Genomic DNA, 57,671 nt, shown 5'->3' with positions numbered 1-57,671 from the left:
CTTGCTGTAATGTGCTCCCAGTTTTTTCAATTCAGTTTCTAATAAAAACGGAACTACATTTGTGAGGCCGACTGCTTCCTCCTCTGTATCTGAAAAGCCGGTTATCTTTTTACCATCTACAATCAAGTGGCCATTCTGCGCTTTTGCTTTAATTAACGCAGCAGGTGCATGACATACAAAAACAATCGGCTTTTTGGCGTTATAAAAATCTTCAATTAATTGGATAGAACGTTCATCATTCGCTAATCCCATAAAGGACCATGCCCGCCCGGATAAAAAACCGCATCATAATCCGCATGGTTAACAACACTTAGTTTTAACGAATTGGCCACAGCGGTAATTACCTCCACATCTTTACAAAACCTTGCCGTGGCAGGTGTTTGTGCTTCCGGAGTTTCACTCTTGGGATCTACCGGAGGCTGGCCGCCCAAAAGGCGATGCAATGGTTATATTGCACCAGCATCTGCCAGCACATAATAAGGCGCTGCAAATTCTTCTACCCAAAAGCCGGTTTTTTTACCCGTATCTCCCAACGTACTGTGAGAAGTTAATACCATTAATATTTTCATGATTTATTTTGATTGCATTTACCACTATGTATTATTGATGGTCATAGTTTGCATTAACCAACTAGCATGCTGTTCTTTTGGTAACAGAAAAAAAAGTCAATCTAATTTATTAAACTACGTACTTATTTTTTTATTAATTCAATTTCTGCGATGATCTTTACCTCTTCGCCTACCAACACGCCACCTGCTTCCAATGCTGCGTTCCAGCTAAGCCCCCAGTCTTTACGATTTATTTTTCCCTCAATATTGAAGGCAGCTTTAATGTTACCCCAGGGGTCTTTCATAAGGCCCCCAAACTCAACGGCTAATTTTATAGGCTTTGTCACGCCATGCAGTGTTAAATCACCTGTCAGTTCAAAATCGGCTATATCTACTTTTAAAAATGAAGTGGCTACAAAATTGATTTTGGGAAATTGAGCCGCATCAAAAAAGTCAGGGCTTATAAGATGTGCGTCCCTGTCAGCATTACCGGTAGTAACGGAATCTGTATCACCAGTAAAATCAATTACTGCATTGGTAAAATCATCCTCGTCTGTTTCGATGATAGCGCTATACTTTCCAATCTTGCCTGAAACATTGGTAAACATCATGTGTTTAACTTTAAAACCAATTTCTGCGTGAGTGGGATCTATTTCCCATTTTGTTTTTTGTGACATAGTGATTTTTATTTTTTATATGATAAGATGCCGAAGAATTTTGAAGCCGATACAGATTAAAAATATTTTAGTCTGTAAAAAAAACTAACATTTATTTAGTAACCCCTGATAACTTCTCTGAAGTTTTAAATTCAAAGACAAAGAATATAAAGTTCATTATGATGATTTAACAAAGTAACACCTGTAAGCAAAGGCAATCAATGTATATATCAGGACATATCATGTAGATGTTCAGGAGTTAGGTGTTTCCAATATTCTTATTCTTGATGCCGTACCCAGATGACCGGGAGTTTCCGGGAATAACATACAACAACTTTGAAAAGAATTAATTTATCAAATAAGATGAATGGACTGGATAACTAATTCGGGTTCAGAAATGCAAACTTTGGTTATTGAAAAACTGTAGAATTATTTTGTAGTGAAATGACTGTTTGCAATTGAGAGGCAAGAAAATATTATAACAAGCTATCTAATTTTAAAGCAATGTTTATAAACCGTATTTCGAAAAGAAATCATAGGGGCAATGATTATCGTCAATTTGAGATTCATACCATTCAATCCTTTTTACTTGAAACCACAGACGGTGAAGTCCATTCAATTTTTGAGGAAGCTTATTCAATGATTTGGATAGAAAAGGGTTCGGGAGATATTACCATTGATCTTGCGAAATTTAAAATTGAGGAGAACAGTATTTATTATATAAAGCCCGGCCAGGTACTTGAACTTGAACTTGGTAATTATTCAAACGGATATATCATCTGTTTCGATAGAGAATTTTTTGAACTATATGAAAAAAGAACATCTGAATTAATTAATACGCCGTTATTCAATAATTATTTAAATGTGCCTGTAATTAAGATAGACAATTCGATCGATAGTTTTATGAGAAATATTGCCACTGAAATGCTACAGGAATTTAAAAACCACTTTGATTTAAGAGTTGAGATATTAAAAGGGCTGTTAAAAATATTTATAATCTATCTCAGCCGTCAGTTTGACAATGAACGTAAGACTAATTTTTATTCAAGAAAAATGGAATTGGCAAATAGTTTTTTCATGCTACTGGAAAAAAATTTTATAATAAAAAAGCAAGTTAAAGAGTACGCTGAGATGCTTGCTGTAACACCCAATTATCTGAACGATATTATTAAGGAAATCTCGGGGTTTACGGCAGGTTATCATATCCAGCGCAAAATAATACTAGAGGCAAAACGCAAGGTTATTTTCGAAGGATACAGCTTAAAGGAAATTGCTTATAACCTTGGTTTTTTTGATCCTTCTCATTTTAGTAAATATTTTAAAAATAGCTCAGGAATAAATTTTACTGATTTTAAGAAGGGAGTTTCAAATTTCTTCTAACTGGTTTAAAATATTACTGGAATAAAAACTTTCTAATCGGTATCAGAATAATTGTCGCATGAAAACAATTGACTTTAATTGTCAAATCCATTGAATGGAATTGGAGGAATGAAGATATCTGATTATTATATTTTGTGTTTACTTATTTAACGTTGTTTATAGCTGCCCAAAAATCAACATCGAAATTTTAAATAAAAAAAATTATGAAACCAAATATTGGAATTTTGGAAACTCATTTACAGGGTGTTAGCGAAGAGTTGAATAAATTACTTGCTGACGAAGTTGTTTTATACATTAAAGCAAGAAATTACCACTGGAATATTGAGGGGATTAATTTTAGTGAGATGCATCAATTTTATGAACAGCATTTTAATGACCTGGATGAGATAATGGATCAGGTTGCCGAAAGAATACGTGCCGTAGGGCATTACACAGAAGCAAGGCTGGCCGACTATTTAAAGCTTACTAATTTAATCGAGAATGATTATACAAATAGTCAGGAAAATCAGTTAAAATATTTGCTTGAATCACATGAAACTATTATCAATAATCTGCGTCGGTTAATTCCGTTGTTTGCTGACAAACACAAAGATTTAGGGAGCAGTGATTTTGTTACACAGTTACTTGGCAAGCATGAAAAGATGGCCTGGATGGTAAGGGCTTATCTTGGATAAAATGCTGGTTATATTTACTATCAAAAAAGTGTTATTCCTATAAAAAACAGTAATATTTTTTTCTTTCAACCAACATGTTTCCTTACAAGAGTGAGGTTTAATTTAACGAAGGATGTCATCATACGGCATCCTTTTTTGATATAAAAATCTCTCTGGAATTAAGATTGTATCCTACTATGTAAAGGACTTATTAAAAAGCCCTCCCACTAATTAGCTTTTAATTTTAGCCTCCGATATTTAAAGAGTGCGTTCGCTAATTTACGAAATATCGTGACTTCAGAAGGCCTAACTATAGTATAAGTTGATGTTAATCAATAATTTAACTTGTGGCATTTAATTTGAAATTATTACCGTAAGTTTTTTATAATTAATCTCCATTTTTTAATCTCCAATATTTTATTAGCGACCGTTACTATTATTAAAAATATTTTTTTGACCAACTAAATACTGAAAAAATGCAGACTGCATCTACCAAAAAATTGGCTGACTTAGGCGGTTTATCTGTCAATCGTTTAAGTTTAACACTAAATGGTTATAAAGCCATAGAGTCCTACACTTTGCATGAACCTATTTCTGGGACTCTATTTTTAGAAGAGAATATTTTGCTTTTTGTAACAGAAGGCTCTGTTGGTATACGGTATGGAAAACTGGAATATATGGTAAACAAAAACCAAATGGCATTTCTTAAAAAAGATATTTTAGTTGAATACCAAACAGGCTATTTGCAACAAGATAATACTTCAAAGAATAAATTTATAATAGTATCATTAAGATATGAATTGGTAAAGGAATTTGCAAAAATGGCTGAGTTGTGTCTTACACCAAAATGCGAAGTGTCGCCGGTAACTTTAAATACCGCTGATCAACAATTGTTAAAGTACATTGATTCATTACAACCCTATTTTATACAGCCAGAGAAAATTGGGTGTAGTTTAATTAAAATTAAATTATTGGAACTATTATTTTATTTGGCCGGAAGTGATAAGCAAATTTTAGAACAGGTACTCGATTTAAAAGAACATTTTAGAAGCAATATCACCAATACAGTAGAAGAAAATATTATGAACTCTCTTTCGCTAAGTCAGCTTGCGGTTTTAGCAGGGAGAAGTTTGTCAAGTTTTAGGAGGGATTTTCAGGCTATTTACAATATGCCGCCTTCGCAATGGATAAGAAAGAAAAGGTTGGAAAAAGCACAGGAACTTTTAACAAGTACCACTATGACAGTAACAGATATTTGTTACACTTTAGGATTTGAAAGTATAGCTCATTTTTCAAGACTTTTCAAATCACAATTTGGATACCCCCCCTCTGAATTCAGGTTGAATATTCTTGTTGCATAAGCTCTTAATTCTTTAGCACATTCAACATTCATTTAAATTCGATACTAAGACTTTATTAATAAGGTTATTCGGTTAGAGCGATAAATTAATAGCCAAAAAGTGCTATAAAACTTTAAAGACCAAAATTTAATTTTATGAGTAACATGCTTAAATTACCTTTTAATATAAACCGGGATAATTTTACAGGTGCTTTAATTGCTCCATTGGAATTAGTTCAATATGGAGATTTTCAATGTGAATTTTGTGGAGAGGTTTATACGTCTATAAAGTTGCTTCAACAATACCTGGGTAATAAATTAAAATTCGTATTTCGCCATTTTCCCCTTTTGACATTGCATCGTTTTGCGCTGGATGCGGCAGTTGCTTCAGAAGCTGCAGCATTGCAGGGAAAGTTTTGGGAAATGCATGATTTGATATTTGAGAATCAGAAATACCTGATAAAAAGTTCATTCTCAAGATTTGCAGAAAGGATTGAACTTGATATGAACTTGTTTGAAAATAGCCGGGAGTATAAAAAATTAATTCACAAAGTAATTAATGATTTTGAAAGCGGAGTAAAAAGCGGGGTGGATTGTACACCTACTTTTTTTATTAACGGTCACCGATATAATGGCTTTGAAGATTTTGAGAGTTTATACAAAACCTGCAATTATTTGAGTAATACCGGTAGTGCTGCATTTAGATAATAGGTACAAGGGTTGATTGTGTATTATTTTAATCGTAGATATACCTGAAAAAAATTTCTGAACTTTTTAAAATGATTTACCTGGTATTTAACCAAGGTGTTCCTTACGGATCCCTAATCGTTTTATTCTTGAGTTAAGTGTACTAGGGGGTAGGCCTAATAAAGCTGCAGCCCCCCCTTCGCCAGAAATTCGTCCTTTAACATGCTTTAATACTTTTAAAATATATTCACGTTCGTTTTCATCAATTGTTTTAATAGGGATGTCTTGCTGGGTTTTTGCAGCAAGAGTATTTTTATTTTGCATTGGAAGATGTATTTCCTTAATAGTGTCTGTTGTGGCAAGAAGTACACTGCGTTCAATTAAATGTTCAAGCTCCCTTATATTTCCCGGCCAGTTATATTGAGTAAGTTCCTGCAGGGCTTTATTACTAAACGTATTAATTCGCTTGCCGGTCTTTTTTGAAAACCGCCTTACAAAATGTGAAGCAAGGGAAGGAATATCTTCGCTGCGTTTTCTGAGTGGCGGCAAACTGATAGGGAAAATATTTAACCGGTAGTACAAGTCGCTTCTAAATTTTCCTTCTTCCATTAATTTTTCAAGGTTTCGGTTTGTGGCAGTTATAATCCTTACATCAATTTTAATGGTAACTTTTCCTCCGACCCTTTCTATTTCTTTTTCCTGGAGGGCCCGAAGTAATTTAACTTGTAATTCCAGCGGCATTTCTCCAATTTCATCCAGGAATAATGTGCCCTGGTGTGCCAGTTCAAATTTACCAATCCTGCGTTCTGTAGCGCCAGTAAAGCTGCCTCGTTCATGGCCAAATAATTCACTTTCTATTAAATTAACCGGCAAGGCAGCACAGTTTACTTTCACCATTAGTTTATTTTTACGCGGTGATAAATTATGTATGGCCCGTGCTACCAATTCTTTCCCCGTGCCAGTTTCACCCAATATTAAAACGGTGCTGTCTGATGCGGAAACTTGTTGTATCAGCCGGAATACTTTCTTCATTTCGGCACTCTCCCCAATCATCTCCGAAAAATTTTGACTGGTTTCAATTTCTTCCTTTAAATATATTTTTTCATCCTCAAGCTGTTGTTTATACCTGTTAATTTCAAATAATTGGTTACTTACTTTTTCATTGGCAATTATATTAGATACGGTAATTGATAATTGAGAACATATACTCTTAAATAGAGGGGCCTCAAGAGCTGGCCGGTTTAATTCATCTTGCCTGAAATTCATAACAGCAATGTTTTCATTTCCGATTCGTATCCGAATACCGGCCATGTTTTTTAAACCAATATCCCTTGCTGCATTTGCATATACAGGGGGCGCGGGTGAATTAAACCATTCTTCTACATTGAATGAAACCGGATTATCTGAACTAAGAATTTTATTAAAAATCCCATCATTCACATCTGTATCCTGATCAACCAATTTTATAAAGTCCGGATGTTTTGCAAAATCGGCCTCCGAATCATATAAAATGGGCCGGTGCGTTTTTTTATCATCACTCAATGCATGAATAACGTAGTCTTTTATTGAGAATAAGTCTGTCAGTTGTTTTTTTAGAATTTTTGCCAAAACATTTTTGTCTCGTACCGAAGCAATTGCATTACTGAATTCCAACAACATTGATTTTTCCTTTTCCCTTCCTTTTATTTCATCATCTGCAAGCACATTTGAAATAATAATAGCTATCTGAGAACAGATGCTTTTGAAGAGTGGCTGTTGAGTCACATATTGATTTTGCTCGTTGTGGTCAAAATTTAGTGTGGCTATATTTTCATCACCCACACGTATGCGTACACAGGTTACTTTAAGCAAACCAAGGTCCCTGGCTGTATTGGCATAAATGGGCTTTTTTTGCATCTGTAGCATTTCCAGCACTGTAAAGGTGACTGGGATTTCTGATGCAAGTATCTTATCAAAAATGCCATCATTTATTTCGTTATCAGAGTTAACCCTTGTAATAAAATCGGGATGTTTGGCGAAAGGTGCATTAATGTCGTACAATAAAGGGCGATAAGTTTTTTTGTCCTTACTAAGTGCATGAATTACATAACTCTCAATTGAAAAAATATCTTTTAACTGCTGGCTTAAAATTTCGCCGAGTATTGTTTTGTCTCTGACAGAGGCCATCGCATTACTGAATTCAAGTAACCTGGACTTTTCAGTCTCCCGGGTTTGTATTTCGTCAGTAGCTAAAATTTTGGAAAGATTAATTGCAATTTGTGAACAAATACTTTTAAAGAGATTTTCCTGAATACTTGTTTCGTTGTTTTCAAATTGGTTGAAATCCAATATGCCTATATTTTCATCTCCGATCCTTATCCGTATACTTGCTATTTTATTAACTCCCCTGGATGTAAGGAATGCCATATAGGGCTGGGAGGTTAAATTTCCTAATCGCTCCTCCGGGCTGAAAAATAATGGGTTTTCCGATTCAAGTATCTTATTAAAAACACTACCTTTTAAATCATGGCTTACATTAGCTCTTCTGACAAAGTCCGGGTGTTTTGCAAAATCAGCATCCGGGTCATAGATTATCGGCCTGAATTGTTTTTTATCTTTGCTTATAGCATGAACGACGAAAAAATCTATCGAGAAAAGGTCTTCCAGTTGCTGCTTTAAAATCCTACCCAGCATTTTTTTATCGCTTACAGAGGCCATCGCATTACTAAACTCCAGCAACATTGATTTTTCTTTTTCCCTCCCTTTTATTTCATCATCAGCAAGCACATTGGAAATGACAACAGCAATCTGCGAACAAATACTGTTAAAAAGTGGTGCCTGTATCGTAAGTTGAGTAGCATCATTTTGCCTGAATCTCATAAACCCAATATTTTCCTGCCCCAACCGGATTCGAATACCAGTTATTTTTTTTACGCCCATTTTTTTCCACATATTGACGTATAGAGGTTTTTGTGATAATCTAAATAAATCATCAACTATAAAACTAACCGGCTCCTCTGATTCAAGAACTTTATTGATAATTCCGTCATTTACTTCATTTTTTGAGTTAACGATTTTTATAAAATCAGGAAATTTTGTAAATGCTGCATCACGGTCATAAAAAAGAGGGTAATAAGTTTTTTTGTCGGGGCTAAGGGCGTGAATCGTATAGTCATCTATTTCGAATAAGTCCTTTAGTTGCTGCTGCAAAATTTTTGACAATATTACTTTATCCTTTACGGAGGCCAGTAGATTACTGAAAGAAAGTAACCTCGATTTTTCCTCTTGTCTCGTCTGTATTTCCTGATTGGCAAAAATATTTGAAACTGCTATTGACATCTGATCCGAAATTCCTTTAATGAGGCTTGATTTACTTGGATCAAGTTCAATCTCTCTATCGAAGAATATCATCCAGAACCCGAATATCTCCTGGTCTTTGTAAAAGCGGGTGGTTACGATTTGCCTGATACCACTCTCATAGTTGACAGTTCCGTATAATGGCAGTTCCTGTTGTTGCTTTATCTTTTCCAAATCAACAATAGTTGGCTCTGCGGTTGCAAGCGATTTATTAAGAATGCCATCCTGGATGGTAAATTTTCCGCCCTTTAAGTTTTTATAGAGAGGATGAAGTTTACTTTTTGATTCAGGATCGTATAAAAATGGACTAACAGTAGTTTTATCTTCATTGATTTTGGCAAGATGTGCATGGCTGAAAGAGAGAACCTTTTTAAGCTTTTTGGTTATTATAATTATTAGTTCGTCGTTAGTTCTTACTGCTGCAAGATCCATATTTAATGTTAATAAAAATTCTCTTTCAGTTTCTCTTCTTATAATATTTTCATTGGCAAGAATATTTGAAATGGCAACAGAAATTTGTGCACAAACACCCTTAAGCAGATTTGTATTTATGTTGTTATTAGAATGAGGGTCATGTAATAAAATAAAACAACCAAGGATGTGATCACCTGCCTTTACCGCAATACCTATAACTTTCTTTACCCCCATTTTTCCCCAGAAATTTACATAAGCAGGGGCTTCTTTCATAACAGCCAATTCTTCCACCTGTAGTGTAACTGGCCCATCATTATTAATGATATGGTTGAATACGCCATCAGTAACACTATAATTTTTAACTATTACTTCTTTAAAATCTGCATCGTTTTTTAATTCATCATGTGCATCGATAACAAAAGGGCTGTGTGTTTTATTATCTTCATTAAGCAGTGTAATTCCAAATCCTAGAATGGGAAATAGTCCTGTTAATTTGGTATTTAATAACTGTGATAATTCAGTCTTATTCTTTACACCAGCAATTTCAAGCGTTAATGAAACCAATAGAGTTTTCTCTTCCTCTCTTTTTGCAATTTCTTCATTGGCCAGAATGTTTGAGATTGCAACTGATAAATGAGCGCAAATACCTTTCAGTAAAACGCTTTTTGTATTGATAGTTTTATTATTCTCAATGTGTAAAACCGCCATGCCGATATTCTTTCCACCCGCCCTTAGGGCAGCACATAATACATTTTTAAGACCAACTTTTTTCCAAAAGTGAACAAAGCCTGGCATTTCTGGTATGGCTACAATTTCGTTTACATCAAATATAATTGGATCTTCAGAGCTTATAACTTTTTCAAATAGTGGATCGGTCACGTTATAATATTGAGAAGTTGTCTTTTTAAAATCAACATCATTTGTAATTTCTGAATTAAGATCCATCATAAAAGCTCCATAAGTTTTACCATCTTCATTTATATTGGCAACTGCAAATTCATCTATTGCAAATAAATTTTTAATCCTTCCATTTACCATTTCAAACAAGTCGCTTCTGTTTTTAAGAAGGGAAATTTCATTACTCAGAGAAAGTAATATTGTTTTTTCTTCCTCTCGTTTCACAATTTCCTCATTGGCAATAATATTAGACATAGCCGCTGAAATCTGAAAGCATACACCATTGAGCAAACTCATTTTTGAATTTGTCATTAAACCTGGCTCAATATTGAAAAAGGCACACCCAATATTTTTTCCACTTGCCCGCAGCGCAACAGCAACCATTTGTTCCAATCCCACGCTTTTCCAAAAGCCTACATAAGCTGGCATTCTATCTATTTCTGCAAGCTTTTTTACTTCTAAAATAACAGGGTCTTTTGAATTCATTACACGGCTGAATAAGGGGTCAGCTACACTGTATTCCTGTGAAGTTATGTAGTCGTAATCCGCATGATATTTTATAGTTTCTTCAGCCTCCAGTATAAACTTGTTATAAGTTTTACCATCTTTACTAATCTGTGCTATTCCGAAGTCTTTAAATGAAAATAGATTTTTTATGCTTGTATTTATTATCCTGTACAAATCATTCCTGGTTTGAAGAGAGGCAATTTCGTTACCTAGTGAAAGTAACAGGGTTTTTTCTTTTTCCCTTTTTTCAACTTCTCCATTTGCAATTATATTGAAAAGCCGCAAAGATATTTGGGCAGAAACGCCTTTTAAAAGATTAGTAGATATATCGTTTTTGTAAGACTTTGGAAGATGAAAAATAAGGCAGCCAATATTTTTTTGTCCAACCCTAAGTGGTATTCCAAGTATCTGCTTTATTCCCGTCTTCTGCCAAAAAAACACATATTCAGGAGCTCCTTTAATTGTTGCCAATTTATCTACAGATAATAGTAATGGCGTAATCGTATTAATTACTTGTTTAAATACAGGTTCAGTAACGTTGTATTTTTTATCGTTTAGTTCTTTAAAACTGCTATCCCTTTTCATAGCTTCTTCCGGATCCACTATAAATGGACTGTGTGTTTTTCCATCTTCATTAATAATTGTTATACCAAAACCTGCTATCGGAAAAAGCTCTTTTAATTTTGCATGAAGAACCGGCAATAAATCGCTCTTGCTTCTTATTTCTGAGATCTCCTGGCTTAGGGAAAGTAATATTGTTTTTTCCAGCTCTCTTTTTGCAATGTCTTCATTGGCTATAATATTAGCCGTGGCAATTGCAATTGGGTAGGATATTCTTTGAAGTAAATCCAAAGCTTCAGGGTTAAATGAATCTTTTTGTTCTGACAGTAAAACAAAAATCCCTATCAGTTCATTTCGTTCAATCAATTTTAAAGTTACAAATTCTTTTATGCCCATGCTATGAATAAAATTCACCTCGGCGTTTCCCAGTGATGATAATAAATCAACATCCTGTACAAGCGGTATTCCTGAGTTCTCTATACTATCATCTAACACAGGATACTCAATACCTAGTTGGTTTTCAAACTCAGGATTATCGAACCGGCGGGCTTCAACATGATGGATATATGACTTAAAAGTCTTTTTAGCTTTATTGTAAAGAAGTATAAAACTATCATCAAAATGAATGTATTTTTTTAGAGTATTACGTATAAGGTGCAACATATCCTCTTTGCCCCTTATACGGGCAATTTCAGTACTTATTGAAAGCAGTATTTGATCTTCTTTATCTTTTATTATCATTAAATTTTCCGTTTTACCTGCGGATGTGTACCTTATTATTAAAGATATCCACTTCAATAATAATAGAATTTGGTAAAGATATTCTTGTTAAATTTTGTACGTCGTTGGGAAGGATATGTAACTATACTTTTCTCAGGTTATCAGCACTTACTAAAAGGAAAGCAAGGTTAAAAAACAATAAAGAGATTCTAAAATTAAAATTTAATAAACTTTCTACAAACACTTATAAGAGCTCAGCGTTACTGAGCTGTTCATATGGGGTTCCATTGTAAGTAGCATAGTTCCCTGACCTAGTAATGTAGTAAATTATTGAATCTGTTGAATACAATGTCTAACTAAAGTTTAAATTAATAACAAAATGTTCTACAAATTTCTTAACATCGACATTCTTACAATTAGGCATCCTTTGGGGAATTTTCATCCAAAGCGTGTGTAAAAAGATAATTTAATTTTCGACGCTTTTGATGTCTTGTTATATATTATTACTTTTCCACTCTCTTTAACTGGCAGCTGGCATTACTTTCTTTTTTGATGAGATAAGTAAAGTCTCGCCGATTCACTCATGGTTATATTGCCCCACCGAGAATTACCAGATCTTTTATAACCAAGCGGCCCCTGCCAGAAAGATATGGAAAGCCCCATTGTTGGTCTGTTAAATGGGTACCCAACTTTCTGGTGTGGTTATCAGGAAGGACAGTGTTACAAAAGAAAGTATAACAAGTAAGCTGCCAATCGTACTTGCCAACGGTGCCAACTTATGTAAGGTAACCAGTATTGCTATTAAAACCAGAAAAACTCCCAGCCCTTTTGAAAAACCATACGTATTATTTTCAGTATGCCACCTGTGGTTATCAGTTACTAATTCACCTTCTTTGTTTATATGTTTTTTATAATCAACCGGATGTTTATAAAAGAAGGACATGAATGGGCTGTTGGCAACAAACGGAACAATGCCATCTGCTTCGTAAGTAAAAAATTTGAGGCCACCTATCCACAAAAAAACAATTACAATTCCAAAGCGGATTACTCTTTTACCGAACTGATCGAGGCCGGATATAAATTTCAGGAAAGTATTTATCATATGTCAGCATTTTTCTATTTTAAAAATCATTCAGCTAAGGTGTTTATACGTTTTTACCATGCTGTTAAAACCAATAATATGCATTTGGTAAATGCTAAACTAATTAAGGCATGCTGTTTTTATAATATAGGAAAGCCATGTTTTTTGATAATTTACTCCATGACTGTTTAAAGGGAAATAAAGAGAAAAAATATAGCAAAAGCTTTACAGGTAATCTTCTTTTTTTATGCCAAGTTTTGTCATCCTAGATTCTAAGGTGGTTGGTGGAAGGTTTAATAATTGGGCAGCACCGCCTTCTCCCCGTATTCGGCCACCAGCTTCTTTTAATGTAGCTCTTATGTATTCTCTTTCAGTATCGGTTTTAATTTTTTTAATATCACCAAGGCTCTGCACACCCTCAATGTCATTGGGCTTTTCAACAATTATACGAACGTTCTTCAATGACCTCTGAAGCACCAGCCCGGATATGCCATCATTTAATAGTACTGACTGCTCAATTATATTTTCCAGTTCCCGAATATTTCCGGGCCAATTATATTTTATTAATGCTGCCATCATTTGCTCAGTAATGCCGTTAAATTTTTTCTTAAATTTTTTACAAAACCGTTCTGCAAAATAAACGGCCAGTTTTGGAATGTCAGTTATGCGATCTCTTAGTGGTGGCAGCATTAATGGAAACACATTCAGCCTGTAAAATAGATCCATTCTAAATCGATCTTCAGCTACTTCTTTTTCAAGCACCCTGTTGGTTGCAACTATTACCCGTACATCTAATTTTACAAGTTCCTTTCCCCCCACACGTTCTATTTCTTTTTCCTGTAAAACCCTTAGTAATTTTGTCTGCATTTCGAGCGGCATTTCACCAATTTCATCTAAAAATATAGTACCTCCGTTTGCTTGCTCAAACTTTCCCGTTCGCCTCTCAGTAGCACCAGTAAAAGCCCCTTTCTCATGCCCAAATAATTCAGACTCAATAAGCGTAGGGGAAAGCACGGCACAATTAATTTTTATAAATGGGTTGGATTTTCTTTCGGATAGCTGGTGAATACAATTTGCGATACGCTCTTTGCCGGTACCGGTTTCTCCCTGTATCAATACGGATGTATCGAAGGGGGCAACCTGCTTCAGCAGATCAAGTATAGAGACCAGCGACGGATCATCACCAACAATGCCTTCAAAATTATCAGTGCCGGAATGCGCAGGTGGCTTCTGATTTTTTTTTAGTAATGAAATGTACCCACAAGTATTGATTATATAGTCATGCAACCTGCCAAGTAATGCAATATGTTCTCCGTTATAAGCATCTTTTTTACGGCTGTAAAAAGATAAGATACAGGTATTATTATTTAAATCATTAAAAGGGATAAACAAGTTGGCTTCGAGTCTAAAAGTATGTGCCAGTAAATTTTTAAAGGGATTTATTTTACGCACCTTAATAAAATCTTCGCCATTGTACCTTGCAGGCTTTTTATCAATAATAGTAGCCTGCTGTATTTTTTTTAAACCCTCCATTTTAATTCCTGTCAGCTTCAAGAGTTCGGGAATACCAATTGCCTGGTATTGTTCCGTACCCTGTCGCAGAAAGCCAATCCCTTCGTAAGGAATTTCACCAGTGTTAATTTTGCCTGTGGCCAGGTAATCAAAAGGAATATGGGATTGTAAAGCCATTACAATCTTTAACAGTTTTTCATCTGCTGTTATGGTTTCGTTGTGAATTGTTTCCAGCGAACTAATTAATAATTGTTCCCGCCGCAATGATGATTCCAGACCGTTTTGATAACGATACCTGGCAATATCCAATGCAACCAGTACATCCTTTTCTCTAAAGGGTTTTACCAGAAACCCATAGGGCTGTGTTGCATTCGCAGCTTCTAGGATGCTTTGGGTTGAATAGGCTGAAATATAAATAAAGGCAATATTGTCTTCCCTTAACTGATGTGCCAGGTCAATACCTGTTAATTTCCCTTTCAGGTTAATGTCAAGTAATACAAGGTCGGGTTTGTACAAGCTTATCAACGTGATTGCTTCTTCAACGCTGGCAGCAGTACCCGGTACTGAATAGCCTGCTTTTTCAACAATAATCCTCAAATCTTCAGAAACTATAAATTCATCTTCAACAATTACAACTGTTTTATTCATTTCCAGATACGTTTATTTTTAGAGATCGATATTTAAAATATTTAATCAACTATTTCTGAATAAAGTTTTTTAACAGGCTGACTTGCAGTTTTAAACAGTTCATTTCGCATCAGTTCAATCACTTTGGATTCTTTGAATCTAACTTCTATTTTTACACCATTATCATTTTCAATATTAAAACTGCCGCCCATTTGCTTACTTAATCCTTGCATAAGGCGAATTCCAAATGATGCTTTTTTTGTAATGTCATAATTTTGTGGAAGTCCTGTTCCATTATCGGTAATAGTTAACAGAAAGTTATTCGAATCTTTTGAGTGGGTAATGGATATAGCCACTGCACCTGATGATTTGCCGGGGAAAGCATATTTAAAAATATTAAAAACAGCTTCATTCAAAATTAATCCCAGTGGTACAGCCTGTGCAACATCCAAATTTGAATCAGTAATGTTTAGGTCAAACACTATCCCTGATGAATCCGTAAAACTATTTCTTATATGTTCTACTAATTCATGCACATATTCCCTGATATTAATAAAGGCACTCTCTTCTGATTTATATAGCTTTTGATGTATCAATGATATCGCCTGCATGCGTTCCTGGCTCTCTCGTATTGCGTTTACGGCATCATCGCTTTTAAGGTAACTGGATTGTGTATTTAGCAGGCTAATAATAATCTGGAGGTTATTCTTAACCCGGTGATGCACCTCTTTTAATAGCCATTCTTTTTGCTCAACCAGATTTTGTAACGATATGTTTTTTTGGTTAATTTCTTTTTGTTTCACTTCTAATAATTTATTGCTTCTTTCCTTAAGCCGAAAACGGTTGTAGACAAGGCCGAGGAAAATTGCTAATATGGCTGCCCCTGCAATTATAATATTCTTTGTGTACTGGTCTTGTTTTATTTGCGCTTTCTGCAAGGATGCCTGTTGCCCAAGAATTTTTATATTATCATCTTTTTTTTCTGTTTCATATTGAATGCGTAATTCCTGAATTTGTTTCGTCTGATCTTCATTTGTAAGCAATTCTCTCATTGCAATACTCTTTTGTGCATGTAAAAATGCATTCTTGAAATCTCCTTTTGCTGAATCTATTATTGAAAGCCCTATTTCAATATTTGTTAAATAAATTTTTTGTACCCCTTGTGGTAATGCTAACACTTTATTGAAATAAAATCGACTTTTTTCAAATTTTTTCATGCTTAAGTATAAAAACCCTAAACGATAATTAAAATAAGACAACTGAATGTCACCACTTAAAATATAAATTTTGTTTTGCAATTTATTAGCCTCATTGATATATTTTTCAGCTAACGAAAAATTCTTAAGACTTGCGTAATTTCCAGCCAGAATAACAAAGGTCTCTTGTTGTTGAACAGGGTCCTCAGACGGGAATCTCTTAGTTATATCTTGTACAATTTGTATAGCTTTTGCATATTCCCCGTTATTCCTAAAAATTTGACTAATCATGCCCACACATTTATACATAGATGGGTCACCTCCTGCTGCCTCAAATGCTGTTAAAGCTTTTTGGGCCCAGGTAAGCGCTTCCTGTTGCTTATCGGTGAAAAGTAGATATGCATTAGCTACCCTGGCACATATATATGGGTAAGCTGCTGCATCTTTAGAGGCTTCAGCTGATTTTAAAGAAAATAACCCATACTTTAAAGATGTGCCTGATTGCCCTTCAATTTGTGCAATTAATGCAAGTAAATCGTAGGTATATTGCTTTTGAATAAAGTCTATGGATTCTTCAATTTCCAGCGCCTTTAAAAATGCATTTTTAGAATCCTCTACTTTTCCTGCTGCAAAACTTAAATAACCAATATTCATTAATGTATTCACTTGGTTTTCATTATCATTTAATTGTTGAAATAGTGTGTCTGCTTTTCTAAGCTGATTAATGCGCTCAGCAATTGTATTTACCTGGAAGGGACTGAAGGTACCCCAATAGGTTCTGGCCATTGCTTCTTCATGTTTGTCATTTGCTTTAACTGATAGGGCGATGGCCTGATTAAAAAAACTATCTGCGGTATTTAAATTCGCTTTTTCCAGATAGCATTTCACAAGGCAATAAAAAATTTGTATAAGGGTCTTGTTGTCCTTGCTGATAGTGGCTTCCAGTTTTGCGGCGTTTAGAAAAACAATTGCATTGTCTATATCACTTTTATTTTCACCAGGTTGAAAGGCGTAGTAATATCCAATTAAACTCAGCAGCCGCTCCCTTTTAGCGACATTACCTGATATTGCAAGCTCCTTTGCTTTATTAATATTTTGTTGGGCTACCCAGCTGTTTTCTTTATCAAGCAGGATATCATCAAAGTTCTCTCCAATCACAAACAGCCTGTTAAGATGATTTTGCCTGCTGGCAATAGCAAGGCCACTATCTATATCAATCTGATTTTGTCTGGCTACATTCAAATATGCGGCACCAAGTTTTAAAAATAGCCGCTCTGAAAGAATATCTGGTCTGGTTTTTTGCGAAAAGGAAAGTTGTGGCAGCAGGAGACATACCATAAAACACTTCCAAAAATTTTTGCTGGAAAATAAGATTCTTTTCTTACTTTTTATTTTATCTAAAGACCGGTAAGAAAAAGATTGTGATTTACCTGCTTTTTTAAACTGTGTTAAGAAACCAAAAAAATAATAAAAAATAATTTGGAAGCGTAGTAGCATCGATGGAGTGTTTTATTTTACTCAGATTAATGAGTTGATTGGTTATACATCAGCAACGCCTTGCAGGGCATAAATTTCATTATTCTTGTTACTGATAAGTTTTGCTAATTTAGATTCTCTAAAAGCAACTTCTATTTTTACACCATTATCGTTTTCAATATTAAAACTGCCGCCCATTTGCTTACTTAATCCCTGCATAAGGCGAATTCCAAATGATGCTTTTTTAGTAACGTCATAATTTTGTGGAATTCCAGTTCCATTGTCGGAAATAGTTAACAGAAAGTTATTCGAGTCTTTTGAATGGGTAATGGATATAACCACCTTGCCAGTTGATTTGCCGGGGAAAGCATATTTAAAAATATTAGAAACAGCTTCGTTTAAAATTAAGCCTAGTGGAACTGCCTGTGCAACATCCAGGTTCGAATCTGTAATGTTTAATTCAAACACAATTCCTATTGAATCACTAAAGCCATTTCTGATATGATCTATTAATTCATGCACATATTCTCTGATATTAATAAAGGCACTTTCATCTGATTTATATAACTTTTGATGTATCAATGATATCGCCTGCATGCGTTCCTGGCTCTCTCGTATTGCGTTTACGGCATCATCGCTTTTCAGGTAATTGGATTGTGTATTCAGTAAGCTGATAATAATCTGGAGATTATTTTTTACCCTGTGATGTACTTCTTTCAGCAACCATTCTTTTTCTGACAACAGGCTCCCCAATGTTTCATTTTTGTATGAAATAGCTTTGTTATTCAATTGCTTTAATCTGAATTGCCGGTATAGCAAGCCAGTAATGATTAAGAGTAAAAGTATGCCTGCGATGGCTACATTTTTTGCCAGGGTTGCCTGTTTAATAGTTCCCTGTTGAATCAATTTTTCTTTTTCCAGTAGTTGTATATTCTTTTCTTTTTCTGTAGTTTCAAAAGCCAATCTCATTTTTTCAACCTGCTTAATTTTATCTGTGTTAAACATGGAATCGTTGATTGCCGTGTATTTTTGGAAGTTTTGAAGTGCGGAAACATAATTACCTGTGGCCGAATCAGCCTTGAATTGCATCCATCTTATATTTCGCAGCAGGTCGGTGGAATTAGACATTTTATTATCGAAAGAAGCAGTTTGTAAAGACCTTGCAAAATAGCTATTGGCAATTTTGTACTTTTTTTGCTCAACATAAAATTTCCCAATTTTGTAGTAAGCTTCAGGTCCGCAAATTGATTCAACAGGAGATATTTCTTTTCGCCTGTTTTTTTGCGCTAATTCATCCAAGGCTATCATTTGAACATAAAATCTTTCAGCAATATTATATTCATGTAGTGCAGCATAGCAATCAGCTTTGGCCGCTGCCATTGTCTCTTTATCAACTAACCTGACTGCCGGAAGTTCTTTATCAAAATCAATCAATAATTTTAATGCTTCCCGGGGTTTTTGTAATTGAATTAGTTGATCAGCGGCATTGGCATAAGTATGGTATAGCCATAAATCATTTATTTTATCTTTTGCGGATAAAAAATACTTTAAACTATTTTCATGTTGATTAAGCAGTGCATAAATTCCTCCCAATTGGTAATAGACAAGATATAGTCTTTTGGTGTCTCCGAATTCTTCCATATTTTTTAAAGCCTCCAGGGCATAAAATAATGACTCGTTAAGGTCTCCCATATGTTGACTTACCATTGACATTAGGTAATAAAATTTATTTACCCTTTTTTGATTTGCTAATTTGAGTAAATTAATTCCTGCCTTAATTTTTTGTTTTGAACTATCGTATTCGGCGTGATACCTATAGACTTCTGCTAAGTTAAACATTAAGTCAGCCGCCCGTATTGTGTCTTTTAATTCATAAAAGAGTTGCAACGCTTTTTCAAAGCAGTATATCTCGTAACTATATGTGCTGTCTGTATCGGGTATATATTCTGCTAAGACATTCCAGCTTTTAACTTCATTTTGTTTATCACCATTTTCGTGGTAATATGTAATAAGTTTCATAATAGATTCTTTCCCTTTATTAATTTCTCCTACGGAAAAATAATATTTGCCTAATGAAAAAAGTGATTCCTCCTTCCAATGCTGATCCTGAATTGTCTCTGATAGTAATAGCGCTTTGTTGAAGTATGGGTAAGCGCTATCTAAATTATTTTTTTGTTCACCCGGAAGAAAAAGGTAATGTTCTCCCAAAACAAGTAATAGTCTTGCCTGCTGGTTTTTTGAAACGAGTGGTATAAATGTTCTTGCCTGATCAACATCTCCTTTTTTTGCATTGATCTTGCATTGTAAGAAACATGCCTCGTAATAGCCGGGATTGTAATGAAGCCTTTCTGCTAATTTTATGGCCTTTTTCGAATAATAAAGAATGCTGTCATCTATTTTTCTTTCATACCAGTAAAAACTACATATCCTTACAAGTAATTTAATTTTGTTGGAATCTTCATGAGCCGTATTTAGTTGTTTAAGTAATAACTCGTTTGAATTGTCTTTATAATTAGTAATAGCTAACCCCAAATTATCCAGTTCCTGCGACCGGCTTTCTATTGATATAAATAATAAAACTGTTAGCCATATAATTTTAATCATAGCTAGAAATATTTTAAGTTGTTCTTATAACTTATTGTTATCGAAAGTTGCTAAAATTATCGGAGTCCCTCTTTGCTTTGCAATTCATACCATTTGATTTTAAGAGTCAATTATTACTAAGTTTCAGGCGAAAATATTTTCAGCATTTCCTTAAATGGGTAAACAAACAGAAAAATGACTAATTGTAAAGCACAATCAAAATACAAAAGGTGGATTTAAAAATCAAAAAAATTGAGCAGTATACAAAAGAGAATTTCTTTGTTATAATCCAATTTTGCAACTCACTCATAAATCATTAAAAACTATTTACTACTTAGTTATACTTGCTCTATCAAAACAGAGGCAATAAAATGTCAGGTTTTGATATTATTAATTTATTTCTCTCAAATATCTTTTTTATAGTTCTTTAGCAATTAATATTTGGTAGCTGACTTTTGTTCAAACGGGTAATTATTTTACAATTGCCCTCTTTTAAAAACAGATTCATTTGTTATGAAAATATATTTAAGCGCATGTAAGGTAATTGATGATCTTCACCAGCGTGGATTTACGGATGATTTCGAAGTGAAAGAAGATGCTTTGCTATGGGTGCAGAACAGGATTGTTTTAGATCCGGATCAATTTTCAATTATTGAATGCCATCGGTTTTTAGATGCAGGAGGAAATAGACTAATCATCTCTGGTGTAATATCGGTTTGCTATGAAGCTAAAGGGATTTTGATTAACAGGTATAGTATTTTAAGAAATAAATTTCCGTCTGTTATTGAAAAAAAAATTAAAAAATTATTAGCTAATACCTGTAGAGATGAAAGCCAATATAGCAGTCTCATTTTTATTGATTATAAAGATCAAAAATAGTAATGAGCATTAACGAAATAGTTTCAGATATTACCCCAATAAATATGACTGCGCTTTTTATTTTAAGACCATAGAGGAGTAAGCAGTATTGATGAATAATACGAATGAATTTGTTTCGCAAAATATTTGAATCGCAAGGTAAAATCTAAAGGTAGAATTATGGTTACTTTTAATTTTAATGAAAGTTTAAGTAGTCAATATGACAAGGGATACCAACCAATAAAAATTCAACTATGCAATTAATAACAACTGGTTTCGGAATGAGGTCAACTGCTGCAGAAGTTGCTGCTAGCGTAAACCTTAGGGGAAAACATGCTATTGTTACAGGAGGAGCTTCGGGCATTGGCGTGCCTACTGCACTTACATTGGCTGCACATGGCGCAGCCGTAACATTGGCTGTTAGAAATGAACTGGCTGCACAAAAAGTAGTGGAAGAAATTATTGCCACTACCGGTAATAAAAATGTTTACGCCGCTACGCTTGATTTAAGTAATCGCAAAAGTATCCGGGAGTTCACTGCAAAATGGAAATGCCCTTTGCATATACTCATTAACAACGCAGGGGTTATGGCCATACCCGATCTGCAACTTACCGAAGATGGATTGGAAATGCAGTTTGCCACTAATTACCTAGGGCATTTTGAATTGACTCTTGGTCTGCGGGAGGCACTGGCGGCTGCAGGTAATGCACGTGTAGTTGCTGTAAGCTCCAGCGGTCATTTGTTATCGCCAGTTATATTTGATGATATCAATTTTGATTTCCGCTTTTATGATCCATGGGTAGCTTATGGACAGTCGAAATCTGCCGTAATACTTTTTGCCGTGGCAGCAAGTAAACGATTGGCACATGCCGGTATTACAGTAAATGCTTTAAACCCCGGGGCGATTGCCACCAATTTACAACGTCATGTCGGGGGACAGCTTAAAACGCCGCCGGAACTGCAGAAGACACCGGAACAAGGTGCTGCGACTTCTATATTATTGGCAACGGCCCCATTAATGGAAGGTAAGGGCGGACACTATTTTGAAAACTGTAATGAGGCGCCTGTTGTTAGCAAACGGCCGGCAGATTATCAAGGTGTCGCAGCTTATGCATTGGACTCAATCAACGCAGATCGGCTTTGGGAAACTTCATTGGAATTGCTTGCCAGATAGCTCTATTATTTTTAAAAGCTAAGATATTTTCAATAAAAAATTAAAGAAAATGGAAAACAAAACTGTTATCATTACCGGCACCTCATCGGGCTATGGAAAGGCTATTGCGAAAGAATTTGCTAACCGTGGCTGGAATGTTATTGCCACTATGCGTTCTCCTGAAAAAGAAAAAGAATTAACGACAATTAGAAATATTTTTGTTACCCGGTTAGATGTAAAGGATATACTATCAGTAAATAATGCGATACGGGAAGGGATTAATAAATTTGGCAGAATTGATGTGCTTATAAATAATGCAGCACATGGATTAGTGGGTGTTTTTGAAGCGATATCAGCCGAGCAAATCCGTGACCAGTTTGCAGTGAATGTATTTGGTTACATGGATGTAATAAGAGAGATATTACCCCATTTTAGAGCGAATAAAAAAGGCATTATCGTAAACATTGGGTCGCAGGGTGGTATTATTACCTTCCCACTGATGTCGCCATATCATGCAACAAAGTTTGCACTTGAAGGGTTTACAGAATCATTGTCTTACGAACTTGCTACCATTAATGTGATTGTTAAACTGATAGAACCTGGTGGTGCAAGTACCAGCTTCTTTAAAAATTCGCAGGCACCTTCAAGACCTGTGCCGGCCGAATACAGCCGTATTGTGAATAGTACCGGAATGGATGCATTGTTTGAAAAGTATAAGGATAAATTAAGCACTACGGAAGAAGCCGCGGCATTTATTTACAATGCTGTAACAGATGGTACAGACCGGTTCAGGTATTTGATAGGAGAGGAGATGCGGCCATTTTTAAATGTAAAAAAGCAAGCTTCTGATGAGGAATATGTTCATTTGATGAGGAGCCAGTTATTACCCGTTTAAAATAAATTTCATTAATGGAAGTTCTGATAATACTGACCTTCATCGCTATTGCATATTCCTGGTTTGTTGATAAGGAAAAAACAAAGCAAGGTTTAAGTGCAGGCGTAATTATGTTCTTAAATATTTTACCAACCATACTGGTTGTTATAGTATTGATCAGCGTAATACTTTATTTTTTACCAAACGAAACCATTGTGCATTCTTTTGGAAAAAGTGCTGGTTTTTTTGGTTATCTCCTTGCGGCAGTAGTTGGTGCAATTGCGTTAATACCTGGTTTTATTGCGTACCCGCTGGCAGGTACGTTATTATCGAATGGCGTATCGTATCCGGTAGTTGCTGTTTTCATTTCCACCTTATTAATGGTTGGGGTGATTACCTTACCGCTTGAAGCTAAATATTTCGGACTGAAGGTTGCACTGATAAGGAATTCATTGTATTTTATTGGTGCTATAATTATCGGATTAATCATTGGTTTAATCATGTAAACATGAAAGGCTTTTTAGAAAAAAATAAGTGGGGTTTGATTATTTTCATTGCTTTTGTAGCATTTACCATCGCTTCGTTTATCCTGAATATTCAGGCAGGCAAAGATATTTATAAAAAAAATTTTGTTCTCTTCATCAGGGAAATGCTGTTTTTTTTACCATTCATGTTCATCCTTATTGGGCTTGCTGATGTTTGGATAAGTAAAGACAAGGTGGAAAAAAATATTGGCGAAGGTTCCAATATTAAAGGAACAGTATTTGTGATCTTGCTATCTATGCTGCAGGCCGGGCCATTGTACAGCGCATTTCCCGTAGCATATTTATTATGGAAAAAAGGTACAAGTGTTCGGAATATTTTTATTTATATAGGTGCGTTTAGCACCTTAAAACTCCCTTTATTAATGTTTGAAATTGGATTCCTGGGATGGAAATTCTCCATACTAAGATCTCTCATTACCTTACCAATTATTATTTTGATAGCTCTAATAATGGAAAGATATTTAAAAAATAAAAACTTTGAAATTAATAATGTTTAAAACGAATTCAATTTTCCGACATAAATATCAAAAATTATTATTGAATCGCCTGGTAACTTTTTATATCAAATTATGACACAAATCAAAACTTGTACTTGATATCAATTAATAAATTCAAGTAAATTGAAAATTAATTGAAACAATTGTTATTGTTCGAATCTCACCAATAGATTTTTAATGTAAAAGTATTCGACAAGTTATAATCCTTGCGAAGTATGCTGTTTTAGGGTACTAACCAGCGCCCCTTTTGTAACCATGCCGGTTTGCCTCCACAACTGATTGCCATTTTTAAAAAGTATAAGAGTAGGGATGCTGCTAACTTGAAATTCGCCTGCAGTCTGCGGATTTTTATCCACATCTATTTTTATAATGGTAACGGCATCGCCAATCTCCTGCTTAACATCTTTAAGAACAGGGGCTATCATTTTACACGGACCGCACCAAGGCGCAAAAAAATCTACCAGTACAGGTTTGTTTGATTGAATGATTTCCTTGAACGTCATGACTTTATTTTTTATTAGTTATAAATATGTTGCTTTTTTATTTTACTATTATATTTCACCCATATCCACATCTCTGTATTAACAATACAAGTAATTGTCCCTTGATGTCAAGCCATCCATTCAAAATACATTGATTAGCGTGATTGCAACAAATCTTTGTTCAGGTTCTATTTTATTTCTTCATAAGTAGTTTCCTTTTCAGGAATTTTGAATTTTCTGTCTGGCAAGCCACATCCGCCTACGCCGCAACAGCCTACATTAAATAAAGGCATAAGTGTAAATAATATCCCTAAAATCCCCAGTACCCATTGCCTTGTTGCAATGGATTGCACTATAACACCAATTCCTATTGCAAGCCTTAAAAATCTCATAAAATTCCAATTCCTAAAAATCATTTGCTTCATAAAAATTGTTTTAAATTTTGATGCCCCTTAGCATAACTACTAAAAAGCAATCAATGAAAAAATATGCTGTTATCAACGTACTGTTAGCAGTAACTATAATAATATAAACAGGCTTTGGTATATGGTCTAATTAGCAACCGGTATATTATCAAGAAGGACAGCCCTGCCCGAAGCGTTGTCAATTAGTACTACATGCCGGTATAATTGTCTGGTTGTTGGTGTATTTAATTCTTTTATCAGCCCGGTTGATTGCCCTGCATATTTACCCTCACCGTCTGCCTGGAATGTATTGATTTGATAGTCTTTTAAAAATGGAGCGGCCGCAGATTTTGATAAGGCAAGGGTGTAAGAATTGTTGGGCAGTAATCCACTAAAAACCTGCTCAACAAGGTCAGCCAAACCTATACTCCTTACTGATAACCGCCCATGAGCATTGTCATTTTTAGCAGGATTATTTAAGACTACAACTTGTGTCGATGCGGTATCATTTAACGGGCTAAGGCCGGCGACCGATTTTAGTAAATCCGTTACCGCATTATCAGCATATACCAATGCCTGTGGACTTTGCCCGATCTGAATGGTAGCTGTTACACTCATGTTTTGCAAGTTGATTGCCTGTACCTGGTCACCATATTCAATGCCGATATACATCAGCTTACCATCTGCAGAGGGCCATATACCATGGGGTAGGGCACCTACATTAATGGTATCTCTTTGTAGAAAATTATTGGCAACATCAAATGTTCTGACTTTATTTTCCCCACCTATTGTAACCATCATCAATAAAATATTATCTACAATACTGAAAGTTACGTGGTTGGTGATGGCCCCGGTGGTGATCACTTTTTCAATAGCCATTTTACTGGTGTTAACAACCGTTACCTTACCCACATCTTTGTGTGTTAGTGCGATCCATTTCCCATCGGAGCTTGTAAATATGTTAGGTGAAAAGGGGCTTGTAACCGGAATACGTTTTATTATTTTCAGGGTCGATGTGTTAACGATATCAAGTTCGGGGGTAAAGCTTGAACATACGTATGCTAGTTTTCCATCCGGCGTAAAAGCTACCATGCCCGGCCCATCTGCTACCGGCACCCTTTTAATCTCTGTCATCAGGTTAACATCAATTACACTAATGTATGCTTCACCACGTACAGATACCCATACCTGTTTGTTGTCGGGTGTAAAGGTGGGCTCGTGCGGCGAGCGGCCAATATATAGGGTTTTAAGTACCTGGTTATTTTCAGTTGAAATAAATGTAACAGAATTTGAGCCAATAGATACAACAGCAAGTAACCTTCTTGCAGCGCAATATCGTAGCCCATGTACTAGTGCCTGACCCTTGTATAATGGGTTCAGAACATTCGGATATGGTTTGCCCAATTTAATTTCGCCAAGCAGCATATTGGTTGACGGATCTATTACAGAAACTGTGTTGGATATCTGGTTGGCGGTATAGACCCTGTCGTGTGCATAAATACTTTGTGCGCTGGTGACTATAGAGCCAAATAACACAACTATTGTTAGAATAAAAACTTTCATAAAATTATTTTTTTAGAAACAGTAACATTTGTTCAATTTCTACTTGCTCTGCTGAAATGATATGTTTGGAATAAGCAGCTACCTTTTGGTCGGTTGTGAATTTGAGAACCACCCTGGCCATGTCAATGGCGGCCTGGTGGTGCGGTATCATTATAGTTGCAAATGCATGATCATTATTTGCAAGCTTACTTTTTGCACGCATATTTTGCATCATTACCACCATTGTTTGATTAAAGCTTTTAGTAAAAGATTCCGTAATCTTAGCTGTATCTGCAAGACTTTTATTTAACCATATCTGCATCTGATTTACTTCATTGCGTTGCTCTGCTACTATACTTTTAGCAAGCTGTATCATGGTAAAATCTTTACCATGTTGAATTTCATATTCCGCCATTTCAATAGCCCCTTCATGGTGGGGGATCATTTGTAACATGAATTGGGTCCCAACTGTTTCGCCTGTAGTTGCATGATCCATTTTCGCCATCATAGCATCCATCATACCAAAAAAAACATTTTTCTGAATTTTAGAAGGCTCCATATCATGCATTTTCATTTGCTGGGCAATAGCCGAACGGCTAATAAAAATAAGCGCCATACAAAAACATAGATATTTTCTTGTGAGAAACATTTTAGTAAAATATTTTAATTTCATTGGTTGATTTATTAATAAATAAAATTGACTCTATCTTATGGCGAATGTTGAACCCAATCCAGTTTTTTAATGTAATTTGTTGTAATTAATTTGTGCCATTTTACTTATCGGGAATACCACCTCTCGTATCTTTTAACAATGTAAATTTTACATCTGGCAGCCTATCCTGGGAGTTGTAAACTTTTTTGCAAATTATTTGTAGCTAACTTTTTTTCATGAAAATATGTTTCCATAGTTAATCGTGCCATCAGATAACTTAATGTAGATTCTGCTCCCTGATTTAGATTTACATAAGTATCTTCAAGCCCATCGTAGCAGCCACCTGTGCAGGGATTATAAATTATTCTGTGCAGGTGATTGTTACCCTGAAACCAGCTAAACGCCATGTTCATTTTACCATCATAATTATCTTCGCTGAAGACTTTATGAAATTTATCCAGCGCAAGTATTGTATAAGCAATGTCAATGGGTTGTTCACCTCCTTTTATCTCCTTATTTTGAGCTTCATTTTTTTGCAACCATCCTTTGTTTGAAACTACTTTTATAGCCGTTTTAGAAAATGTCTTCAATAACAGAAAATCGAATGATGCTTTCGCTATTTGTTTATAGATCGTTTCACCGGTGGCCAGCCAGGCGCATAACAATGCCTCAGGCAAAATACTGTTGCCATAAGTAAGATAACTTTCAAACCATTTCCAGTCATTTTCCGATTCGTGCCTGTACATTTGCACAAGCCTGTTGGCAAATGTTTTTATAAGCAAAATATTATCTTCAGAAGGATTATTTGTGTTGCAATAGTATAAACCCTTAATTATAAAACCCATCGCACGGGGAGAGTTAATCTTAAATTTATTTGATAAAGCTTTTGCAATAATTTGTTTTACGTCACTTTGTAAATATACTGGCAGTAAATCACTAGTAGAAATCATATAGCCTAAAGCCCATATTGCTCTTCCATTAGAATCTTCCAGATTTGCTGCAAAGTTTTGTTTTGTAAAGTTTTTATTTTCATCAACATAATTTAAAAAATACCCATTATGCTGTAAACAGAATTTTATGAAATTAAAGTAGCGAAAAATATAATCTACATCCTCCGGATTGTTAGTTAATTCATAATGCTGGCACATAGCAACCAATCCTCTTGCATTGTCATCCAGTGTATATCCCGATTGCAGATCGGGTACATTCATTTCTGAAAACTGCACAATGCCAAAATTGGTGGTAATCCTTTTTAAGTGATTGAGATTTATTTTTGGATTGCTGTATTTAATATTAACTGAATTATCAGCTACGTTTTCAAATAAAATTGCATAAGAAATAGCACTGTTTTCCCAGGCCGTGGGTGCCATCTTGTGCAACGCATTTAAACTGATTTTTTTTCTTAATTCCTCATCTTTTAATAATTTTATTACCACTGTTGAAAGTTGCGTTGGATTTTCAAAATCAACCGCAAGTGCTGCCTCATTTTTAATAAGTTCTATTGCATGGGGTATTGGTGTAGTTACAATAGCACATCCACAACTCATGGCATATGAGAAGGTGCCACTTACTGCCTGGTTGGGATCTTTAGAAGTGAATAAATAAATATCAGTGAGTTGCAGGTATTCCAATAGCTGCGGCAAAGAGAGGAATTGATTTATAAATTGTACATGATTCTCCAAATGCAAAAAAACCACTTTTTCTTCAAGTGTTTTCCGGTACTTTTCGCCCTCATGTAAAACCACACCGGGATGTGTTTTACCAATAATTAGAAATAAAACATTTTTATTTTTTGCTACAATGGCCGGCAATGCTTCCAAAGTAATTTCAATCCCTTTTCCAGAACTTAATAAGCCAAAAGTGGATAATATTGTTTTATTGGAAAGGTTGTATTTCCTTTTTAAATAACTCCTGTCTGTGTGGGGTACGAGGTGAGTACCATGAGGAATAACAGTTATCTTTTTTTCATCTAAAAGATAGTCCCTCATCAGTAGTTCTAAAGATGATTGTGTCATTACCACTATACTTTCCGACTGTTGTGCAATGGCTTGAACATTTACTTTTAAAATTTCATCTGGGTATGGTAACACTGTATGAAAAACGGTGATGATGGGTTTATCTACCAAAGAGAAAAATTGCAGAAATTCCTCTTCGCACTTTTTAAAAAATCCAAATTCATGTTGTATTAGCACCAGTTTTATGTTCGTATCGTTATTAATAGCTTTAACCAGATTAGGAAAAGATTCCGGATGATCGGTATTCATTGTAAACTCAACCTTCCCTTCATAATTTTGACACTCAGTATTATTTTCCACAGCGCAGATTTTAATACTAAAAGATGCATCAAATTTATTTTCTAAAGCTGTAATCAAATCATAAGAATAAGTAGCCAAACCACATTGCCTCGGAGGATATGAGTTGATAAATAAAATAACTGGCTTTTTATTTATTAAACCTTCGCCGGTTGCAATCCTGCTTGCTATTCCCCATTGCGGTTTTGCAAAATCTCTTACAACAATTTCATTATTTTGTACCTTAGTTATCATTTTTTTGTGTTAAGGATTAATTCATTTAGCAGAGCGCTTAAGCTTACTGTTGCGCATCCAATCCGTTCGTCTGCTGCTCCGTAATAAATATAAATTAAGTCATCAATTACAACAGCTCCCGTGGGGAATACTACATTATTTACTTCGCCTTTTAATTCCCACGGCATTTCTGGTTTAAAGAGTTCGTGGGGTAATGTTGCAATTACTTTTTGAGGATTATCAATATCAAGTAATGCCGCACATGCTGAATATACATATCCATCAACGCTATCATGCACACCATGATAAATAAGTATCCATCCTGCTGCTGTTTCTATTGGCGGACAACCGCCTCCCAAATAACTTATCTCGAAATTTCGTTCAGTATGCAGTACAATATTATTATCGTGGTACAGAAAATAGTTTTGCCAGAATTCAGGTGTAAGCTCTTCCAGTTCATAAACTGATACAATTTGAATATCTGGTTTTATACGATGCAAAAAATATAATTTTCCGTTTATTCTGCGTGGAAAGAATATCACGTTTTTGTCCCACACAAATACTTTTCTTCCTTTTTTTTCATAGATGCCCCCATCATTATTGTATCGAGTGTATTTTTTATTCAATGTACCCCTCATATCGGCCAGCCGGTTAAATTCTTCCCATGCCATCATTGGAACAATAATTCCTTTTTTCGCAAAATGAATTAGATCTTGGGATACTGCCAATGCTCCCAAAGCATTTACACCATCATACGCTGTGTAAGTGAGGTAAAATAAATTGTCAATTTTAACGATTCGTGGATCTTCTATACCTTGTGATTCATAATCGAATTGTGGGAAAAGAACGGGAATTTCAATCCTGTCTTTTACCTTCCAAGGGTTTTCAAGATTGCAATAACCAATGGTTGAATAATTTCCCTTTCCAACTGCCCTGTAAAAAATATGAATAACATCATTGTATATAATGGCAGCAGGATTAAGCACACCTTCTATTTCAAATGCTAAAGAACTCTTACTAATAACAATGCCTTCCTTTTTTACTGCTATCATATTGCTTAATTTAAATTAATTTCTATGGTTATAGTAAGACGACTACAACTAAAACATCATAAAGTAACAATTACCAGGGTGTATTATATTTTCAATCTTTTAATCGAGTCACACAACTTAAAATATTTTTTAAAAATTATTCTTGCGACATAATTTCAACCTCTCACTATAATGGATTATCTAACAAAATAACATCAGTAAATTAAGGCTGACAAGGTATATGTAAAGGCAATGAATGTATATATTCCAGCCCAATAATTATTTCAAATATCGGTTCGAGAATAAAATGTCTGTAATAATAAAATAGCGAAAGCGATTGAATGAAAAAGAATCTATTAGTCAAAAAATATGAATTTACGGGACAAATAATTATCATTCCGAAATGCAATATTTGATCTGGAAAATTCTAATTTTCTACATAGCTGCTAAACGGTTATTATGAGATTAGTTTTAATACTTAATTAATACGTATAATGGTGTTATCATCGGTTTTTTAAAATAAACCAAACGAATTCTGACAGAAGGCGAGATGATTTCTGTGGTACTAAAACTCTTTTTGTAAATACTATAAATGCATTTAATGGAAATAGATAAAACGTCCCTTAACGATTTAGCCATTTTTAATGGTTATGAAGATTTTTCTGTTTTTAATAAGCTGAATAATACACTTACTACCAACGGCAAAGAACAGTTGAGAAAAAATCTTGCCACTCCACTTTCTTCAACGCAAGCCATAAATAATGTGCAGCAAACGCTTAAATTCATTATGCAAGGGGTAGGGCAATGGCCTATTGTGATAAGCAATGGAACAATAATGGTAGTAGAACGTTTTTATGAATACAGCTTGGATCCTTTGCCAAACAATATATCTTTTTTAACGGCTAAAAGTTATAAATTATTTCACAATGCTGACTACACCCTCATCCAATATTCTATCATTCATTGTTTCGATTTTATCAAGGGTATGATGTATTTTGTTGATACATACTTAAATGAAAATACACCTGCCAACTTAAGAAAACTATTAGAAACGGCTGCCAGAATATTAGGTGCCGAAGAGTTAAATGTGGTTCAGGAATTTGCGAAGCCGGACGAGCTTACTGTGCCACAACAACTTCAGTTTGGACAGTTTTTACGCTATCATTTCAAACAAAATATATTTACGCTTATTGATATCCATGCACAATTGGATGCGTTGTATGGAATGGCAGTTAGTATAAACAAATACCAGTTTGTTTTTCCTGAATTTATAGAAAGTGATCATTCCCTGGTAGCAGTTGAAGGGCTATATCATATTCTTTTACAAAAGCCGGTTCCCTATGATGTACTGATGAATCCTCAAAGTAATTTTTTATTTTTAACAGGTGCTAATATGGCTGGTAAAAGTACTTTTATCAAATCGGTTGGGATAGCAATTTTTCTGGCCCATGTGGGGATGGGCGTACCTGCGAAAAATATGAAACTTACCTTAATTGATGGTATGCTTAGCAATATAAATGTGATAGACAATATATCAAAAGGTGAAAGTTATTTTTACAACGAGGTACAGCGTATTAAAGCTACCATTGATAAAATTCGGGATGGCAGAAAATGGCTTATACTGATTGATGAATTATTTAAAGGAACCAATATCCAGGATGCTATGAAATGCAGTACGGTAGTTATTGAAGGACTGCTTAAAATAACCAACTCTCTTTTTATTCTTTCTACTCATCTTTACGAAATAGGTGAAAATCTGAAACTCTTTCCAAACATTAGTTTTAATTATTTCGAAACAATTATTAACGATGGACAATTTAGTTTTAATTATCAGCTACGGAATGGCATAAGCACCGACCGACTTGGGTATCTTATTTTGGAACGGGAAGGTGTTGTGAAAATGCTTGAGACTTTATAAGGCTTTTTATGAAAGCTATACTTTAATTGGTGTGCGCCAATGGTAAATCCAGTGCAATATTTCTATAATTCCTTAATCTGGCTGTGAAGTAGGCCAGATATCAACACATCAAAAAGTTTGTCAAGTTAAAAATTAGACAAACTTATTAATTACTCATTCATTGATTTTTAATTTTTGAATCATGCTGTCGCTAACAGCCTCACCTCACCACATACGCCATAAGCATTTATCAGCAAGCCTTTTGTATTGCCATCAATTGATTGAATACAGTACACTTGAATCATCTGGATTAGTATCAGCTTCAAAACGATAATTTTCAACAATTTCAAAATTTGAGGGATAAAGAATAATTCCAGCATCATTACAGTTTATGGCATCAATATCAAGCTTAAAGTCTACAGTAAATCTTCTTTGTTTTAAATCCCCCAAACCTTCTATTAAATTTTCATATATACTCATAACCTTTGTTTTACTGAATTCAGGAATAGAATAATGAGGTTATATCCCTTCCGTTATTTGCCCTAAAAAATTTGAATTAACTCTTTACCTTAAAATAGAATAGCTAAACTAAATGCTATTTTAAGACAATTTTATTTACCCACTCTATTTCATCCTGGTTAATTGTATGACCCATTCCCGGATATACTTTTAAGGCAACATCTGCACCCAGGTTTTCCATAATGCTTTTTGATTCTTCTGATCGCTTCAATGGCACATGAGGGTCCCGGTCACTATTGCCAATAAATATTTTTGTTTTTTCGAAATCACCACAATAGTTTTCTATAATTAGAACTTCCCCAATTAAACCGCCTGTAAACGCAATTACTCCACCGTACTTTTTTGGATTTCGGGCAGCAAACTCAAGGCTTAGACAGGCCCCCTGTGAAAAGCCTATTATATAAACCTGCTTACTGTTGAGACCTTTGGCTTCTGTATCAGCCATAATGCCGCCCAGCAGGTCTAATGCAGAATTTAACCAGGGCTGGTTTTTTTCAACCGGAGCCAAAAAACTGTTTGGATACCAGGAATTATTAGTTGCCTGTGGCGCAATAATATGAGTTGCTGCCGTCGTCTTCAAATGATGAGTGAATGAGATGATGTCCTCTGCAGTACCGCCTCTTCCATGCAGCATGAGCAATATGGTCTCAGCTTTTTCAATGTCAACACCAGCCACCCTTATATTTTTTTTATGCCCTTCCATTAGTCTTCAAATTTTTCTTTATTTAATTGTATCGGTTGCAGAACATTTTCTATTTCATAACGCTTAGGTTCATACCAGGCTGGCAGTTTTAAAGACTCTCCCAAATGATCGGGTTCTTCATCAACTGAAAATCCTGGCGGGACGGTGGCGATTTCAAATAATACACCGCCGGGTTCTCTGAAATAAATGGAATGAAAATATTCCCTGTCTAAAACAAGGGTGGGATTAAAACCAGCAGCTACTAATTTTTCCCTGGCTTTCAATTGTGACGAATCATCCGCAGTAGCAAAAGCTATGTGATGAATAGTGCCGCTGCCACCTAACCCACGCAGCGAATCGGGGGAGCAAATAATATCAACAAAATCTCCTGGTTTACCGCTGGCAGAATACCGGAAGCGATTATCTTTTTCGGCAATCAACTGGTGGTCCATTTGAGCGGTCAGTAAACCTGCTGTTTTTTCATAACCGTCCGCTGCCAATGTTACGCCATAAAAACCTTTTACACTATGCTCCAATGGTATTTGCCCGTAAGTAGAACCGGGCCTGAAGTCCTCTTTATTGGCGACCAATTCAATGCCCAATCCATCTGGGTCTTCAAAGTATATAAACGATTCTTTGCTATACCGGGTGTCTGGTGCATTGTATTTAATATTGAACTTTGTGAGCCTTTTCATCCAGTATTCAAGTGAGGTTTCCGGTATTGAAAATGAAGTAACAGCTACCTGCCCTTTACCTTTTCTTCCTTTTGCTAAAGTTGGATAAGGAAAGAAAGTAAGTATGGTGCCGGGGGCTCCCGTTTCGTTTCCGTAATACAAATGATAAACGTCCGGCGCATCAAAATTGATGGTTTTTTTTACCAGCCGCAGTCCCAATATGCCTGCATAAAAATCAAGATTTTTTTGAGGGTCACTTGCCAAAGCAGTAATGTGATGGATTCCCGTAATTAATTGATTGCTCATAAAGTTATAAATAGAGATTTGCGTATGCTTTGTAGTATGTTCTCTGTCTTGTGGCCAGCGCCGGCAGTATCTTCCACCAATAATATTTCCCCGCCTCTAAATCTTCTCACAACTCCGAGGCTGGTAGTTATTTTAATTTCCCCATCTAAGAGTATAATGAATTGCCTTGTAGGTGCGTTATGAAAATCCCAGTCATAGTCAGCTTTATTCTCCCGGAATATAAGCGCATTTGTTTCAAAAGGCATGGATAGCGAACCCATAATGCCTTTATCTACCAGAGGTACATATACTACCTCAAAATGACTGTCGCCGTTATCATCTGCAAATATCCTGGTGTAGTGCATTATACTTAATTTATGGCAGTTAAAATATCATAATAAATTCATAGCCTGCTTGCGTGGTCGTTCTCTAATTGTTTTGAATTTATTTTTATGAGTTTACTGTTAATGACTGGTGTATTTTTCCTCCCGCGTTTTTTTTGACGGGTTATTAAAATACCTTTAACACAGGAGTAATTTGCAACTACAGCAAAAATTTGCATTTCATTTCCTGCCGGGGAGCCGAAATGATAAGATTCAATTAATGTAATATCTCCCGGTGATAGCAATACTTTTTGCTGCACCCACAAAAGGTTGCTTCCTGAAAATACAAAGTCTTCTGTGAAGCCATTTTCGTGTAACTCAATAATGGCCGCCCATTTATTTATATATGCATCCATAAATAAATTATTTACTTACGATAAGGGTATTGATATTTATCCCACCTTCCATTCCCTTTTCTAATATTTTCTGCTGTCCGGTTATTCTTATCTTAATGAATGCTCCGCCAATTCTGACTTAACTAATATTTATGCTCTTTTTATTTAAAAGTGAATTTTTCCTTCCCTTTTTACATTACTTGTTACTAACCGAAATTTATTTTTAATAATTGTCATGTAAAACTGAGCAATTAAACAGAACAGCATTTTGCTTTGCCATCAAAACTTTTTGATTTTTAGATTCATTAATTAGCAGAAATAAACAGTGAATTATATTTTCAAAAACAATGGCCTTTATTGAATACAATTAGTAGCCTGTCGTCCTCACTTTTGTATAACAAATATTAGCCTTTTAAAAGAAGTTGTAGCATTCCTGATCTAACCCAGGGATTATTTAGAGACGTCCTACACTCATTCGCCAGCTTAGCTAAATAATAAAAAAATTTTTCAAGCAATAACAAAAATATCGTTGAGTTCGCTTTTTATTCAAGTTTAACATTTACGGAATGGAAAAACATTTAGTTCATTTATTATTCCTGCAATTATGTATTGTTGGATATCTTTTTACATATGCGCAAGCAGAAAAAGAAATCAGTCTTTTTCGTATTTACGAAGACAATGATTTTTTTAATATAAGGGGTAAAGGCACTGACAAAGCATACAGTGGTGGAACCCGGTTAGATTTTTTTTACAACCAAAAATCAAAACACAGTTTGTTTCCCGGGATTTTAAAACCAAAGCATGATACAACTATAATTATAGCTGGGTGGGGATTTATGCAAACAATATTTACGCCCAATGATATCCGTGATCCATATTTTCAACCCAATGATTATTTTTATTCCGGGGCATTATTTATTATCCGCTCCTTGTATTACTATCATCCCAAACACCATTATAGTTTTCAGACGGAATTACAATTGGGTATTAGGGGGCCGGCCGCACTAGGTAAGCAAGCCCAAACATTTATACACCGGATGATACATTATACAATTCCTATGGGTTGGGATAATCAATTACAAAATGCGCCGGTTATTAATGCCAATTTCACATTTGAAAAACAAGTAACGCCTGTAAATAAAAATTTTGAATTAATTGCTGGTGGAAAAGTCTATCTCGGTACCCTCTGCAATGGATTAACTTTCTCTCCCCAAATCCGCTATGGATTTATGAAACCATATTTTGATGGTTTTATAAGCCAATTCTCCAATGCCTTCTGCGGTAGTTATAAAAAGAAAAATAGAATGCAAGTTTACATTATTATCAAACCAGAATTACAATTGGTATTTAATAACGCATTACTAGAAGGCGGTTTATTCGCAAAAAAGCCAATTGTAAAATTTGATAACCGGCTATCGGTTATACCGCCATCAATAAATACCAACTCTGCAAGGAATATTCGTAATTGCGTCTATGCAATAAATTATGGGGCGGTTATATCGTCTGGAAAATTTGCCTTATCCTTCATCCAAAATACATCTACCGAAATGAGGAAAGGTACTTATAGTCATGAGGTAGGAAATATTTCATTGTATTTTATTTTGTAGGACGCCTTACTCATAAAAATATTTTTCAAAAAAAGGTAGTGTCTAAATTTTAAATCAGCACTTAATAATGCCGCCTCATTAATGAAGCTAAATATCAAATTCTTTGATTTGAATATTAAAACGAGTGCAAACATTGTTCACCAATTTTACATTTATAAAAGAATAAAGGATTTGTATAAAATTAAAAAATCTGAGTTACGCTATTTAAACTGCAAGTAAATCTAAACAATAGTTGCAAAGCCGGTAAGATGAAGTTAGTGAGTTGATATATTTATATTTTTTGGCAATCAGCAGTTGGTTTTGGACGTGAGCAGGCGATTGTTTCTACAATTGCCTGCTTTTTAAATTTTCGCAATTTCTCCTGACTATTTGTTGTTTTATTTTACCAATTTTTAAGGTTATCGTCTGTTTTAATAGATGTATTTGGTTATTTAAATATTCTTTATGAATACTACTGTTGAAAATATAAAAGTAAAAAAGCTGCAGCGTACTAGGAATGCGAGTATAGATGCTGACAAAAATATACATAGTAAGCATAAAAAAAGCGATGGCCTATTGGTATTGTTTCAATGTCCTGATAAAGTTTTTGAAGGATGGCAATTCTTTGAAATTGAAATTTATGAAGGGTTGTTTATTCCAGGTAAATTGTAAAATGTGTCTAAAAAAAATTGTGCAATTCCTTCCATAGCTAACTAATAAATTCTTATAAATGAAAAAGAAAAATAGAAATAATAAAAAAGAATTAAAAAAACGATTATCTGCAGCAACGGTTATATACCTTGACGGTCTTGGTGAAAAAAAGAAGTTACTGCTGGAAAAATACTTGGATAAAAAGATAGCCGGTATAGTGGATTATTATTTTGATTTACTAAAAAGGAAGAAAAGAAAAAGATTCTTTTTGCCGCCCCTTATCAATGGAGTGAAAATTACTGACACCGATATGCTTCGTCACGAAAATGGCGTTGATATTAATGTTGGGGCTCCTGCGAATGATGTAAATCTACAACCGGATAATATTGATAATAACACTAATCAAAATCTTAATAAGTAGCCTTATGATTTTAAGTGAAATATCATATCATAAGGCTGCGGGTAAATTCCTCAAGAAATATTTTGAAGACGCTGGTGGTACCAGTATATTTTATAGTTACGGGTTCATCAGTATGCTTGCGATAGAGGCAAAGCATATCGCTAAATCTATTTCTTTAAAAGGAATGGATTACCAAAATGCGATTGTAGCTACATGGTTCAGATATGCTGGCGTTACGGATATTTGTTTGGGCCGTACTGAAACCATGTACAATATTTTAAATAGTTTTTTTGCTGACATAAATTATCCGGAAACAGAACGGGAAGTTGTAGAAGACGCTATTTTAAACGTTATTGAGAATAAGGATGCAGAAACGGAGATACATAAGGTTTTAGCTGATGCCGTCAATAGTCGTTTGGCAAGTCACAACTTTATGGAATATATTCTTCTGATAAGCAAAGAAGTTAACAGGCTGACAGGTGTAGAAAGGAGTGAACTGTATTATGCTAACTATTTTTTAAACATTTTTCTTAAGTCCCATTATTATACAGAATATGCAAAGGAAAATTATTCAGTCCAGCGGGAAAAAAATTTCCAGTTGCTTGAAAAAAGAATTGATAAATTAAATGAATTAGAAGACGATATTGAACGCAATAATATAAAGTTAAAGGGTAATTCTTCTTTAACCAATAAAGAAACAGAAGACCTTTTCAAAATGGCTTTTCGTAATTATAATCACCTCGTTTCAGTAGCTGATTCGAAAGCTTCACTTTTAATTCATGTAAATTCTATTATTATTTCGGTAATGCTGGCTTTTGTATTAGGCAAAATAGAGAAGAATGTATTCCTACTATGGCCTGCTATATTGCTTCTCAGTATTTGCATGGTTACAATATTACTTTCCATATTAGCAAGCCGGCCCCAAAAAAACAGCTTTATGCAAGATCAACAATGTCATAGTTATCAGAAATTTTTCTTCGGGAGTTTTGATTTAATTGATCCAAGTTTTCAAGATGCAGACTGGGAAAAATATTACCGGCAATTGAATGAACTGTTTAGGAATTCCAGAGAAAGCGTTTACCTGGAAATATTTAAGGAGTCATTCAACGTTAGAAAAGTACTGTCAAAAAAATTTAATTATCTGTCAAAGGCCTATTGGGTTTTTATAGTTGGATTACTTGTGTCAGTTATCGCTTTTTTGCTGGCTATTAAAAATCAAATGGTAGCATTATGATAAAAATAATTACTGTTATATGGTCTATTATAATCTCGTTAGCTGCCTGCAGGTCAGGTGTGAAAAAAAATGAAATAGCTACTGAATCTAGGGATAACTTTTCTTACGATATTCATACACCTGATAAACGTTATGAATTACCCAAAAAATTAAAGGAAATCAGTGGTGTAGCTGCTGTTAATGATTCAATTATTGCTTGTGTAGCCGATGAAAAGGGGGTAGTTTATTTTTTTAATCTCAACAGCAATGACATTGATAATAAAATTTATTTTTCAGATAAAGGGGATTTTGAGGATCTGACAATAATCGGTGATACTATCTATGTACTTGATTCAAAAGGTGTGATATGGAGTATCAAAAAGTTTATGCAGCGACCTACTATAAGTTCCGTGCAACTGAATATCGACAAACCTTTCGAATTAGAAGGTATTTGTCACAGAGCGGATACATTATTTGTGGCGGCTAAATATTACCATAATAAAAAAAGAGATAGTGAAGGACGGTTACCGATTTGGAAAATGTCAATGCCACTTATGCAGGTAGATATCCCTTTTTTTGATTTGCCGGATATTGTGAAAGCACCCAATGGCGTCTCTTCTCCTTTTCATACATCAGCACTTATTTTTGACGAAATAAATAAGGAATGGATATTCATCAGCACTCATTCTAAATGGATGATACGCTGTGGCTATAGTGGAAATATTCTATTTACACAATCATTATCGGCCCAGGAATTTACCCAGCCGGAGGGAATTTGTTTTACGCCTTCAGGGAATTTACTGATTTCCAATGAAGGAAGAGAAGGCATTGCCTCAATCTTATTGTTTACTAGAAAAAACATGAGGTAATGAAAATGTTTTTATGCCTGTTGGCAACTGTGTTTTTATTTATGTATCTGTCTTTTATTTGCAATGCACAGGATGTTTTCTCTGATAATTTATCTAAAGATACGTCGAGAACTCCGCAGTTTACTATGCCTGCTGGAAGCCGCTTTGCCGCTACCAAATGGAAACAATTTTGGTGGGGTAAGCATTGGCGTAAAGAATGGTTGACGCCAGTTTCATTTCCCTTATTTAACTGGGATACCACGGCCGGTTGCTTAACGCCAATTAAAAAAGGTGGCGGCCACCAAACGCAAACTTTGAGACTGCTGGGAAATGATGGGAGAGAATATGTATTACGTACGATGGATAAAACGCTGGATGTTTTAATTCCGGAAGAATTTAAGGGAAGTTTTATAAATGATATTGCAAACGATCAAATTTCTACGGCGCACCCGTATGGTGCTTTGGCAATAGCACAATTGGCTGGAGGTATTGGCATCTTGCACACTAATCCTGTTATTGAATATGTACCAGGTAACGAAAGGTTAGGAATGTTCACAAAAGATTTTGCTGATAAGCTTTGCTTGTTTGAAGAAAGGCCTTCTGGTGAAGGTTGGAGCAAAACGTCTTTTACAGATTTTGCAGATAATATCATAAACTCCGAAAAGCTTTTTAAAAAATTACAATCTGACAACAGTAGTCAGGTTGATCAAAAAGAATTTTTGAAAATACGTTTGTTTGACATGTTGATTAATGATTGGGACAGGCATGAGGACCAATGGGTATGGGTAGCGCATAAAAAGAATGAAAAAACTATTTACCAGCCATTCGCAAGAGACAGAGATCAGGGATTCTCTAAAACAGACGGGGTGAATTTATTTTTATTATCGAGACCATGGGCGCTTCGTTCGATTCAAAATATGGATGCCAATGTTAAAGATGTGATCGGAACTAATTTAGCAGCTACTTTTCTCGATAAACAGTTTCTCAATGTTCTAACAGAAGCTGATTGGAAAAATACGATTGTTGCATTGCAGCAATTGCTTACAGATTCATTAATAAAAAAAGCATTACTCAAAATGCCTCCGGCCATATATAGCCTTTCGGGCGATTTTTTATATAAACGCCTACGTCAAAGAAGAGACAATATGTTGAAATTCGGTTTAAAGTATTACAAAATCTTAAATAAAGCCGTTACAATTACTGGAACCGATAAACAGGAAGTATTTATAATTAATAAAATTGATAAGGATAACACAGAAATTACTGTACTGGCAAAAAATAAAAAGAATACTAATGGAGAAATTATTTTTAGCAGAATATTTAATCATGCTGTTACTAAAGAAATAACATTGTATGGCCTTGGGGGCTGCGATGAATTTATTTACAAGGGGAGAAACAATAACAAAATATTTGATAGAGTTGTAGGCGGTGATGGCAATGATTTATATGAAGACAGTGTAGTAAACAAAACCCATGGTAAAAAATCACCTGTTTATGACTCACCATCAGACATGCCGGCATCATCAAAATCATTTTCTTATAAACCTACCAATGATACATCTATAACAAATTATAACCGGATGGAGTTTAAATATGATTGGTGGCTACCACTGATTATACCTGGCTATAACCCTGATGATGGATTTGTAGTTGGCGCTGGTTTAATTTATAAAAAACGTCAGTGGAAAAAAAAACCTTTCGGATGGCAACAAACTTTTATAGCAAATTATGCAGCAGCTACGGGTGCCTTTAATTTATTTTATAATGGCATTTTTAAAAAAAAATTGGGAAAATGGGATTTTGATTTAACTGCAAATTATAACGCACCCTCCTTTGTATTAAATTTTTATGGTTTTGGAAATAATACAAAGCTGCTGTATGATGATAAAAACTTTTACCGTGTAAGTACAAGGGGCTTTTTCTTTAATCCCGGTATAAGCCGTTTATGGAATAATACTACATTCAAAGCTGGCCTTATTTTTAATACAGTAAAAGTTGAAAGAAGAGAAAACAAATTTATTAACCTGGCGATTCCATTAATAGATTCATCTGTTTTTAAAAATAAATATTTTGCCGGTGCTAAAATTTCTTATTCGTTCAATAATTCCGATGTGCTTAGGTATCCCTCAAAAGGCATCAATTTTAATGCAAAAGCAAATTACCTCGTAAATTTAAAAGAAGGCAAAAGGAATTTTGTTAATGCACAATCCAACCTTAGTTTTTATTATACACCTTTTAAAAATATCACATTAGCTCACCGCACCGGGGCATCAGAAAATTTTGGCGAATACGAATTTTATCAGGCAAATACCATCGGTGGTCACGACGAATTAAGGGGTTATTGGCGCACAAGGTTTACAGGCCGAGGCAGTTTTTATCAAAATACGGATGTACGAATTAAACTGGCAGCATTAAAAGGGTACGTATTAAGGGGAATGGTAGGTGTTTACGGCTTTTTTGATGATGGCAGGGTTTGGGCTAAATATGAGAAATCAACTTTGCTTCATATAGGATATGGTGGCGGCATTTATTTTATTCCTTATAACGCACTTGCAGTTAATTTGTCTTATGCAGCTTCAAGAGAAGTAAATGTATTTACGTTCCGTATTGGATTCTTATTTTAACTATTTTAAAAGGTATAGCATTAATGACAAAAATCATAACGACATGGGCAATACTGTTTTTTGCTTTTCAGTTGAACGCAGTTGCCCAAAATTGGGATATCGATATTACAAAAAGCATCAATCCACAAAATCCTAATTCAGGTTATTGGAAATTTACCAGTGGGTCAACTTATTTCATTAGTGCAGCAATACCTGTCAGTTTAATCATACAGGGAGCAAGTAAAAAAAATTGTTCAATAAAACAAAAGGGTTACGAAATATTTGGTGCTATCGCGATTGAAGTGATAATATCAGAGACAATGAAAGAAGCATTTCATCGTCAGCGACCTGCAGAAAAATACCCTTTAGAAGTATTTCCTTACAAGAATATTTCAGGAAGGGCATTTCCTTCCGGACATACTTCGCTAGCATTTGCAACAGCAGCAAGCCTTTCCTTACAATATAAAAAATGGTTTGTGACGGTGCCCGCTTATTTGTGGTCCACCATGGTTGCTTATTCAAGAATCTATCTTGGTGTTCATTATCCCTCAGATGTGCTGGCAGGGGCTGCCGTTGGAATAGGTAGCGCCTATTTAAGTAATTGGCTTCATAATAGGTTATTCTCAAAAAATAAATCCAACCAGTTACCTGACCAGTTTTAATTATTGCCTATTTTATAACAATGTAAATAAAGAGAAATGGCTTGTGAAAAAATACATAACAAAGGACAGGCAAAATTATTTAACAATAGGTACGTCGAATATTTTACAAAAACACATCCGCTGGTTATTGGGGGCATTTACTTGCCTGTTATTATCGGAATGGTTTATTACAGCACTGTAATCAATCACCAAAAGTTGGCACTGATATTATCCGTATTTGTAGCAGGGGTATTATTCTGGACATTTTTTGAATACACAATGCATCGTTTTGCATTTCATTTTATTTCAGAAAATAAAAAAATAAAGCAGATTGTTTACATCTTTCATGGTAATCATCACGAATATCCCAGGGATAAAAACCGGCTTTTTATGCCGGCTTTGCCAAGCATTATCATAGCCCTTCAAATATTTTTATTAATGTATTTAACTGGATTTTTATTGGGCATTAATAAATGGGTACTTGCTTTTTTTCCCGGGTTCATGTTAGGCTATCTGATCTATGGAACCATGCATTATGCGATACATGCCTGGAATCCTCCCTACAAATGGATGAAACCTTTATGGCGTAACCATCATCTGCATCACTATAAAAATGAGGAAAGGGGATTTGGTGTTAGTACAACGCTTTGGGACAGGTTATTTGGAACGATGTACGATTTAGATAAAGAAAAAGAAAATAAAGAAAAAGTTCAGGAATTAATGTTTTAATTAAAGATTGCCTCTAACAACCGATGAGCTATTTTACTGTAATAAAAGGAATAGTAGTAGTGATGCCATAGTTGAATAATTGAAAAATTAAATCGATAATATTTGTACCGCCTGCATAATCATAAATGAGCTGTTCTGATTAGTGACATTTACATCATCTGCCTTTACTTGTACATTCTATCTGCCTATCCACGATAATATCTTTGATAAATAAAAACTTTAAAAAATAAAATTAACGTTATGAAAAAATGCTTTTCAATTTTTGTTGCTGTTTTCTTTTGCCTTGCCGGATACGCACAGAATTCGTCTGAAAAATTATTAACTCCAAACAATCATTGCCTGGTTTTAATTGATATAGAAAGCCAGATGGTTTTTGCTGCTAAAAGTGTAAACACAGAAGAATTCAGGGATAATACCGGTATCGTTGCCGGAACAGCAAAAATTTTCAATGTTCCAACTATTGTAACTACAGCGGCTGAAAAATCTTTTAGCGGTCCCGTAATACCTGAACTGGAAGAGTTTTTTCCGAAAGCCACCAACGATTATATTGACCGGACAAATATGAATTGCTGGGAAGATATTAATGCACACAAAGCGATTGTAGGCAAGGGAAAAAAGAAAATTGTTTTTGCTGGATTATGGACAGAGGTATGCATTGTTGATCCGGTTTTATCTGCTATCGCCGAAAGCTATGAAGTTTACTTTATAGCTGATGATTGTGGTGGCATATCAAAAGAATCCCATGAAAGGGCAGTGCAACGAATGATACAGGCCGGAGCTCAACCACTTTCTTCCATGCAATACCTTTTGGAACTACAAAGAGATTGGGCAAGGCAAAGTACATACCAGCCAGTAACTGATTTAATAAAGAAATATGGAGGGGTATATGGCATCGGGGTTCAATATTCACGGGAAGTCATTAAGCATTAAGCTTGCTGGCAAATTCAAAAAGTTGTCATTTATATTTTACAATAACCGCACAAATGAAACCGTATCTCATCTTTTATTTATTTACTCTTTTGTTCTTATCAAATGTTTACGCCCAGCAAAAAGCGGATATGATTATTATAAACGCCAAAATAAATACACTTGATGAAAATCAAATGAATGCAGAGGCAGTCGCTATAAAAGGAAATATGATTACTGCAGTAGGAAGCGGTAAGGATGTGCTTAAGTTTAAAGGTGTAAAAACAGTAATTATAAATGCAAATGGAAAGAGCGTAATTCCTGGGTTATTTGACAGCCACCTTCATGTAATAAGGGCAGGAAGATTTTATAATGCAGAACTCCGCTGGGATGGTGTAAGAACGTTAAAGAGAGCCTTGGAAATGCTGAGGGAACAGGCGCAGAGGACTCCGCAAGGGCAATGGGTGAGGGTGGTGGGAGGATGGAACGAATACCAGTTTGAAGAAAAAAGACTGCCAACCATTGAAGAGATTAATGATGCTACAGGAAATGTACCCGCTTTTATTTTGTACCTCTATGGAAAAGCATGGATCAATAAGGCGGGATTAATGGCATTAAACATTAGTAGTAAAACACCGAATCCCGTTCAGGGATTGTTTGTAAAGGACGACAATGGTGATCCTACTGGTTTACTGGTTGCAGAACCCAATGCGTATATCTTGTATTCCACCCTTTCGAAACTGCCTGAATTGACCATAGCAGAAAAAATTAATTCTACCCTTCAATATATGACGGAACTAAACCGGCTTGGTGTAACATCAGTAATGGACGCTGGCGGAGGTTTTCAAAATTTCCCGGATGACTATACTATTACAGATTCACTTAACAGCCTTGGAAAAATTACGGTGAGATTACCTTATTTTCTTTTTGCACAAAAAAAAGGAACTGAATTGCAGGATTATACAAAGTGGCTGGGGATGGTGGAAATGGATCAGCAAAAGGGAAATAATATCAATGGCATTGAATACAGGGTGGAAGGCGGTGGCGAAAACCTGGTAGCCGATGCTGCAGACTTTGAGGATTTTTTATTCCCCCGTCCGGAATTTGTTCCAGGGATGGAAAACAATATGAAATCGATCATTCGATTACTAGTAAAAAAGCGCTGGCCATTCCGCATTCATGCCACTTACAACGAGAGCATCACAAGGGATCTGAATGTGATTGAGGAGGTTAATAAAGAAATCCCATTAAATGGATTGATATGGATAATTGATCATGCAGAAACCATCACCATAGAAAATCTTCAAAGAATAAAATCATTGGGAGGTGCGGTGTCAATACAGCATCGCATGGCTTTTCAGGGTGAAAGTTTTATACATCGTTATGGCAGGGATGGCGCATTGGCAGCACCACCCGTGAAAGCCATAATGGAGTTGGGGATCCCTGTTGGCTTGGGTACGGATGGAACCAGGGTGGCGACTTATAATCCCTGGGTATCCTTATACTGGATCACCACAGGTAAAACAGTAGGGGGCAACCAGGTGATGGCAAAGGAAAATACCATTGATAGAATTACAGCCTTGAAACTTTTTACCGTTGGCAGTTATTCACTTATCAGGGAAGATGATACTAAGGGAAAAATAAAAGAGGGATACAGTGCTGATCTTGATATTTTAAGTGATGACTATTTAAGTATTCCTGACGAACAGATTAAATCTATTACTTCCCTGCTTACTATAGTAGATGGGAAAGTGGTGTGGGGGGATGGAGATTTTTCATCACTGGCACCTGCAAAACTGCCGGTAATACCCGACTGGAGCCCGGTGAAATATTATGGCGGCTATCAAATTAAATAAAATTGAGGCAGTATTATAACCCATGAGAAATTTTATTCGACATATCAATTCAGTTTCTATTTCTGCAGCCACTTTCAATTTTTCCCTGCTGGTATTCAGAGTGGTACTTTCTCTTGAAATAATTGTAGTGCATGGATTTAAAAAAGTTGGTATTAATGTAGCCGAAGCGGAGAAGATTCCTAATCCACTTCATTTCCCGGAAACATTTAATCATGCTTTTGCAGTAAGTGCAAATCTTTTTTTTCCGGTATTGGTGATATTGGGTTTTTTTACCCGTATTGCTATTCTTCCCATTTTGGCGGTTACATTAACGGGATATTTTGTGCTGCATTGGAATGATGCATTGCTGATAAAAGACACACCATTTATGTATAGCCTTAGTTATCTGCTGATATTGGTTCTAGGCCCCGGAAGATATTCTGTTGATTCTTTTTTTCAACATAAAAGGGTACAGTTAAGGTAGCTGATTTGTTTATTAGAGTCTGATCAATAAAGCGACTTTAAGCGTGTTGAGCGTATTTCTATAACTGGTTTCTAACAGTGGTTTGTTTTCCTTATCAACAGAAAATTTTGAATCATGCTTTTCAGATACCTTTTTTTAGCTCTCTTTTTTTTCTTTATTCATTTTTCTTTATTCAGCCAATCGCTTCCTCCTTTTAAAGGATTAAGATTTGATGAGGATTATACTTTTTTAAAAAAAGATTCGGTGAAAAAAAAATTCTACAGAAAATTAAAATACGTACCGTTGAATAAAAATGGATCTGCTTATTTATCCTTTGGTGGCGAGCTAAGGCAGGAGTTTGATGCTTATAATAACGAAGACTGGGGTATCAGGAAACTGGGACATAATAATTTTCATCTGCAGCGGTATAACCTTCACGCTGACTTACACCTTGGCAAACAATTCAGGATTTTCTCTCAATTGCGCAGCGCATTGGAAAATGGAAGAAAGGATGGCCCACGGCCTATTGACCAGGATAACATGAATATACAAAACCTCTTTGTTGAATATAACTTCCTTTATGCTGCAAATGAAAAATTGTATGTGCGTTTTGGAAGACAGGAGATGTTTTATGGCAGTCAACGCCTGATTGCTGTAAGGGACGGCCCCAACCTGCGTTTTGCTTTTGATGCGGCAAGAATTAGTTATAATAAGAATAACGTTACGCTTGATGCCCTTGCAGCCAGTGACATTAAAGTAAATACAGGCATATTTGACAATAAAAGAAGTAAAGAAATAAACCTCTGGGGGCTTTACAGCACTATCAATTTTAAGCGGATGCCTAATACAAGTATTGACTTATATTATTTGGGTATTCATCGTGCCAACACAAAGTATGAGGAGGGAACTGGCGAAGAAACGAGACATTCCGCAGGCCTTCGTTTATGGAATAAACCTTCCGTGTTTACTTACAACTTTGAGGCGATTATTCAATGGGGAAAATTCAACAGCGATAATATTCTTGCCTGGACTGCATCCTCAGATATTGAATATACCATTAATTATAAAAAAAGATATGCAACTTTATTGGGGCTTAAAACAGATGTGATTAGTGGCGATGGACAACTGAATGATGGAAAGCTCGGTGCTTTTAATGCACTCTATCCCAAAACCGGCTATTTTGGTTTTGATCCCCAAATAGGTCCGGCGAATTTGATAGATGTACATCCTTACATTATTCAAAGTGTCAATGAAAAAATCTTCTTTCAATTGGATGCATTGATGTATTGGCGATATTCATTACTGGATGGGATATATCGCCCCGGCGGCGCCTTTTACCTGCCTGGAAATTCTTCTAAAAACCGATATATCGGGACTGTTTACCTGGGCCAGGCTACTTATGAATTTAACTCTTTTCTTACCGCAGATGTTGGCATGCAATATTTCAATATTGGAAAATTTATCAACGATATCGGAGGTAAACACAGTGCGTTGCTAATAAACACCAGGTTAATACTTAAGTTTTAAAACATATGATATGGAAAATAATAACCTTTTTTCAAGCAATAGAATAAAAATAAAAAAGATGTATTTAGTTGCTTTACTCTTTTTATCACCTGACATATTTGCTCAGGCTGGTTTGCCAAAGCTTGGCACCAGTAAAATAATAGGTAAGGTAGATGGCATTAGCATAGAAGCTAAAGTGCAAAGCCCTTCGGGGCAACAAACTCCCTTGCAGGTAGTTTGTTTGTTTGAATATACAGAGGGAGATATTTTTAATCCGCCTGCATTACCAAAGGAGTTGAATGGTATGCTGCATGTGGACGAAGCATTACATGGCTTAATAACGGAACTCAGGAAGTCAGGAAAATTTTCAGGGTATCGGTATGAAACATTGTTAATAGATCCACCAGCCAATACCATACCTGCAAAAAAATTATTACTGGTAGGCCTGGGCGATAGAAACATTTTTGACCCGGCTATTATGGAAACAGTAGGACGGATCGGGATGAGAGAAGCTTTGCGGATGGGGGTAACTTCTTATTCACACGCCAGCGATTTGAAAGATGCAGGTATCGCTTCACCTACTGCGTCTGTTGCCGGACTTGTGGTAAAAGGTGCGCTGGAAGCGTATAGAACGCAAACCCATCTTAAAAATAATATGGCTGCAAAATTTTTACCCATTACAAAATTTACACTGCTCACCGGACCTGCTTTTTTTGAGGATTCTCAAAAAGGAGTATTACCCATAATACAAACATTCAAAAACTAAAACTTGTCGTTGCGTAATAACTTAATCTTGAAATTCTTGGATTATTTTCTTTTAACAAAATGTACAATTGATCAACGATAAATTTATAAGGAATTAATGATAATTATTAGCCATTTACTTTGTGCAATTGATTTCTCAGATACTTCAGGGTATGCTTTGCAATATGCTGCAGAAATAGCAAGAAACAGAAACGCACATTTGAGTATTATTTATATTGATTCAACTCCGGACGAAATGCCTCCTTTACGTTTTGAGCGATTACAGGATGAATTTGAGGAGTGGACAAATAAAAGCAATCTTTCAGATATAAAAATTACCCGGCATATTTTGTTTGGCGCACCAGAGAAAGAGATATTGGACTTCGCTTTGAAAATAAATGCTGACATGATCATTATAGGAAACAGGAGCCACGGAAACATGTACGATTTGTTTATGGGAAGTGTAGCAAAAAGTATTATTCAGCACTCGCCAAGACCAGTGTTGTTAGTGAAAATTCCGATAGTTAGTGCGTAAGTACTTTCTGATAAATGGATTTTGCAGAAATATTTTTAATCTTGTTATTGTGGAAGCAGTGGGACTAACCGGAATAAGAAAAGCATTACGAATAGGCGTAACTTTTTATTTCCTCTGTGACGTAAAAAGATGCAGGTATCTTTTCTTTCGCTGCATTTTTTGCTGGCCTGTTATTAGAGTATGCATTGGTATCCCACAGAAGAGAAGACTATCTTAAAAATAACATGGCTGTAAAATTTTACCAATTATAAAGTTTATCCATCTTAACCAGGCTGTTTTTTGAAGATTTACAAAGAGGAATATACCCGTAATAAAAACTTTCAACAACTGATTCTTTGATGGAGCAGGAACGAAAAATATCATTCGCTTTGAGCTTTGTAGCAGGCTTTATAGATACATCAGGGTTTATAGCTTTATTTGGTTTATTTACCTCTCATGTCACGGGAAATCTTGTATTGGCCGGGGCCTCTTTTTTTGACCATAATAATGCAGGTAATCTTTCAGAAAAATTGGTTATGCTGCCTGTCTTTATTGCTGGTGTGGTATTCACCTGCTACCTTATCCAATACCGGAAAGCTACATTATCAAACTTAATTTTTACAGAAGCCATACTTATAAGCTGTTTTTCAATAGGCGGTTCAATATGCTGCGGTAAAACCGATACCCCATCAAGTACAGTCATTTCACTAACAGCCTCTTTTGCAATTATCGGAATGGCTATTCAAAATACCTACATGCGTAAGCTGCTGAATCAATACACGCCAAATACTGTAATGACAGGAAATTTTACCCAGTTTTCTATTGACCTTTTCAATTTATCCGTTTATTTTTTAAAAAAAGATCAGCAGCCTGACAAGGATGCAATACAACCCGTTTATAACAGTTTTAAAAAAGTTGTTATTGTATTATCCGGTTTTTTAATTGGTTGTTTTTTGGGAGCTTTACTGGTGAGTAAGATTGGTTTATTATGTTGCTTATTACCTGCCATCATTTTATTGTGGGTTAGGGAAAAAATAAATTCAAATGGCTTGTATAAAGTCTGACAAATACTTTCAGTAAATGGCAAAAAATGTTGAAAAGGAAAAACAACTTGCGGCTAAAGCGGCTGTAAAATTTATTAAAGATAACCAGGTTGTTGGTTTAGGTACGGGCTCATCAGCCAATTATGCAATAAAGGAAATTGGAGAAATCGTGAAGAACGGTTTAAAGATTCTGGCTGTACCTACTTCTAATAAAACAAAGTTCCTTGCTGAGTCTTTTAACATACCGCTGATTGATATAAATTCGATTACCGCAATTGACATAACCATTGACGGCGCTGACGAATTTACCAGTGATTTGTTTTTAATTAAAGGCGGCGGCGGTGCTTTGTTAAAAGAAAAAATCGTCGCTTCGATAACGAAGGAGGAAATAATAATTGTGGACTCTACCAAAAAGGTTGATATACTCGGAAAATTCAAGCTACCCATTGAAGTAATTCCATTTGCTTCAAATTATGTACTAAATAAAATTCAATTACTAAAGGGCTTAGGTAAGATTCGATTTGTGTCTGACAATCCTTTTATTACAGACGAAGGCAACTACATTATTGATATTGATTTTGGAGTAATAAATGACCCTGTCTTGCTTTCAGATAAACTTAATTCAATAGAAGGGATTGTGGCTCATGGATTGTTTATAAAGCTTGCAAGCAAGGTAATAATGGGCAGCAATGGTTCAACCATGATATTTGTATAAACTAAAATGTCCAATGTAAATTGTTGATCCAGTAAAAATCATAATTTAAGATGGACAAGTACATAAGGTTGTATAAGACTTTTACAAACTTATAAGAGAGTGTAAAAGTCTTTCTCATATTCAATCATCTTGAGTAGTTATAATCGAAATAGTCGACATCTATATAACCTTTATCAACAATGGCATTGAAATTAAACAGGCCGATTCTATCACCCCTGTAACTTCCCCAGGTTAATTGAGATGTGCCACCAAAAGGCAAAAAGGTTTCGCCATTCAGACTGTAAGCATATTGGTTGGTTCCGCGGATATTCCAGGTTGATCGCAGCCAAATGGAATCGCCTTCAATTTTTATTTTAACATGCGATCTATCCTTGTAATTATATACCAGGTAACGTATTGTACCAGCCTGTTTTATTCCGGCCGAACTGATAGAATTTGTTGAAAAATGGGTTAACCCGGCATACTGCCCGTCATACATTCCGTGTAAACCGAGCTTAACAGTCACCACATTATTTTTTGTACGCAGGCTGCGTTGTGTAATGGTGTTACCAGCCCTTTGCAATATTTTATTCCTGGTACCATGATTCAGAGGTTTGAATGCATATAGCCGGAGAAATCCTTTTCTTTCAGTCAGCGACCATTTGTCCATGCGGGGCTGATAGTTCCATTCCCACGGAGGTTGCAGGCTGGTCGCATTAAAATCATCGGATGTGTGAATTTTCAAAAATGGCTTTTCAAGATGGATGGGCTTTGTATGACACCAAACCATTTTGCCAATGGTATCAGTACCTGGTTGTCCAACAATCGGCCAGCCATCAATCCATGTAACAGGAAGCAGGCTGGCTGCCCTTCCTTCCCAATCACCCGACCCATGATGGGTAAAGAACCACCAGTCGCCATTGTTTAACTGGATCAGCCCGCCCTGGTTCGGTTCTTTGTCTTCGGCTTTGTTCACATGATTCAATTGTTTTATTTCCCAGGGGCCATCAATATGCTGTGAACGTTCCATCATCATTACGCGGCCTTCCTTTTTTACTTCACTGAAATAATGATAATAAAGTCCGTTTATTTTGTACAGTTTATTAGCCTCGCTGCCTTCCGACTGGTGAATAATGGTATCCGATTCCAGCACCAGGCTTTTGCCTCCCGGGTTCATTTTAAAGAGGTGAATGTTGTACTTTATATGAGTGTTATTATCGGGTGCAAAATTAGTGGCGATGAAGTAGAGCTGGCCATCGTCGTCGCGGAAAAAGCAGCAGTCATCCCAGCCGGTTACTTTCCATACCTGGTGAAGCGGTTCCCATGGGCCGGCGGCATTTGTGGCTGTACTCATAAAGAAGCCGTCATCAGGAGTGCCAAAATATACCCAAAATTTGTTGTTATAATAGCGAATGGAACCAGCCCAGAGGCCTTTACCGTAGCAGTTCATCCTGTCCCAGTTCAGTTCAGGCGAAATGCTTGTGAGGTCATTGACTACATGACCAATTATTTCCCAATTTACAAGATCCCTGGAGTGGAGCACTGCCATCCCGGGAGAAAACTGCATCGTAGATGAAATAGCATAAAAGTCTTCTCCAACCCTGATGGCATCCAAATCGCTGTAATCGGCAGGAAGCACCGGATTGCAATAGGTGCTGTCTCCCTGATCTCCCCATTTATCGCTTTTCTGACAAAATAAATTGAAACTCAGGAGCTGAAAATAAATAATAATTGAAACTCTTTTAATTTTAATCATGCAAGAAAGCACTGCTTTATAATAAAAAATATCATTGTATAAACGGTAAGTAGCTGTACAACGGTTAAGGGTTGTTGCAGGTTCCGTTTTATGTCTAATATCTTTTAACCGAAACCGGCTGACAAACTCATGATGAAGTTAACACTAAAAAGCAAATAGTTTATGGAGAAGGGAGATCAATGAAGACAGGTGTTTTAAAATCGAGAAAAGTATATTCATCAATCCGGCGTTACTCCCTGTGTAATTCCAGCTTATTAATTTACAGTCTAGTATAAACGATTGCAAAAGTAATGACTTCGCTGCGCTCCGCTCGGTAAGAATAATTAGCCGCAATTACAAATTGCCTTGATGTACAACTAAGTCGGCCAACCCTAAACAGCTAACAATAGAGTTATATATGGTTTTTAAATAAGAAAACATTACTTGTAGTTTCTATTGGTAGCAACTTTAGGTTAGCCTCCATCCCCTTCCTTCCTGTCGTAGCAACCCCGCCCTTGGACAGGAATTTTAAAAGCAAGTTTTTTGTAAAAAAATTTCGTTGACTGTGGAATAAAAAGCGCAGCGGTTTATGCCGCAAAAGCAACGAAGCGAAGCAGGATTTTTTTACAAAACCTCCCAGGCAAGCCGCAAAGCAATGAAGGCGCAGAACTTGCTTTTTAAATCCCTGTCAGGAAATTTGCGGGCAAACAGGGAGGATTGAATTACTTTAAAATTTCTTAAACTTTTAGTTTTTAAAAGACATTTTTACCGGCCAGTTTCTTTCCTCAGCTTTTCTTTAATTTGTAGTTCCTTTAATTCCCCTTTCACTTCATTGGCTGCTGCTGATTGCTCCCGCAATTTCTTATTCAATTCAAATGCTTTTCGTTCTTCCGCCTCCCAGCTTTCTACACTATCCCGCATAGGGTAGCTTGATACTTGGAGGCTGTCCAGCCTGTACAGGAATTGTAAATTAGTGAAAGTACTTTTTTGTTTCAGGTAGCGGTATTTAATGTCATTGGCTTTGTATTGATCCAGTTTGCCGGAGGTGCTGTACCAGCCTCCGCTGGCCAGTAAAAGCAAAACAAACAATCCCGCAGTAACCCAAAGAATATTGGCTGCGTGATGCTGATGAACTACTTTTTGAGGTGGTGGTTGCTGGCGCAGTTCATTGTTCGTTTGTATCGCGGCCACAAGATGATCCAGCCTTGCTTCCGGCAACAGCTGCCGTTTTAAATTGTCCTTCAGCTTTTCAAATTGTTGCTCTATTATGTCAACCGTCAGGCTGTTGCTTTCTTCACCGTGGTCTTCCAGCAAGGTTTCAACCTGTTTGGTAAGCGCAACTATATGCTGTGAGTTTTGCTCCACAGCTTCTATCAGACCAGATACTGCCTTCAGGTTGTTTTGCAATTGTTCTGTAAAATGATTGATCACGATGGTCAGTTCCCCATTTTTTTCTGTTGCTATGTTGTTGATGCCTGTTTCCATAATTGCTGTTTTTTGTTATCATTGATTAATTTACTTTTTGATTGGTTTATCTGCTGATTTTCTTCATTGATGAATGATGCCTGTCACAGGTGCAGGTGTCTTTGTTTCTTTTTCAACCGCTCACTTTCTTTTAATAATTCAGGGCTGATACTTTCCTGCATAGGTTCCGGTTTAGTTAAATCATAGAGCAGGTGGTTCAATGTTTTTTGCAGCTGACCAATACTGCGATTGATTTCTTTTTCAACAGCATTTTCCCAATCTTTCATATTGGATGTTGGATGGATTGACCGCTGTATTTTTTGCCTGTCTCTTGAAAGATGTATCGCCTGCTTTTGCTGCTTTGGTTGCAGGGCGGTGGCTATTTTTTGCAATTGCTTTTCCTGTAGCTGCCGTTTTATCGCAAGAATCCTTTCGATCGTTGCCAGTGAATAGCCCACTTCGCTGCCTTTTATCTTTACCTTTTTATCATCCAAAAAACAAATACCCCTTCCCTTTATAATTTTATAGCCCAGTTGCTGCATTTGTTTATGAAAGGCTTCATAGTCATTTACCTTTTGCAGGGTTTGTTGCAGGTCATGGCGAAGTTGTTCTTTGCGGATATCATGTCGCGGGATTTGCCGCTGTTCCTGCGACAAAAACCGCCGGGCACTCAGTACTTCTCTGAGGTGATACTCCTTCTCCAGCCTCCGGCAGAGCTGATCCATCTCAAAATAATTATTACTGGTGCTGACTGCTTTTCCATCGTAGCCGACACGATTAGCCACCAGGTGGATGTGTTGTTCCCGGGTATCTTTGTGCAGGATGGTCAGGTACTGGTGATCACCCACACCAAAAGTTTCTGCCAGTGTTTTACCCATTGCTACCAATTGTTCCCTATCCAGTTTTTCTCCCGGCGCCAGCCGCAGGGATAAATGCAGTACGGGTTGCTGCACTCTTTTGCTCAGCCTGGCTACTTCATGAAACTGGTCAGCCAGTTCCTGTTTATTGCCAAAGCAATAATTATAGGCCAGCACTTCTGCCCGGTTCTTGTGCTGCAGGTCTTCCGTGAGTTCATTTTTTATTTTTTCATCAGCCGTCAGTTTCTGCTTGTCCTCCAGGCAATAACTGATGCAGTGGTAAAAAGAACTGCCGGTGGTTACGGTACCAATCATCGCAGGTAATTTTTTATGAGTTGTACCATTAGTTTTAATTCGCCCGACAATACCTGCAGTTCAAAGCGTTCGGCTGCGCTTAATTCATCGGTTACACTGTTGCGTTTTTTAGCCAGCTGGTTCAGGTTGGCCGCCATGTGATGTACTGCTCCCAGCTGTTTTAATACTTCACCCGGCAGCTGCTTTTCTGTGATTATAATAGTTCCGTTACGGGAAATTTCCAGCAGGTATTCCGAGGCAGAGAGGTTGGCTTTTTTTGCTTTGGCTTTGATGATTGCCTTATCAAAGGCCGAACACTTTAACGAGATTACATGGCTTTTCCGCAAGGCTTTCAGCGGCCGGCCACCTTTATTTTTGTTATATGCTTGTACTCTTTCCATCTTCTTCTCCTCCTTGTTTGTGAATCCGCCACAGCGGATGAACAACGGCCCGGCACTGCGCCAGCGTGCTGCCGGGGTTTTGGTATTACCAAAACATAGCTGGCTATGTTCTAAACCGAAGCTGTTGCCTTTGCACGGTGTTCCCGGGTGCATAGATGGATTGTCTCTTCCCCTTTTTTTAAAAATACTGTTGTTGTTTTTTGTTGCTGCTGTGGGCGACTTTTTTTCAGTAAATCCCGCAACAAGATTTTAAGTTTCCCGGTTAAATATTTTTGGATTGGTTGTTCCAAACTTCCGGATATTGTCTTTCAGATCCAGCCATAACCGGATGGAATAGTCAGCTATTTCCATCAATTCTTCTGCACTTAAGCGGTAAGGATTGGCTATCGAAAGGGGAGACTTTTTTGCTTCGGCTTCGGTTGTATTTTTTCCTTCGGCTGCTGATTTAAAAGGCAGGTTGCCTGCCTTTTCTTCAAAGCTTTGTTCCAGGCAGGAGAAAATATTGGGGGCATAGCCTTCTCCGATTTCAAGACTTCTACCGATGGCGATGCTGTTGCCAAATAATTTAATTTGTTTGCCATTGCTCAGGCAAAGTGTTCTTCTTTTAAAGTCTGCCATGATGTTTGTTTTTAAAAATGATTCAATCTTGTTTTTAGAAAAACTCAGAGGTCTGTAATCACTTGTCTCTTTCTTCTCTTTTATTCCTTTTAAATCTTAAAATGATGCTGGTGAAAAAGAAAAGAATATTAATCTGCAGGCAGGTGTAAGAGATCCTGGATATCCTGCCAGAGAAAATAAACCCGGGAGCGAATCTTAAAAGGTTTTAGTTTACCATGTTTGATCCAGTCGTACACAGTGGGTTTTGTAACATGAAACATCGTGCACACTTCCGCCATTTTATACAGCGGCTTGTAGATGAGGCCGGGCGTTTCATAACTGGTGACAACCGGTCTGCTTTTTTCATTGTTCGTAAATTCCTCGCGGATAATCTGCCGGATCAACTGCCAGAACTGTTCCGGGGCATAGGGGAAC

At 35.9% G+C, this 57,671-nt stretch carries 51 protein-coding genes and 1 pseudogene (1 of these 52 running past the window's edge); 26 read left to right on the top strand and 26 right to left on the bottom strand.

Annotation, left to right across the window (positions count from 1 at the left end):
* From QWZ08_RS28305 to QWZ08_RS10735, 4 genes are all read right to left on the bottom strand, one after another.
* Window positions 1–252 carry the 5' portion of a type 1 glutamine amidotransferase domain-containing protein gene (locus QWZ08_RS28305; RefSeq protein ID WP_290337411.1) on the bottom strand. 117 nt of this gene lie to the left of the window's left edge, so the window shows 252 of its 369 coding nt (coding positions 1–252); its start codon is at window positions 250–252; the stop codon falls past the left edge of the window.
* Entirely contained in the window at window positions 243–443 is a 201-nt protein-coding gene (locus QWZ08_RS28300) for a type 1 glutamine amidotransferase family protein (protein WP_290337410.1), read from the bottom strand. The genes QWZ08_RS28305 and QWZ08_RS28300 overlap by 10 nt, the downstream gene beginning before the upstream one ends.
* Before the next feature lie 3 nt (window positions 444–446).
* A complete protein-coding gene (locus QWZ08_RS28295) occupies window positions 447–569 on the bottom strand; it encodes a hypothetical protein (RefSeq protein WP_290337409.1) in 123 nt (40 codons plus the stop codon).
* Between the two features lie 122 nt (window positions 570–691).
* Window positions 692–1,225, bottom strand: a complete 534-nt coding sequence (locus QWZ08_RS10735) for a YceI family protein (protein ID WP_290337408.1) — start codon at window positions 1,223–1,225, stop codon at window positions 692–694.
* A gap of 483 nt (window positions 1,226–1,708) precedes the next feature.
* On the opposite strand from QWZ08_RS10735, the gene QWZ08_RS10730 reads away from it, so the two are divergent.
* The 4 genes from QWZ08_RS10730 to QWZ08_RS10715 all read left to right on the top strand — a co-directional run bounded on the left by QWZ08_RS10730 (window position 1,709) and on the right by QWZ08_RS10715 (window position 5,284).
* Window positions 1,709–2,584, top strand: coding sequence for a helix-turn-helix domain-containing protein (locus QWZ08_RS10730; protein ID WP_290337407.1), 876 nt, complete (start codon window positions 1,709–1,711; stop codon window positions 2,582–2,584).
* 203 nt (window positions 2,585–2,787) lie between these two features.
* Window positions 2,788–3,258: a Dps family protein gene (locus tag QWZ08_RS10725; RefSeq protein ID WP_290337406.1), complete on the top strand. Its 471-nt coding sequence runs from the start codon at window positions 2,788–2,790 to the stop codon at window positions 3,256–3,258.
* A gap of 455 nt (window positions 3,259–3,713) precedes the next feature.
* On the top strand, window positions 3,714–4,598 hold the full coding sequence (locus QWZ08_RS10720; RefSeq protein WP_290337405.1) for a helix-turn-helix domain-containing protein: 885 nt from the start codon (window positions 3,714–3,716) through the stop codon (window positions 4,596–4,598).
* 134 nt (window positions 4,599–4,732) lie between these two features.
* Window positions 4,733–5,284: a DsbA family protein gene (locus QWZ08_RS10715; protein ID WP_290337404.1), complete on the top strand. Its 552-nt coding sequence runs from the start codon at window positions 4,733–4,735 to the stop codon at window positions 5,282–5,284.
* Between the two features lie 87 nt (window positions 5,285–5,371).
* On the opposite strand, the gene QWZ08_RS10710 is transcribed toward QWZ08_RS10715, so the two are convergent.
* From QWZ08_RS10710 to QWZ08_RS10690, 5 genes and pseudogenes are all read right to left on the bottom strand, one after another.
* Entirely contained in the window at window positions 5,372–11,719 is a 6,348-nt protein-coding gene (locus QWZ08_RS10710) for a sigma 54-interacting transcriptional regulator (protein ID WP_290337403.1), read from the bottom strand.
* Between the two features lie 566 nt (window positions 11,720–12,285).
* Window positions 12,286–12,800 (bottom strand): annotated as a pseudogene (locus tag QWZ08_RS10705) (DUF417 family protein).
* A 204-nt stretch (window positions 12,801–13,004) separates the two neighbouring features.
* Window positions 13,005–14,939, bottom strand: coding sequence for a sigma 54-interacting response regulator (locus QWZ08_RS10700; protein WP_290337401.1), 1,935 nt, complete (start codon window positions 14,937–14,939; stop codon window positions 13,005–13,007).
* Window positions 14,940–14,980: 41 nt separating this feature from the next.
* A complete protein-coding gene (locus tag QWZ08_RS10695; protein ID WP_290337400.1) occupies window positions 14,981–17,611 on the bottom strand; it encodes a tetratricopeptide repeat-containing sensor histidine kinase in 2,631 nt (876 codons plus the stop codon).
* A gap of 42 nt (window positions 17,612–17,653) precedes the next feature.
* Window positions 17,654–20,194, bottom strand: coding sequence for a tetratricopeptide repeat-containing sensor histidine kinase (locus QWZ08_RS10690; RefSeq protein ID WP_290337399.1), 2,541 nt, complete (start codon window positions 20,192–20,194; stop codon window positions 17,654–17,656).
* Window positions 20,195–20,686: 492 nt separating this feature from the next.
* On the opposite strand from QWZ08_RS10690, the gene QWZ08_RS10685 reads away from it, so the two are divergent.
* The 5 genes from QWZ08_RS10685 to QWZ08_RS10665 all read left to right on the top strand — a co-directional run bounded on the left by QWZ08_RS10685 (window position 20,687) and on the right by QWZ08_RS10665 (window position 24,101).
* Window positions 20,687–21,052, top strand: coding sequence for a hypothetical protein (locus QWZ08_RS10685; protein ID WP_290337398.1), 366 nt, complete (start codon window positions 20,687–20,689; stop codon window positions 21,050–21,052).
* A gap of 233 nt (window positions 21,053–21,285) precedes the next feature.
* Entirely contained in the window at window positions 21,286–22,206 is a 921-nt protein-coding gene (locus QWZ08_RS10680; protein WP_290337397.1) for an SDR family NAD(P)-dependent oxidoreductase, read from the top strand.
* 49 nt (window positions 22,207–22,255) lie between these two features.
* A complete protein-coding gene (locus QWZ08_RS10675) occupies window positions 22,256–23,080 on the top strand; it encodes an SDR family oxidoreductase (RefSeq protein WP_290337396.1) in 825 nt (274 codons plus the stop codon).
* Between the two features lie 14 nt (window positions 23,081–23,094).
* Window positions 23,095–23,565 carry a permease gene (locus tag QWZ08_RS10670; RefSeq protein WP_290337395.1) on the top strand — a complete coding sequence of 157 codons (471 nt, stop codon included), beginning with the start codon at window positions 23,095–23,097 and terminating at the stop codon, window positions 23,563–23,565.
* 2 nt (window positions 23,566–23,567) lie between these two features.
* A complete protein-coding gene (locus QWZ08_RS10665; RefSeq protein WP_290337394.1) occupies window positions 23,568–24,101 on the top strand; it encodes a permease in 534 nt (177 codons plus the stop codon).
* Window positions 24,102–24,298: 197 nt separating this feature from the next.
* Here QWZ08_RS10665 and trxA read toward each other — a convergent pair whose 3' ends face one another.
* The 6 genes from trxA to QWZ08_RS10635 form a co-directional block, all read right to left on the bottom strand.
* Window positions 24,299–24,604: a thioredoxin gene (trxA, locus tag QWZ08_RS10660; RefSeq protein WP_290337393.1), complete on the bottom strand. Its 306-nt coding sequence runs from the start codon at window positions 24,602–24,604 to the stop codon at window positions 24,299–24,301.
* Window positions 24,605–24,771: 167 nt separating this feature from the next.
* Entirely contained in the window at window positions 24,772–25,008 is a 237-nt protein-coding gene (locus tag QWZ08_RS10655) for a hypothetical protein (protein ID WP_290337392.1), read from the bottom strand.
* Window positions 25,009–25,134: 126 nt separating this feature from the next.
* Window positions 25,135–26,550, bottom strand: coding sequence for a YncE family protein (locus QWZ08_RS10650; RefSeq protein ID WP_290337391.1), 1,416 nt, complete (start codon window positions 26,548–26,550; stop codon window positions 25,135–25,137).
* A gap of 4 nt (window positions 26,551–26,554) precedes the next feature.
* Window positions 26,555–27,202 carry a DUF305 domain-containing protein gene (locus QWZ08_RS10645; protein ID WP_290337390.1) on the bottom strand — a complete coding sequence of 216 codons (648 nt, stop codon included), beginning with the start codon at window positions 27,200–27,202 and terminating at the stop codon, window positions 26,555–26,557.
* A 161-nt stretch (window positions 27,203–27,363) separates the two neighbouring features.
* Window positions 27,364–29,727 carry a glycosyltransferase gene (locus QWZ08_RS10640; protein ID WP_290337389.1) on the bottom strand — a complete coding sequence of 788 codons (2,364 nt, stop codon included), beginning with the start codon at window positions 29,725–29,727 and terminating at the stop codon, window positions 27,364–27,366.
* Window positions 29,724–30,758 carry a glycoside hydrolase family 130 protein gene (locus QWZ08_RS10635; protein ID WP_290337388.1) on the bottom strand — a complete coding sequence of 345 codons (1,035 nt, stop codon included), beginning with the start codon at window positions 30,756–30,758 and terminating at the stop codon, window positions 29,724–29,726. The genes QWZ08_RS10640 and QWZ08_RS10635 overlap by 4 nt, the downstream gene beginning before the upstream one ends.
* Before the next feature lie 580 nt (window positions 30,759–31,338).
* Between QWZ08_RS10635 and QWZ08_RS10630 the strand changes: the two genes are divergently transcribed.
* Window positions 31,339–32,655: a MutS-related protein gene (locus tag QWZ08_RS10630; RefSeq protein ID WP_290337387.1), complete on the top strand. Its 1,317-nt coding sequence runs from the start codon at window positions 31,339–31,341 to the stop codon at window positions 32,653–32,655.
* A 252-nt stretch (window positions 32,656–32,907) separates the two neighbouring features.
* On the opposite strand, the gene QWZ08_RS10625 is transcribed toward QWZ08_RS10630, so the two are convergent.
* The 5 genes from QWZ08_RS10625 to QWZ08_RS10605 all read right to left on the bottom strand — a co-directional run bounded on the left by QWZ08_RS10625 (window position 32,908) and on the right by QWZ08_RS10605 (window position 35,533).
* On the bottom strand, window positions 32,908–33,114 hold the full coding sequence (locus QWZ08_RS10625; protein ID WP_290337386.1) for a hypothetical protein: 207 nt from the start codon (window positions 33,112–33,114) through the stop codon (window positions 32,908–32,910).
* A 115-nt stretch (window positions 33,115–33,229) separates the two neighbouring features.
* Entirely contained in the window at window positions 33,230–33,856 is a 627-nt protein-coding gene (locus tag QWZ08_RS10620) for an alpha/beta hydrolase (protein ID WP_290337385.1), read from the bottom strand.
* Window positions 33,856–34,815, bottom strand: a complete 960-nt coding sequence (locus QWZ08_RS10615; RefSeq protein ID WP_290337384.1) for a ring-cleaving dioxygenase — start codon at window positions 34,813–34,815, stop codon at window positions 33,856–33,858. Before QWZ08_RS10615 ends, QWZ08_RS10620 begins: the two co-directional genes overlap by 1 nt.
* The gene (locus QWZ08_RS10610) at window positions 34,812–35,159 is read right to left on the bottom strand and encodes a cupin domain-containing protein (protein ID WP_290337383.1); all 348 of its coding nucleotides are present in this window, start codon (window positions 35,157–35,159) and stop codon (window positions 34,812–34,814) included. The genes QWZ08_RS10615 and QWZ08_RS10610 overlap by 4 nt, the downstream gene beginning before the upstream one ends.
* Before the next feature lie 38 nt (window positions 35,160–35,197).
* Window positions 35,198–35,533, bottom strand: a complete 336-nt coding sequence (locus tag QWZ08_RS10605) for a hypothetical protein (RefSeq protein ID WP_290337382.1) — start codon at window positions 35,531–35,533, stop codon at window positions 35,198–35,200.
* A 545-nt stretch (window positions 35,534–36,078) separates the two neighbouring features.
* Between QWZ08_RS10605 and QWZ08_RS10600 the strand changes: the two genes are divergently transcribed.
* The 16 genes from QWZ08_RS10600 to rpiA all read left to right on the top strand — a co-directional run bounded on the left by QWZ08_RS10600 (window position 36,079) and on the right by rpiA (window position 51,909).
* Window positions 36,079–37,119 carry a lipid A deacylase LpxR family protein gene (locus QWZ08_RS10600; protein WP_290337381.1) on the top strand — a complete coding sequence of 347 codons (1,041 nt, stop codon included), beginning with the start codon at window positions 36,079–36,081 and terminating at the stop codon, window positions 37,117–37,119.
* Window positions 37,120–37,563: 444 nt separating this feature from the next.
* On the top strand, window positions 37,564–37,770 hold the full coding sequence (locus QWZ08_RS10595) for a hypothetical protein (protein WP_290337380.1): 207 nt from the start codon (window positions 37,564–37,566) through the stop codon (window positions 37,768–37,770).
* Window positions 37,771–37,828: 58 nt separating this feature from the next.
* Window positions 37,829–38,170, top strand: a complete 342-nt coding sequence (locus QWZ08_RS10590) for a hypothetical protein (protein ID WP_290337379.1) — start codon at window positions 37,829–37,831, stop codon at window positions 38,168–38,170.
* A gap of 4 nt (window positions 38,171–38,174) precedes the next feature.
* Window positions 38,175–39,383 carry a Pycsar system effector family protein gene (locus tag QWZ08_RS10585; protein ID WP_290337378.1) on the top strand — a complete coding sequence of 403 codons (1,209 nt, stop codon included), beginning with the start codon at window positions 38,175–38,177 and terminating at the stop codon, window positions 39,381–39,383.
* Complete coding sequence (locus QWZ08_RS10580) at window positions 39,380–40,231, top strand: hypothetical protein (protein ID WP_290337377.1); 852 nt, start codon at window positions 39,380–39,382, stop codon at window positions 40,229–40,231. The genes QWZ08_RS10585 and QWZ08_RS10580 overlap by 4 nt, the downstream gene beginning before the upstream one ends.
* The gene (locus tag QWZ08_RS10575) at window positions 40,231–42,834 is read left to right on the top strand and encodes a BamA/TamA family outer membrane protein (RefSeq protein WP_290337376.1); all 2,604 of its coding nucleotides are present in this window, start codon (window positions 40,231–40,233) and stop codon (window positions 42,832–42,834) included. The genes QWZ08_RS10580 and QWZ08_RS10575 overlap by 1 nt, the downstream gene beginning before the upstream one ends.
* Window positions 42,835–42,857: 23 nt before the next feature.
* Complete coding sequence (locus QWZ08_RS10570; RefSeq protein ID WP_290337375.1) at window positions 42,858–43,475, top strand: phosphatase PAP2 family protein; 618 nt, start codon at window positions 42,858–42,860, stop codon at window positions 43,473–43,475.
* Window positions 43,476–43,511: 36 nt separating this feature from the next.
* On the top strand, window positions 43,512–44,183 hold the full coding sequence (locus QWZ08_RS10565) for a sterol desaturase family protein (RefSeq protein ID WP_290337374.1): 672 nt from the start codon (window positions 43,512–43,514) through the stop codon (window positions 44,181–44,183).
* 240 nt (window positions 44,184–44,423) lie between these two features.
* Complete coding sequence (locus QWZ08_RS10560; RefSeq protein WP_290337373.1) at window positions 44,424–45,113, top strand: hydrolase; 690 nt, start codon at window positions 44,424–44,426, stop codon at window positions 45,111–45,113.
* A gap of 128 nt (window positions 45,114–45,241) precedes the next feature.
* Window positions 45,242–46,945: an amidohydrolase gene (locus QWZ08_RS10555; protein WP_290337372.1), complete on the top strand. Its 1,704-nt coding sequence runs from the start codon at window positions 45,242–45,244 to the stop codon at window positions 46,943–46,945.
* A 22-nt stretch (window positions 46,946–46,967) separates the two neighbouring features.
* Window positions 46,968–47,408 (top strand): DoxX family protein, encoded by a 441-nt coding sequence (locus QWZ08_RS10550; RefSeq protein WP_290337371.1) that lies wholly within the window; start codon window positions 46,968–46,970, stop codon window positions 47,406–47,408.
* Between the two features lie 114 nt (window positions 47,409–47,522).
* Window positions 47,523–48,914: an alginate export family protein gene (locus QWZ08_RS10545; RefSeq protein ID WP_290337370.1), complete on the top strand. Its 1,392-nt coding sequence runs from the start codon at window positions 47,523–47,525 to the stop codon at window positions 48,912–48,914.
* 10 nt (window positions 48,915–48,924) lie between these two features.
* Window positions 48,925–49,659, top strand: a complete 735-nt coding sequence (locus tag QWZ08_RS10540; protein WP_290337369.1) for a M17 family peptidase N-terminal domain-containing protein — start codon at window positions 48,925–48,927, stop codon at window positions 49,657–49,659.
* A gap of 96 nt (window positions 49,660–49,755) precedes the next feature.
* Window positions 49,756–50,172: a universal stress protein gene (locus tag QWZ08_RS10535; protein WP_290337368.1), complete on the top strand. Its 417-nt coding sequence runs from the start codon at window positions 49,756–49,758 to the stop codon at window positions 50,170–50,172.
* 338 nt (window positions 50,173–50,510) lie between these two features.
* Window positions 50,511–51,215, top strand: coding sequence for a YoaK family protein (locus QWZ08_RS10530; RefSeq protein ID WP_290337367.1), 705 nt, complete (start codon window positions 50,511–50,513; stop codon window positions 51,213–51,215).
* Window positions 51,216–51,231: 16 nt separating this feature from the next.
* Window positions 51,232–51,909 (top strand): ribose-5-phosphate isomerase RpiA, encoded by a 678-nt coding sequence (rpiA, locus tag QWZ08_RS10525; protein WP_290337366.1) that lies wholly within the window; start codon window positions 51,232–51,234, stop codon window positions 51,907–51,909.
* A 124-nt stretch (window positions 51,910–52,033) separates the two neighbouring features.
* Here the strand turns inward: rpiA and QWZ08_RS10520 are convergent, their stop codons facing one another.
* From QWZ08_RS10520 to QWZ08_RS10495, 6 genes are all read right to left on the bottom strand, one after another.
* Window positions 52,034–53,644 (bottom strand): glycoside hydrolase family 43 protein, encoded by a 1,611-nt coding sequence (locus QWZ08_RS10520; protein WP_290337365.1) that lies wholly within the window; start codon window positions 53,642–53,644, stop codon window positions 52,034–52,036.
* A gap of 744 nt (window positions 53,645–54,388) precedes the next feature.
* Window positions 54,389–55,108 carry a hypothetical protein gene (locus tag QWZ08_RS10515; RefSeq protein WP_290337364.1) on the bottom strand — a complete coding sequence of 240 codons (720 nt, stop codon included), beginning with the start codon at window positions 55,106–55,108 and terminating at the stop codon, window positions 54,389–54,391.
* An 83-nt stretch (window positions 55,109–55,191) separates the two neighbouring features.
* Window positions 55,192–56,259 carry a relaxase/mobilization nuclease domain-containing protein gene (locus tag QWZ08_RS10510; RefSeq protein WP_290337363.1) on the bottom strand — a complete coding sequence of 356 codons (1,068 nt, stop codon included), beginning with the start codon at window positions 56,257–56,259 and terminating at the stop codon, window positions 55,192–55,194.
* Entirely contained in the window at window positions 56,256–56,792 is a 537-nt protein-coding gene (locus QWZ08_RS10505) for a plasmid mobilization protein (protein ID WP_290337362.1), read from the bottom strand. Before QWZ08_RS10505 ends, QWZ08_RS10510 begins: the two co-directional genes overlap by 4 nt.
* Window positions 56,793–56,888: 96 nt before the next feature.
* Window positions 56,889–57,257 carry a hypothetical protein gene (locus tag QWZ08_RS10500; protein WP_290337361.1) on the bottom strand — a complete coding sequence of 123 codons (369 nt, stop codon included), beginning with the start codon at window positions 57,255–57,257 and terminating at the stop codon, window positions 56,889–56,891.
* Window positions 57,258–57,385: 128 nt separating this feature from the next.
* Window positions 57,386–57,671: helix-turn-helix domain-containing protein (locus QWZ08_RS10495; protein ID WP_290337360.1), on the bottom strand; the 286-nt coding region annotated here is incomplete at its 5' end.

It is taken from the genome of Ferruginibacter paludis, assembly GCF_030409685.1.
Taxonomy (GTDB): Bacteria; Bacteroidota; Bacteroidia; order Chitinophagales; family Chitinophagaceae; genus Ferruginibacter; species Ferruginibacter paludis.
Note: the sequence above shows the minus strand (reverse complement) of the source record. Positions and strands in the feature narration are given on the sequence as shown.

Coding starts and splice junctions, on each gene's coding strand:
- QWZ08_RS28295 (WP_290337409.1), bottom strand. CDS start 569: ATGAAAATATTAATGGTATTAACTTCTCACAGTACGTTGGGAGATACG.
- QWZ08_RS10735 (WP_290337408.1), bottom strand. CDS start 1,225: ATGTCACAAAAAACAAAATGGGAAATAGATCCCACTCACGCAGAAATT.
- QWZ08_RS10730 (WP_290337407.1), top strand. CDS start 1,709: ATGTTTATAAACCGTATTTCGAAAAGAAATCATAGGGGCAATGATTAT.
- QWZ08_RS10725 (WP_290337406.1), top strand. CDS start 2,788: ATGAAACCAAATATTGGAATTTTGGAAACTCATTTACAGGGTGTTAGC.
- QWZ08_RS10720 (WP_290337405.1), top strand. CDS start 3,714: ATGCAGACTGCATCTACCAAAAAATTGGCTGACTTAGGCGGTTTATCT.
- QWZ08_RS10715 (WP_290337404.1), top strand. CDS start 4,733: ATGAGTAACATGCTTAAATTACCTTTTAATATAAACCGGGATAATTTT.
- QWZ08_RS10710 (WP_290337403.1), bottom strand. CDS start 11,719: ATGATAATAAAAGATAAAGAAGATCAAATACTGCTTTCAATAAGTACT.
- QWZ08_RS10700 (WP_290337401.1), bottom strand. CDS start 14,939: ATGAATAAAACAGTTGTAATTGTTGAAGATGAATTTATAGTTTCTGAA.
- QWZ08_RS10695 (WP_290337400.1), bottom strand. CDS start 17,611: ATGCTACTACGCTTCCAAATTATTTTTTATTATTTTTTTGGTTTCTTA.
- QWZ08_RS10690 (WP_290337399.1), bottom strand. CDS start 20,194: ATGATTAAAATTATATGGCTAACAGTTTTATTATTTATATCAATAGAA.
- QWZ08_RS10685 (WP_290337398.1), top strand. CDS start 20,687: ATGAAAATATATTTAAGCGCATGTAAGGTAATTGATGATCTTCACCAG.
- QWZ08_RS10680 (WP_290337397.1), top strand. CDS start 21,286: ATGCAATTAATAACAACTGGTTTCGGAATGAGGTCAACTGCTGCAGAA.
- QWZ08_RS10675 (WP_290337396.1), top strand. CDS start 22,256: ATGGAAAACAAAACTGTTATCATTACCGGCACCTCATCGGGCTATGGA.
- QWZ08_RS10670 (WP_290337395.1), top strand. CDS start 23,095: ATGGAAGTTCTGATAATACTGACCTTCATCGCTATTGCATATTCCTGG.
- QWZ08_RS10665 (WP_290337394.1), top strand. CDS start 23,568: ATGAAAGGCTTTTTAGAAAAAAATAAGTGGGGTTTGATTATTTTCATT.
- trxA (WP_290337393.1), bottom strand. CDS start 24,604: ATGACGTTCAAGGAAATCATTCAATCAAACAAACCTGTACTGGTAGAT.
- QWZ08_RS10655 (WP_290337392.1), bottom strand. CDS start 25,008: ATGAAGCAAATGATTTTTAGGAATTGGAATTTTATGAGATTTTTAAGG.
- QWZ08_RS10650 (WP_290337391.1), bottom strand. CDS start 26,550: ATGAAAGTTTTTATTCTAACAATAGTTGTGTTATTTGGCTCTATAGTC.
- QWZ08_RS10645 (WP_290337390.1), bottom strand. CDS start 27,202: ATGAAATTAAAATATTTTACTAAAATGTTTCTCACAAGAAAATATCTA.
- QWZ08_RS10640 (WP_290337389.1), bottom strand. CDS start 29,727: ATGATAACTAAGGTACAAAATAATGAAATTGTTGTAAGAGATTTTGCA.
- QWZ08_RS10635 (WP_290337388.1), bottom strand. CDS start 30,758: ATGATAGCAGTAAAAAAGGAAGGCATTGTTATTAGTAAGAGTTCTTTA.
- QWZ08_RS10630 (WP_290337387.1), top strand. CDS start 31,339: ATGGAAATAGATAAAACGTCCCTTAACGATTTAGCCATTTTTAATGGT.
- QWZ08_RS10625 (WP_290337386.1), bottom strand. CDS start 33,114: ATGAGTATATATGAAAATTTAATAGAAGGTTTGGGGGATTTAAAACAA.
- QWZ08_RS10620 (WP_290337385.1), bottom strand. CDS start 33,856: ATGGAAGGGCATAAAAAAAATATAAGGGTGGCTGGTGTTGACATTGAA.
- QWZ08_RS10615 (WP_290337384.1), bottom strand. CDS start 34,815: ATGAGCAATCAATTAATTACGGGAATCCATCACATTACTGCTTTGGCA.
- QWZ08_RS10610 (WP_290337383.1), bottom strand. CDS start 35,159: ATGCACTACACCAGGATATTTGCAGATGATAACGGCGACAGTCATTTT.
- QWZ08_RS10605 (WP_290337382.1), bottom strand. CDS start 35,533: ATGGATGCATATATAAATAAATGGGCGGCCATTATTGAGTTACACGAA.
- QWZ08_RS10600 (WP_290337381.1), top strand. CDS start 36,079: ATGGAAAAACATTTAGTTCATTTATTATTCCTGCAATTATGTATTGTT.
- QWZ08_RS10595 (WP_290337380.1), top strand. CDS start 37,564: ATGAATACTACTGTTGAAAATATAAAAGTAAAAAAGCTGCAGCGTACT.
- QWZ08_RS10590 (WP_290337379.1), top strand. CDS start 37,829: ATGAAAAAGAAAAATAGAAATAATAAAAAAGAATTAAAAAAACGATTA.
- QWZ08_RS10585 (WP_290337378.1), top strand. CDS start 38,175: ATGATTTTAAGTGAAATATCATATCATAAGGCTGCGGGTAAATTCCTC.
- QWZ08_RS10580 (WP_290337377.1), top strand. CDS start 39,380: ATGATAAAAATAATTACTGTTATATGGTCTATTATAATCTCGTTAGCT.
- QWZ08_RS10575 (WP_290337376.1), top strand. CDS start 40,231: ATGAAAATGTTTTTATGCCTGTTGGCAACTGTGTTTTTATTTATGTAT.
- QWZ08_RS10570 (WP_290337375.1), top strand. CDS start 42,858: ATGACAAAAATCATAACGACATGGGCAATACTGTTTTTTGCTTTTCAG.
- QWZ08_RS10565 (WP_290337374.1), top strand. CDS start 43,512: ATGGCTTGTGAAAAAATACATAACAAAGGACAGGCAAAATTATTTAAC.
- QWZ08_RS10560 (WP_290337373.1), top strand. CDS start 44,424: ATGAAAAAATGCTTTTCAATTTTTGTTGCTGTTTTCTTTTGCCTTGCC.
- QWZ08_RS10555 (WP_290337372.1), top strand. CDS start 45,242: ATGATTATTATAAACGCCAAAATAAATACACTTGATGAAAATCAAATG.
- QWZ08_RS10550 (WP_290337371.1), top strand. CDS start 46,968: ATGAGAAATTTTATTCGACATATCAATTCAGTTTCTATTTCTGCAGCC.
- QWZ08_RS10545 (WP_290337370.1), top strand. CDS start 47,523: ATGCTTTTCAGATACCTTTTTTTAGCTCTCTTTTTTTTCTTTATTCAT.
- QWZ08_RS10540 (WP_290337369.1), top strand. CDS start 48,925: ATGGAAAATAATAACCTTTTTTCAAGCAATAGAATAAAAATAAAAAAG.
- QWZ08_RS10535 (WP_290337368.1), top strand. CDS start 49,756: ATGATAATTATTAGCCATTTACTTTGTGCAATTGATTTCTCAGATACT.
- QWZ08_RS10530 (WP_290337367.1), top strand. CDS start 50,511: ATGGAGCAGGAACGAAAAATATCATTCGCTTTGAGCTTTGTAGCAGGC.
- rpiA (WP_290337366.1), top strand. CDS start 51,232: ATGGCAAAAAATGTTGAAAAGGAAAAACAACTTGCGGCTAAAGCGGCT.
- QWZ08_RS10520 (WP_290337365.1), bottom strand. CDS start 53,644: ATGATTAAAATTAAAAGAGTTTCAATTATTATTTATTTTCAGCTCCTG.
- QWZ08_RS10515 (WP_290337364.1), bottom strand. CDS start 55,108: ATGGAAACAGGCATCAACAACATAGCAACAGAAAAAAATGGGGAACTG.
- QWZ08_RS10510 (WP_290337363.1), bottom strand. CDS start 56,259: ATGATTGGTACCGTAACCACCGGCAGTTCTTTTTACCACTGCATCAGT.
- QWZ08_RS10505 (WP_290337362.1), bottom strand. CDS start 56,792: ATGCACCCGGGAACACCGTGCAAAGGCAACAGCTTCGGTTTAGAACAT.
- QWZ08_RS10500 (WP_290337361.1), bottom strand. CDS start 57,257: ATGGCAGACTTTAAAAGAAGAACACTTTGCCTGAGCAATGGCAAACAA.